At 65.8% G+C, this 56,364-nt stretch carries 52 protein-coding genes and 1 pseudogene (1 of these 53 only partly in view); 34 read left to right on the forward strand and 19 right to left on the reverse strand.

All coding sequences use genetic code 11. The features are described 5' to 3' along the window. The first annotated feature begins 232 nt into the window (after window positions 1-232). From QTH97_RS15315 to QTH97_RS15345, 7 genes are all read left to right on the forward strand, one after another. Complete coding sequence (locus tag QTH97_RS15315; protein WP_286569114.1) at window positions 233-4,531, forward strand: GAF domain-containing protein; 4,299 nt, start codon at window positions 233-235, stop codon at window positions 4,529-4,531. 210 nt (window positions 4,532-4,741) lie between these two features. Then, window positions 4,742-5,098 carry an STAS domain-containing protein gene (locus QTH97_RS15320; RefSeq protein ID WP_286569115.1) on the forward strand — a complete coding sequence of 119 codons (357 nt, stop codon included), beginning with the start codon at window positions 4,742-4,744 and terminating at the stop codon, window positions 5,096-5,098. Next, a complete protein-coding gene (locus QTH97_RS15325; protein ID WP_286569116.1) occupies window positions 5,098-5,535 on the forward strand; it encodes an ATP-binding protein in 438 nt (145 codons plus the stop codon). The genes QTH97_RS15320 and QTH97_RS15325 overlap by 1 nt, the downstream gene beginning before the upstream one ends. 44 nt (window positions 5,536-5,579) lie before the next feature. Then, window positions 5,580-6,206, forward strand: coding sequence for a hypothetical protein (locus QTH97_RS15330; protein WP_286569117.1), 627 nt, complete (start codon window positions 5,580-5,582; stop codon window positions 6,204-6,206). A gap of 58 nt (window positions 6,207-6,264) precedes the next feature. Further along, window positions 6,265-8,124: an OmpA family protein gene (locus QTH97_RS15335; RefSeq protein WP_286569118.1), complete on the forward strand. Its 1,860-nt coding sequence runs from the start codon at window positions 6,265-6,267 to the stop codon at window positions 8,122-8,124. Window positions 8,125-8,126: 2 nt separating this feature from the next. Next, window positions 8,127-8,621 (forward strand): Rab family GTPase, encoded by a 495-nt coding sequence (locus QTH97_RS15340; RefSeq protein ID WP_286569119.1) that lies wholly within the window; start codon window positions 8,127-8,129, stop codon window positions 8,619-8,621. A 31-nt stretch (window positions 8,622-8,652) separates the two neighbouring features. Continuing rightward, the gene (locus tag QTH97_RS15345; protein ID WP_286569120.1) at window positions 8,653-9,867 is read left to right on the forward strand and encodes a PP2C family protein-serine/threonine phosphatase; all 1,215 of its coding nucleotides are present in this window, start codon (window positions 8,653-8,655) and stop codon (window positions 9,865-9,867) included. Between the two features lie 28 nt (window positions 9,868-9,895). On the opposite strand, the gene QTH97_RS15350 is transcribed toward QTH97_RS15345, so the two are convergent. The 4 genes from QTH97_RS15350 to QTH97_RS15365 all read right to left on the reverse strand — a co-directional run bounded on the left by QTH97_RS15350 (window position 9,896) and on the right by QTH97_RS15365 (window position 14,916). Next, complete coding sequence (locus QTH97_RS15350) at window positions 9,896-11,623, reverse strand: esterase/lipase family protein (protein WP_286569121.1); 1,728 nt, start codon at window positions 11,621-11,623, stop codon at window positions 9,896-9,898. Between the two features lie 166 nt (window positions 11,624-11,789). Then, window positions 11,790-12,167: a DNA-binding transcriptional response regulator gene (locus QTH97_RS15355; RefSeq protein WP_286569122.1), complete on the reverse strand. Its 378-nt coding sequence runs from the start codon at window positions 12,165-12,167 to the stop codon at window positions 11,790-11,792. Window positions 12,168-12,287: 120 nt separating this feature from the next. Then, a complete protein-coding gene (locus tag QTH97_RS15360) occupies window positions 12,288-12,899 on the reverse strand; it encodes a response regulator transcription factor (protein WP_286569123.1) in 612 nt (203 codons plus the stop codon). A 196-nt stretch (window positions 12,900-13,095) separates the two neighbouring features. Further along, the gene (locus tag QTH97_RS15365; protein WP_286569124.1) at window positions 13,096-14,916 is read right to left on the reverse strand and encodes an ATP-binding protein; all 1,821 of its coding nucleotides are present in this window, start codon (window positions 14,914-14,916) and stop codon (window positions 13,096-13,098) included. A gap of 424 nt (window positions 14,917-15,340) precedes the next feature. On the opposite strand from QTH97_RS15365, the gene QTH97_RS15370 reads away from it, so the two are divergent. Continuing rightward, window positions 15,341-15,493 carry a hypothetical protein gene (locus tag QTH97_RS15370; RefSeq protein ID WP_286569125.1) on the forward strand — a complete coding sequence of 51 codons (153 nt, stop codon included), beginning with the start codon at window positions 15,341-15,343 and terminating at the stop codon, window positions 15,491-15,493. A gap of 20 nt (window positions 15,494-15,513) precedes the next feature. Next, window positions 15,514-16,071 (forward strand): septal ring lytic transglycosylase RlpA family protein, encoded by a 558-nt coding sequence (locus tag QTH97_RS15375; RefSeq protein ID WP_286569126.1) that lies wholly within the window; start codon window positions 15,514-15,516, stop codon window positions 16,069-16,071. Window positions 16,072-16,078: 7 nt separating this feature from the next. Here QTH97_RS15375 and QTH97_RS15380 read toward each other — a convergent pair whose 3' ends face one another. Further along, on the reverse strand, window positions 16,079-16,783 hold the full coding sequence (locus QTH97_RS15380; RefSeq protein ID WP_286569127.1) for a glutathione S-transferase family protein: 705 nt from the start codon (window positions 16,781-16,783) through the stop codon (window positions 16,079-16,081). A gap of 160 nt (window positions 16,784-16,943) precedes the next feature. Here QTH97_RS15380 and QTH97_RS15385 point away from each other — a divergent pair, with 160 nt between their 5' ends. Both QTH97_RS15385 and QTH97_RS15390 read left to right on the forward strand, forming a co-directional pair. Further along, the gene (locus QTH97_RS15385) at window positions 16,944-17,906 is read left to right on the forward strand and encodes a hypothetical protein (RefSeq protein ID WP_286569128.1); all 963 of its coding nucleotides are present in this window, start codon (window positions 16,944-16,946) and stop codon (window positions 17,904-17,906) included. Window positions 17,907-17,946: 40 nt separating this feature from the next. After that, window positions 17,947-18,363 (forward strand): MAPEG family protein, encoded by a 417-nt coding sequence (locus QTH97_RS15390; RefSeq protein WP_286569130.1) that lies wholly within the window; start codon window positions 17,947-17,949, stop codon window positions 18,361-18,363. A 40-nt stretch (window positions 18,364-18,403) separates the two neighbouring features. On the opposite strand, the pseudogene QTH97_RS15395 reads toward QTH97_RS15390, so the two are convergent. Together QTH97_RS15395 and QTH97_RS15400 are read right to left on the reverse strand one after the other, a co-directional pair. After that, window positions 18,404-19,333: pseudogene (locus tag QTH97_RS15395) on the reverse strand (AraC family transcriptional regulator); the annotation flags it as partial. A 26-nt stretch (window positions 19,334-19,359) separates the two neighbouring features. After that, a complete protein-coding gene (locus QTH97_RS15400) occupies window positions 19,360-19,851 on the reverse strand; it encodes an Lrp/AsnC family transcriptional regulator (protein WP_286569131.1) in 492 nt (163 codons plus the stop codon). 136 nt (window positions 19,852-19,987) lie between these two features. Between QTH97_RS15400 and QTH97_RS15405 the strand changes: the two genes are divergently transcribed. Continuing rightward, complete coding sequence (locus QTH97_RS15405; protein WP_286569132.1) at window positions 19,988-21,004, forward strand: 1-aminocyclopropane-1-carboxylate deaminase; 1,017 nt, start codon at window positions 19,988-19,990, stop codon at window positions 21,002-21,004. Between the two features lie 10 nt (window positions 21,005-21,014). Here the strand turns inward: QTH97_RS15405 and QTH97_RS15410 are convergent, their stop codons facing one another. Further along, window positions 21,015-21,776: an SDR family oxidoreductase gene (locus QTH97_RS15410; RefSeq protein ID WP_286569134.1), complete on the reverse strand. Its 762-nt coding sequence runs from the start codon at window positions 21,774-21,776 to the stop codon at window positions 21,015-21,017. Between the two features lie 194 nt (window positions 21,777-21,970). Between QTH97_RS15410 and QTH97_RS15415 the strand changes: the two genes are divergently transcribed. Further along, the gene (locus QTH97_RS15415) at window positions 21,971-25,339 is read left to right on the forward strand and encodes an AAA family ATPase (protein ID WP_286569136.1); all 3,369 of its coding nucleotides are present in this window, start codon (window positions 21,971-21,973) and stop codon (window positions 25,337-25,339) included. Window positions 25,340-25,348: 9 nt separating this feature from the next. On the opposite strand, the gene QTH97_RS15420 is transcribed toward QTH97_RS15415, so the two are convergent. From QTH97_RS15420 to QTH97_RS15430, 3 genes are all read right to left on the reverse strand, one after another. Further along, on the reverse strand, window positions 25,349-26,806 hold the full coding sequence (locus QTH97_RS15420; RefSeq protein ID WP_286569137.1) for a Dyp-type peroxidase: 1,458 nt from the start codon (window positions 26,804-26,806) through the stop codon (window positions 25,349-25,351). Then, on the reverse strand, window positions 26,806-27,315 hold the full coding sequence (locus QTH97_RS15425; protein WP_286569138.1) for a hypothetical protein: 510 nt from the start codon (window positions 27,313-27,315) through the stop codon (window positions 26,806-26,808). The genes QTH97_RS15420 and QTH97_RS15425 overlap by 1 nt, the downstream gene beginning before the upstream one ends. A 134-nt stretch (window positions 27,316-27,449) precedes the next feature. Beyond that, window positions 27,450-28,532, reverse strand: coding sequence for a catalase (locus QTH97_RS15430; RefSeq protein ID WP_286569139.1), 1,083 nt, complete (start codon window positions 28,530-28,532; stop codon window positions 27,450-27,452). 272 nt (window positions 28,533-28,804) lie between these two features. On the opposite strand from QTH97_RS15430, the gene QTH97_RS15435 reads away from it, so the two are divergent. The 3 genes from QTH97_RS15435 (at window position 28,805) to QTH97_RS15445 (ending at window position 32,039) form a co-directional block, all read left to right on the forward strand. Next, window positions 28,805-30,130 carry a C4-dicarboxylate transporter DctA gene (locus QTH97_RS15435; RefSeq protein ID WP_286569140.1) on the forward strand — a complete coding sequence of 442 codons (1,326 nt, stop codon included), beginning with the start codon at window positions 28,805-28,807 and terminating at the stop codon, window positions 30,128-30,130. Window positions 30,131-30,140: 10 nt separating this feature from the next. After that, complete coding sequence (locus QTH97_RS15440; protein ID WP_286569141.1) at window positions 30,141-30,839, forward strand: GntR family transcriptional regulator; 699 nt, start codon at window positions 30,141-30,143, stop codon at window positions 30,837-30,839. A 126-nt stretch (window positions 30,840-30,965) separates the two neighbouring features. Continuing rightward, a complete protein-coding gene (locus QTH97_RS15445) occupies window positions 30,966-32,039 on the forward strand; it encodes an AI-2E family transporter (RefSeq protein ID WP_286569142.1) in 1,074 nt (357 codons plus the stop codon). On the opposite strand, the gene QTH97_RS15450 is transcribed toward QTH97_RS15445, so the two are convergent. Then, window positions 32,031-32,942: a LysR family transcriptional regulator gene (locus QTH97_RS15450; RefSeq protein WP_286569143.1), complete on the reverse strand. Its 912-nt coding sequence runs from the start codon at window positions 32,940-32,942 to the stop codon at window positions 32,031-32,033. The two genes, QTH97_RS15445 and QTH97_RS15450, sit on opposite strands and share 9 nt — an antisense overlap. 110 nt (window positions 32,943-33,052) lie before the next feature. Between QTH97_RS15450 and gcl the strand changes: the two genes are divergently transcribed. Genes gcl through QTH97_RS15465 form a run of 3 tightly spaced genes read left to right on the forward strand, consistent with a single transcriptional unit; the run spans window position 33,053 to window position 36,579 of the window. After that, on the forward strand, window positions 33,053-34,846 hold the full coding sequence (gene gcl, locus QTH97_RS15455) for a glyoxylate carboligase (protein WP_286569144.1): 1,794 nt from the start codon (window positions 33,053-33,055) through the stop codon (window positions 34,844-34,846). Window positions 34,847-34,865: 19 nt separating this feature from the next. After that, window positions 34,866-35,645 carry a hydroxypyruvate isomerase gene (hyi, locus tag QTH97_RS15460; protein WP_286569145.1) on the forward strand — a complete coding sequence of 260 codons (780 nt, stop codon included), beginning with the start codon at window positions 34,866-34,868 and terminating at the stop codon, window positions 35,643-35,645. A gap of 31 nt (window positions 35,646-35,676) precedes the next feature. After that, window positions 35,677-36,579, forward strand: coding sequence for a 2-hydroxy-3-oxopropionate reductase (locus QTH97_RS15465; RefSeq protein WP_286569146.1), 903 nt, complete (start codon window positions 35,677-35,679; stop codon window positions 36,577-36,579). 20 nt (window positions 36,580-36,599) lie between these two features. Here the strand turns inward: QTH97_RS15465 and QTH97_RS15470 are convergent, their stop codons facing one another. Next, window positions 36,600-37,463, reverse strand: a complete 864-nt coding sequence (locus QTH97_RS15470) for a uracil-DNA glycosylase family protein (RefSeq protein ID WP_286569148.1) — start codon at window positions 37,461-37,463, stop codon at window positions 36,600-36,602. A 245-nt stretch (window positions 37,464-37,708) separates the two neighbouring features. On the opposite strand from QTH97_RS15470, the gene QTH97_RS15475 reads away from it, so the two are divergent. The 5 genes from QTH97_RS15475 to QTH97_RS15495 all read left to right on the forward strand — a co-directional run bounded on the left by QTH97_RS15475 (window position 37,709) and on the right by QTH97_RS15495 (window position 43,254). Further along, the gene (locus QTH97_RS15475) at window positions 37,709-40,009 is read left to right on the forward strand and encodes an NADP-dependent malic enzyme (protein WP_286569150.1); all 2,301 of its coding nucleotides are present in this window, start codon (window positions 37,709-37,711) and stop codon (window positions 40,007-40,009) included. A gap of 196 nt (window positions 40,010-40,205) precedes the next feature. Next, the gene (locus tag QTH97_RS15480; RefSeq protein WP_286569151.1) at window positions 40,206-41,234 is read left to right on the forward strand and encodes an ABC transporter substrate-binding protein; all 1,029 of its coding nucleotides are present in this window, start codon (window positions 40,206-40,208) and stop codon (window positions 41,232-41,234) included. Continuing rightward, on the forward strand, window positions 41,234-42,079 hold the full coding sequence (locus tag QTH97_RS15485) for an ABC transporter ATP-binding protein (protein WP_286569153.1): 846 nt from the start codon (window positions 41,234-41,236) through the stop codon (window positions 42,077-42,079). Before QTH97_RS15480 ends, QTH97_RS15485 begins: the two co-directional genes overlap by 1 nt. Window positions 42,080-42,086: 7 nt before the next feature. Next, on the forward strand, window positions 42,087-42,857 hold the full coding sequence (locus tag QTH97_RS15490) for an ABC transporter permease (RefSeq protein WP_286569154.1): 771 nt from the start codon (window positions 42,087-42,089) through the stop codon (window positions 42,855-42,857). An 82-nt stretch (window positions 42,858-42,939) separates the two neighbouring features. Next, the gene (locus QTH97_RS15495) at window positions 42,940-43,254 is read left to right on the forward strand and encodes an EthD family reductase (protein WP_286569156.1); all 315 of its coding nucleotides are present in this window, start codon (window positions 42,940-42,942) and stop codon (window positions 43,252-43,254) included. A 15-nt stretch (window positions 43,255-43,269) separates the two neighbouring features. Here QTH97_RS15495 and QTH97_RS15500 read toward each other — a convergent pair whose 3' ends face one another. The 4 genes from QTH97_RS15500 to QTH97_RS15515 form a co-directional block, all read right to left on the reverse strand. Then, window positions 43,270-43,668 carry an OsmC family protein gene (locus tag QTH97_RS15500; protein ID WP_286569157.1) on the reverse strand — a complete coding sequence of 133 codons (399 nt, stop codon included), beginning with the start codon at window positions 43,666-43,668 and terminating at the stop codon, window positions 43,270-43,272. A gap of 27 nt (window positions 43,669-43,695) precedes the next feature. Further along, on the reverse strand, window positions 43,696-44,442 hold the full coding sequence (locus tag QTH97_RS15505) for an FAD-binding oxidoreductase (protein WP_286569158.1): 747 nt from the start codon (window positions 44,440-44,442) through the stop codon (window positions 43,696-43,698). Beyond that, a complete protein-coding gene (locus tag QTH97_RS15510) occupies window positions 44,439-45,047 on the reverse strand; it encodes a sulfite oxidase-like oxidoreductase (protein ID WP_286569159.1) in 609 nt (202 codons plus the stop codon). Before QTH97_RS15510 ends, QTH97_RS15505 begins: the two co-directional genes overlap by 4 nt. An 84-nt stretch (window positions 45,048-45,131) precedes the next feature. Further along, a complete protein-coding gene (locus QTH97_RS15515) occupies window positions 45,132-46,208 on the reverse strand; it encodes an aromatic ring-hydroxylating dioxygenase subunit alpha (RefSeq protein ID WP_286569160.1) in 1,077 nt (358 codons plus the stop codon). 327 nt (window positions 46,209-46,535) lie between these two features. Here QTH97_RS15515 and QTH97_RS15520 point away from each other — a divergent pair, with 327 nt between their 5' ends. The 9 genes from QTH97_RS15520 to QTH97_RS15560 all read left to right on the forward strand — a co-directional run bounded on the left by QTH97_RS15520 (window position 46,536) and on the right by QTH97_RS15560 (window position 53,670). After that, on the forward strand, window positions 46,536-47,567 hold the full coding sequence (locus QTH97_RS15520; protein WP_286569161.1) for an ABC transporter substrate-binding protein: 1,032 nt from the start codon (window positions 46,536-46,538) through the stop codon (window positions 47,565-47,567). Beyond that, window positions 47,564-48,088, forward strand: a complete 525-nt coding sequence (locus QTH97_RS15525; RefSeq protein ID WP_286569163.1) for a nucleoside deaminase — start codon at window positions 47,564-47,566, stop codon at window positions 48,086-48,088. Before QTH97_RS15520 ends, QTH97_RS15525 begins: the two co-directional genes overlap by 4 nt. A 70-nt stretch (window positions 48,089-48,158) precedes the next feature. Beyond that, complete coding sequence (locus tag QTH97_RS15530) at window positions 48,159-48,506, forward strand: winged helix-turn-helix domain-containing protein (RefSeq protein WP_286569164.1); 348 nt, start codon at window positions 48,159-48,161, stop codon at window positions 48,504-48,506. Continuing rightward, entirely contained in the window at window positions 48,503-48,982 is a 480-nt protein-coding gene (gene tsaA / locus QTH97_RS15535) for a tRNA (N6-threonylcarbamoyladenosine(37)-N6)-methyltransferase TrmO (protein ID WP_286569165.1), read from the forward strand. The genes QTH97_RS15530 and tsaA overlap by 4 nt, the downstream gene beginning before the upstream one ends. Window positions 48,983-49,108: 126 nt before the next feature. Continuing rightward, the gene (gene modB / locus QTH97_RS15540; RefSeq protein ID WP_286569166.1) at window positions 49,109-49,792 is read left to right on the forward strand and encodes a molybdate ABC transporter permease subunit; all 684 of its coding nucleotides are present in this window, start codon (window positions 49,109-49,111) and stop codon (window positions 49,790-49,792) included. 25 nt (window positions 49,793-49,817) lie between these two features. Continuing rightward, the gene (gene modA, locus QTH97_RS15545) at window positions 49,818-50,567 is read left to right on the forward strand and encodes a molybdate ABC transporter substrate-binding protein (RefSeq protein ID WP_286569167.1); all 750 of its coding nucleotides are present in this window, start codon (window positions 49,818-49,820) and stop codon (window positions 50,565-50,567) included. Further along, a complete protein-coding gene (locus QTH97_RS15550; protein WP_286569168.1) occupies window positions 50,564-51,343 on the forward strand; it encodes an ABC transporter ATP-binding protein in 780 nt (259 codons plus the stop codon). Before modA ends, QTH97_RS15550 begins: the two co-directional genes overlap by 4 nt. Window positions 51,344-51,398: 55 nt before the next feature. Further along, complete coding sequence (locus tag QTH97_RS15555) at window positions 51,399-52,229, forward strand: urease accessory protein UreD (protein WP_286569170.1); 831 nt, start codon at window positions 51,399-51,401, stop codon at window positions 52,227-52,229. Window positions 52,230-52,248: 19 nt separating this feature from the next. Continuing rightward, a complete protein-coding gene (locus QTH97_RS15560; RefSeq protein ID WP_286569171.1) occupies window positions 52,249-53,670 on the forward strand; it encodes an MFS transporter in 1,422 nt (473 codons plus the stop codon). A 24-nt stretch (window positions 53,671-53,694) separates the two neighbouring features. Here the strand turns inward: QTH97_RS15560 and QTH97_RS15565 are convergent, their stop codons facing one another. Together QTH97_RS15565 and QTH97_RS15570 are read right to left on the reverse strand one after the other, a co-directional pair. Beyond that, entirely contained in the window at window positions 53,695-54,600 is a 906-nt protein-coding gene (locus QTH97_RS15565; protein WP_286569172.1) for a rhodanese-like domain-containing protein, read from the reverse strand. An 80-nt stretch (window positions 54,601-54,680) separates the two neighbouring features. Next, window positions 54,681-55,898 carry a YVTN family beta-propeller repeat protein gene (locus QTH97_RS15570; protein ID WP_286569173.1) on the reverse strand — a complete coding sequence of 406 codons (1,218 nt, stop codon included), beginning with the start codon at window positions 55,896-55,898 and terminating at the stop codon, window positions 54,681-54,683. A gap of 141 nt (window positions 55,899-56,039) precedes the next feature. On the opposite strand from QTH97_RS15570, the gene QTH97_RS15575 reads away from it, so the two are divergent. Then, a protein-coding gene (locus QTH97_RS15575; RefSeq protein WP_286569174.1) for a sigma-70 family RNA polymerase sigma factor crosses the window boundary here: on the forward strand, window positions 56,040-56,364 show its 5' portion. Its footprint extends 251 nt past the window's final position; only the first 325 of its 576 coding nucleotides appear in the window; its start codon is at window positions 56,040-56,042; its stop codon lies beyond the right edge, outside the window.

Here is a 56,364-nt window from a genome sequence, read left to right on the forward strand (position 1 = left end):
CGTCAAGCCGCTGATCTCGGCCACGCTGTCCTACCGCGATTCGGCGCGCGCCTTTGCGCTCGCAGCCGACCGGTCGCAGGCGATGAAGGTCCTCCTGAACTTCGATTGAGCGGGCGGATGCTTGCAAGGGGGCGAGCGCCCGCGTGCAGAGATTGCCCCTTCGCCGCTAGACTGCACGCCGTGGCGCGCGCCGATCGCGCATCAACCCGCTGATCGCTGAAGGCAAATGCCCATGGCTGAGTCCCGGTCTCGACCCCTGTCGAAGCACGCGCCGCGCGCGGGCAGCAAGCTGCGCGACCCGTTCGAGCGGCTGGCCGACGCCGGTGTGCGGCTGAATGAACTGCGCAGCACCGGCGAGGTGTGCGACCTGCTGGTCGACGAGGCGGCCCAGCTCATCGGCGCCCAGCGCGTGCTGCTGCTGCTTGATACGGAAACCGGCCTGCGCCACGCAGGCGCGGTGCTGCCGCCCGCCGAAGACGCTGCCGCCCTGCTCCGAGCCATCACGCCGTGGCTCGACGAAACCCGCCGCACCCGCACGCCGAGCCTGCGGCACGGGCCGGAGGGCGCCGATGCGGCCGACCAGCGCTCCTGCCTCATTGCGCCGCTGCTCGCCCAGGGCGGGCTGTTCGGCTACCTCTATGCCGACATCGAAGGCCGATTCGACCGCTTCGAGCAGGTGCACCGCGACCTGCTCGCCACGCTGGCGCGCCAGGGCGCCGGCGCGCTGGCCCACACCCGAGTCCGCGAGGGCCTCCAGCGCGAGCTGTCCGAGTGCAAGCGCGAACGCATGCAGCGCGCCGAAGAACTCACCCTCGTCAACGGCATCCAGCAGGGCATGGCCGCCAAGCTGGGCTTCCATGCGATCGTCGACCTCGTGGGCGACAAGCTGCGCGAACTCTTCGATTCCGGCGACCTGAACATCGTGTGGTGGGATGACAAGACCAACCTCGTGCAGGTGCTGTACCGCTACGAGCACAACCGGCCGCTGCCGCTGCCGCCGGCACGGCCGTTGAAACCGGACGAGCCCTTGGCCGTGATGCTGCTCGCGCGCAAGGTCGGCGTAGCCAACACGCGCGACCAGCAGACCCGGGTCGGCCTCCACCCCGCACCCGGAACCGACTGGGCCCATTCCATCGTCGCCGTGCCGATCATCGGCAGCGACCGCGCCCTCGGCGTCATCGCGCTGCAGAACCACGAACGCGAATACGCCTTCGGCGCGCACGAGATCGGGCTGCTCGAAACCGTGGCGGCCAGCATGGGCCTGGCGCTGGAGAACGCCCGCCTCTTCGACGAGACGCAGCGCCATGGGCACGAGATGCAGGAGGCGCTGGCACACCAGACGGCCGCGGCCGAAGTGCTCAAGGTCATCGGCAGTTCCGTCGCCGACCCCGGCCCGGTGTTCGACAAGATCATCGAGTGCTGCGAGCGGCTGTTCGATGTCAGCTCCTTCGCCCTGATGATGCTCGACGACCAGGGCCGGCTCACGCTCACGCGGTGGGTGATGACGGCCGCCGGCCGCGCCACGATCAGCGACGAACGGCTGGCCGAGATCAGCGCGTCGATGCAGGCGAACTACCCCATGCCGATCGCAGGCACATCCGCCGAGCTCTCGTTCCGGACGGGCGATCTGGTGGAGTTCGGCGACGTGCTCGACGATCCTGCGGCGCCGCTGGTGCTGCGCCGCAATGCCGAGCTGGCGGGAACCAGCTTCGCGAACCTGGCCGCGCCCCTGATCTGGGAAGGCCGCGGCATCGGCATCCTGAGCATGCAGCGCACCGAGGTCGGTCCGTTCCGGACCAGCGAGCGGTCGCTGCTCAAGACTTTTGCCGACCAGGCAGTCATCGCGATCCAGAACGCGCAGCTTTTCAACGAAACACAGGCGGCGCTGAAAAAGGTCGAAGTGCGCACCGCGGAGCTGACCGAGTCGCTCGAATACCAGACGGCTGTCAGCGACGTACTGCGCGTCATCAGCGAATCGCGCACCGACGTGACGCCAGTGTTCGAGGCCATCCTCGACTGCACCATGTGGTTGTTCGAGGGCCCGGCCTCCGCGATCTTCAGCTACGACGGCCGCATGGTCCACCTGGCCGCGACTCGCAACTGGTCCCCGGAGGCGCTGGAGGCGGCGCGAACCGTGTGGCCCGCACCGCCCGACCCGCGCCAGTTGAACGGCCGCGTCATCCTGGAGCGAAGGCCCCTGAGCATCGAGGACGCGTGGTCTGACCCTGACTATGACCGCCGGCTGGCGAACAGCGGCAACCGGCGCCGCATGATCTGCGCGCCCATGCTCAAGGACGGCGTGCCGATCGGCGCGATCACCACCGCCTGGCCGGCACCCGGCGAAACGCCGCGACGGCAGATCGACCTGCTCCAACTCTTTGCCGACCAGGCCGTGCTCGCGATCGAGAACGTGCGGCTGATCCATGAGACCCGCGAGGCGCTCGAACGACAGACCGCGACGGCGGACGTGCTCCAGGTCATCAGCGAATCGATGGAGAACGCGCAGCCCGTGTTCGACAAGATCCTGGAGAGCTGCCAGCGCCTGTTCTCCGGCACCCAGCTCGGCATTTCGCTGGTCGGCGACGACGGGATGATGCATCTCGGCGCGCATCGCGGCTCCGCCCGCGAAACGCTCGAGCGCTTCTATCCCCGGCCCATCGACCATTCGCCCTTCGGCGACGCAATGGCCGGCCCCGAGGTCGTCCATATTCCGGATGCGCTCGCCGAGCCACAGCTTCCGCTGTTCATGCGCGAGGTCGCCGAGCAGATCGGGGACTACGGCGTGCTGATCGCCCCCCTGACCTGGGAGGGCCGATACATCGGCTCGATCCACGTCGCGCGCCAGCCGCCGGGGCCCTTCGCCGACAAGGAAATCAGGCTCCTCGAAACCTTCGCCGACCAGGCCGTGATCGCCATCCAGAACGCGCGCCTGTTCAACGAGACCAAGGAAGCACGCGCTGCCGCCGAGGCCACGAACGAAGCCAAGAGCGCGTTCCTCGCGACGATGAGCCACGAGATCCGCACGCCGATGAATGCCGTCATCGGCATGAGCGGCTTGCTGCTCGACACGCCACTCGACACGGAGCAGCAGGATTACGTCTCGACCATCCGCGATTCCGGCGATGCGCTGCTGACGCTCATCAACGACATCCTCGACTATTCGAAGATCGAGGCCGGCCGCATGGACATCGAGCAGCATCCCTTCGACCTGCGCGAGTGCGTGGAGTCGGCCCTCGACCTGGTGAGCACGCGCGCGACCGAAAAGCACCTTGACATCGCCTATGTTTTCGAAGGCGAGGTGCCGGTGGGCGTCAACGGCGACCTGACACGGCTGCGGCAGATCCTCCTGAACCTTCTGAGCAACGCGGTGAAGTTCACCGAGGCCGGCGAGGTCGTGCTGACCGTGAGCGCGGAGCCCGTCTCCGCCGGCAAGGTCGCGCTGACCTTCGCCGTGCGCGACACCGGCATCGGCCTCTCGCCCCAGGGCATGAGCCGGCTGTTCCAGTCCTTCTCGCAGGCCGACTCCAGCACCACGCGCAAGTACGGAGGCACCGGCCTGGGCCTGGCCATCAGCAAGCGGCTGACCGAACTGATGGGCGGGAGCATGTGGGTCGAGAGCGACGGACCGGGCACCGGCTCGACCTTCTTCTTCAGCATCGACGCGCAGATCGCGGACACGCCGCCAAGCCGGCGCCCCGCCGTCACCGGCGTGCAAGTCGACCTGCAGGACAGGCGCCTGCTCGTTGTCGACGACAACGCCACCAACCGGCGCGTGCTCACGCTCCAGACCGGACGATGGGGCATGGCATCGCGCGACACCGAGTCGCCCGCCGAAGCCTTGCGCTGGCTCGCGCAGGGCGAGCGCTACGACATCGCCATCCTCGACATGCACATGCCCGAAATGGACGGCGTCGACCTGGCGCGGCGCATTCGCGCGAACCACAAGACGCTGCCGCTCGTGCTTTTCAGTTCACTGGGCCGGCGCGAGGCGGGCGATGCCGAGTCGCTGTTCAACGCCTATCTGTCGAAACCCATCCACCAGTCGCAACTGTTCGACACCCTGGTGAACCTGCTTGCGCACGAACCGGCCGCGCGGCCGGCACCCAGCGTTTCGGCCAAGCCGCAGATCGATCCCGCCATGGCCATGCACCATCCGCTGCGCATCCTGCTAGCCGAAGACAACGCGGTGAACCAGAAGCTCGCGATGCGACTGCTGCAGCAGATGGGCTATCGCGCCGACCTGGCTTCCAACGGCATAGAGGCCGTGGAGTCGGTCCAGCGCCAGACCTACGACGTGGTGCTGATGGACGTTCAGATGCCCGAACTCGACGGACTCGACGCCACGCGCCAGATCTGCACCCTGCTGCCGCCGACGCAGCGCCCCCGCATCGTCGCCATGACCGCCAACGCCATGCAGGGCGACCAGGAGATGTGCCTCGCCGCAGGCATGGACGACTACCTGACCAAGCCGATCCGCGTCGACCGGCTGGTCGAGGCCCTGCACAACGTGCCCGCGCGCAAGGACCGCTGATGCGCGATGCGGCTGTCGGCCGCATCCTCATTTCGTTGTAGGACGACTTGTCGACGTAACCGCGATTTGGGCGTAAGCTAGAAAAAGGTTCTATCTGTTGCTCGTAAGACGATCTTGTTTGGTTTTAGAAACAAGAACACCTCACAAACGAGACAGTTCTTGCGGCGAGAACCGGATCCGGACCCCATCGAAATCGATTGCGGAGAACGTATGGACCTGAGAAGCGAGCAACTGGCCGACGGCGTCGAGAAGATCAGTCTGGTCGGGCGCATGGACAGTATCGGCGGACATGACATCGACATGCGCTTCGCCGCACTCGTCGCCACCCGAAAGCTTCTCGCCGTGGTCGATATGTCCGAGGTGTCCTTCCTGGCGTCCATCGGCATCCGCACGCTCGTCATCAACGCGAGGGCCCAGTCCTCGCGCGGTGGCGTGATGGCGCTGGCCAATCCCCAGCCCCTGGTGGCCGAGGTACTCAAGATGGCGGGGATCGACACGATCATCCCCGTCTACCCCGATGTCGATACCGCCTGCAGCGCGCTGATGGCGGCAGCCGAAAGCCGCTGATGTCCCCCATCGACGGGGAGCCGCAGGCATCCCTGATCGTCGGCACCGAACTGCGCGAACTCCCGCGCGTCAGCGCCTGGGTGCACGATTGGGCGGAGCGTCAGCACCTTCCGGAGCGGGTCGCGCAGAACCTCGATCTCTGCTCCGTCGAGGTGCTCACGAACATCATGACCTACGCCTGCGGCGAAGGCGCGCAGCGCATCTTCTTGCACCTGGGCTGGCAAGGCGAGGACGTGGCCCTGGACGTCGAGGACGAGGGCGGCGAGTTCGACCCGAGGCAGGTTCCCGACCCGCCACGGGCCACCAGCGTGCACGATGCGCGCATCGGGGGCTGGGGCATCCCCATCGTTCGCCACTTCTCCGACGGCTTGCGCTACCGCCATGAAGACGGACGCAATTGCCTGACGCTCCTGTTCCGGGCGTCGCCGCCGCACTGATAGACCTTCACCAACCGTCAATCCACTACCGAGGAGACTTCTCAATGGGAACGGCAGCCAAAAACTCACCCAGCATCGATACGCAAAGCGCGTTGGCGGCGCAGGCGGCACTTGCCGCCGGCCAACCCAACGGCGCAGGCGAAAGCTCCGGCGTCGACAAGATGCGCGAATTGTTGTTCGGCAACCAGATGCAGGACTACGACAAGCGTTTTTCCATTCTCGAGGAGCGCTTCCAGCAAAGGCTGCGCGATCTCGAGGCGGAGTCGTCCCGCAGCCTGAGCAACCTCGAATCGACGATGAAGAAGCAGCTCGAATCGGTCGCCGGCCAGTTCCGCGAGGAAAAGGACCTGCGCTCCGATGCCGACAAGGAGCTGGAACGCAACCTGCGCGATCACACGCAGGCGCTGGAGAAGCGCCTCGCCCAGGTGTCGGACCAGCTCGCGCGGCACGAGCGCGAATTCACGGACCGGTTGAGCCACGAGGTCCAGGGCTTGCGCGAAGACATCCGGCGGCGCCAGGACGACAGCCGCGCCACCATCGAGCGCATGTTCGCCGAACTCAGCAACGTCAAGACCGATCGAAACCTGCTTGCGGGCCTGTTCGTCGAGATCGCCAAATGCCTGAACCAGGAAGTCACGCCCAAGGGCGGCAACGGCATCGAGCGCGGCTGAGTCGCGCTGCCGGCGCGCCAGCTCGGCTCGTGCGATCGCGCGCCGGAGCGGAGGCGCGGTGAACGCGCGCCTGTCGCTGACCGCGACGAGTGCGCCCGGCAGCGCTTCCGATGAAGACCCGAACCAACGGCTCGCCAGCTTGTTGCTGGAACTCGCGCGCTGCGTCGATCCGGACGTCGCCGCGAAGGTGCCGAGCCGCCTGCAGGAAGATCCGCGGCTGGAGGCGATGCGCGGCGTACTGCTCGAACGCGAGCAGGTGGCGCTGGCCAGACTGCAGCACAAGGTCGATGATCCACGCGAGTTCGCGGGCGCCGTGGGCGCAGTGCTGCCCGCCGCCTTTACGCTGGCCGCCCAGGACGCGCAGCTCGGCCAGGCGATCGCCCCCACCGTCGAGCGCGCGGCCCAGGCCTCGATCCAGAAGAACCCGGGCACCATGGTCGACATCCTTTACCCGGTCATGGGGCCGGCGATCCGCAAGGCGATCGCCGAGAGCCTCGAAGGCTCGCTTCAATCGGTCAACCAGGCGCTCAAGCACAGCCTCTCATGGCGCGGCCTCAAGTGGCGCATCGAAGCCTGGCGCAGCGGGAGCACTTTCGGTGAAGTGGTGCTCCAGCACACGGCCGTTTTCCGCGTCGAACATCTCTTCCTGATCCACCGCAAGACGGGTCTGCTGCTCACGCACGTCGCGCGCGACGATGCGACCACTCGCGACCCGCAACTGGTCTCGGCGATGCTCTCCGCCATCCAGGATTTCGTGCGCGATTCCTTCGACGAATCGGGCACCGGCGGCACCAGCGGCCGCAGCATCGACAGCCTGCGCCTCGGCGATCTGCTCCTGTGGTGCGAGGAAGGGCCACAGGCCTTTCTCGCCGCGGTGATCCACGGCAATCCCCCAGCGATGGTGCGCACCCGCCTGGGCGAGACGCTGGGCACCGTTCACGAGCAATGGCGCACGGCGCTCGAAGAGTTCAACGGCGACACCGCGCCCTTCGAGGAGACCGCGGAACGGCTGCGGCCCTGCCTGTTGTCGCAGGACGCCGAGTCGCGCAGGAAGGTGTCGCCTCTGCTCTGGGCCATCCCGCTGGCGCTGCTGGTGGCGTTGGGCTACTGGATCACGCAGCGGGTCATCGAGCGCCAGCGCGTCAACGCCTACATCGCGGCGCTGCAGGACCAGCCCGGCATTGTCGTGACGGGCTCGGAGCGCCGCGACGGGAAGTGGCTGGTGTCCGGACTGCGCGACCCGCTCGCCACGCCGCCGGAAACCTTGCTGGCGCAGACGCGCCTGGACCCGTCTCGCATCGCCGGCCGCTGGGAGCCCTACCAGGCGCTGCATCCGGCCATCATCCTGAAGCGGCTGCAGGCGACCCTCAATCCGCCGCCGACCGTCACCCTGACGCAGGAGGCGGGCGGCGTCCGCGCCACGGGCAGCGCCACCCCCTACTGGATGGACAAGGCGCGGGCCTTCCTGCTGACCTTGCCGGCCGGCGCGCCCAAGGTGGACCTGAGCGCGCTCCAGGACGTGCAGGACCCCGAATACGTCCGTCTGCATGACGCCATCCAGGCCCGCCTCATCCACTTCGAGAACAACGTCGCGCGGCCCGCGGCCAACCAGGAAGCCATGCTCGACGCCGTCGCGGCGGAAGTGCGGGAGCTGATCCAGGTGTCGCGCACCTTCGGCTTCCCGGTTAAGGTCACGATCGTCGGGCACGCCGACGCCACCGGCAAGGAAAACTCCAATCTCGCCCTCAGCCTGGGGCGCGCGGAAGTCGTGCGCTCCATGCTGCGCACGCGCGGTGTCGACCCGACCTTCCTCGCCGTCCGCGGCGCCGGTCCGCTGGAGCCGCTGAAGCCCGGCGCCAGCGAGGACGAGTTGCAGATGAACCGTCGCGTCTCCTTCGTCGTGAGCAGCGGCGAATAGCCATGATGCAAAAGAAGATCTGCCTGCTCGGCGCATTCGGCGTGGGAAAGACCAGCCTGGTACGCCGCTATGTCCACACCATCTTCTCGGACGCCTACCTGACGACGGTCGGGGTGAAGATCGACAAGAAGGTGCTGAACGTCGGCACCGAGGAAGTGGCGCTGATCCTCTGGGACATCGCCGGCGAGGACGAGGTCGCCGCCGTGCGCGTGAGCTACCTGCGCGGCGCGGCCGGCTATCTCCTCGTGGTCGATGGCACGCGGCCCGAGACGCTGGACACCGCGGCCTCGATCCAGTCGCGCGTCAACGCCGAGATCGGCGCCGTTCCCTTCTTCGTGCTGCTCAACAAGGCGGATCTGCAGGAAGACTGGGCGATCCCGTCCGAGCGCATCGCGGCGCTGGAGGCTTCGGGCTGGGTCTTTCGGCGCACCAGCGCCAAGACCGGCGATGGCGTCGAAGAGACCTTCGCGGAACTGGCGGCGCGCCTGGCGCACTAGTTTCACTGGTCAGCAACAGCCTGCCACCGTCATGCTCGACCTGCCGCCGCGGATTTCCGACTCGCTGCTGATGCTGCTCCACGCGCAGCGCGTTCTCGCACACCTGGTCATCGACCATGCGCAGAATCTGGTGCAGGCCGGCGGGCACCTCGAACACTACGGGCTGGACAGCCTGCAATCCGGCGGCCCCGCCAGCGACCAGATCCCCTTCCTGGAAGGCCTGTTGCCGCTGGTGGAAACGCCCTTTCTGATCCGTTCGATGGAGATGCCCAGCGGCCGGGTGGCCGACGTCCATTTCTTCGCGGACGACGGTACGGTCTGGGTGCTGCTGCTCGACGTGACGGCGGAATACGAAGAGGCCCGGCTGGTGCAGCAGAAGGCCTACGACATGACCTTGCTGAGCCAACGCGAGGCCCGGCTCATTGCGCAGCTCGAATCGGCCAACCAGGAACTGACGCGCGCCCATGGCGAACTCGCCGCGTCACGCGAGACCCTGCAACTCACGCACGACCGGCTGCAGCAGGAGCTGCGCGACGCCGAGCGCTACGTGCGCGCGATGCTGCCTGCGCCGGCGTCGGAGCCCTTGGCCGTGGACTGGCGCTTCGTTCCGTCCACCGAGCTGGGGGGGGATTCCTTCGGCTACCACTGGATCGACGACGAGCACTTCGCGCTCTACCTGATCGACGTCTGCGGCCATGGCGTGGGCTCCGCCCTGCTCTCGGTGGCGGTGGCCGACACGCTGCGCTCGGAGGCATTGGCGCGCACCGACTTCCGCAACCCCGCGGAGGTGCTCGCCGCGCTCAACCTGGCCTACCAGATGGAGCGCCATGGCGAGCTGTTCTGCACCGTCTGGTATGGCGTCTACCACCGCGCCAGCGGGCGACTGCGCTACGCCTCGGCCGGCCACCCGCCCGCCATCCTCGTGAGCGGCCCCTGCGATGCCGTCGGCGATGGCAAACCCCTGCCTGCATCGGGTCCTTGCGTCGGCATCTCGCCGGCCGCCCGATACCAGGACGAGCAGTGCATGCTCCCCTCGCCCGCGCGGCTCTTCGTCTTCAGCGATGGCGCCTACGAGATCACCCGGCCGGATGGCTCGATGCTCGACTACGCCGCCTTCACCGAGAGGCTCATGCAGCCGGTGCGAGAGGGGCAGTCCGAGCTGGACGGCCTGTTGGACTATGCGCGCGACATGCACGGCTCCGGCGCGCTGGAGGACGACTTCACCATCATCCGCATGGCGCTCTGAGCGATGCGATGCCGGGCGCCCCCGGCTCTCATTGCCAGGCGCGCGCCTCCATCCTCAGCGTGGCTTTGACCGCGCCGTTGCGTGCCACCACCGCGGGAATGGGCGCGGGCAATGGCACCTGCACGACGATGGGTTGCCGGATGTCGAGTGGCGTGAACCGTTTCTCCATGGCCTCGCCATGCTCCGCCCAGCTATAGCGCACCATCCAGTCCGCCGTGAGGGCCTTGTTCGGGTCCAGTTGTTGCACGTCGTACGGATCGAGCAGGGTCACGATGAGGGAATCGCGGAACAGCGAGACACCCTCGAAATGGCCATCGGGCCAGAACGCCTTGGCCACCTCGTAGTCCGGAGCGCGAATGCCGAGAGTGACGCTATAGGAGATGCCCGGCCTGTCCGCCTTCACCCTGGCCGCCTTCATCATGAAGACCGTCGACAGGTGGACCGGTTCGACGGCGGGTGCCTTGGCCTTCAGGCACTGATAGGTCCTGCACGCGGGCGAATCCTCCTCCGCCTTGCGCCTGCTCAGCGACCACGTCTTGCCGTGCGTCGCTACGACCAGTTCGATCTGGTAGACCGCATCGACCTTGCGGCCCTTCAGCTCCTCGGCCTGCACGCCATCGGGCAAGGTGACGCCCTCGATGTCCAGCCAGAGGTCCACCCTGAAGTTGCCGAACAGGAAACGGACAAGGTTCTGGTAGGCCTCTTCGCTGTTGACGATGCCGAAGTGGCCGGAGTGCGAGCGGTAGGCATACGCGCAGGCCACCGGCTCCTCCGTCTTCCGTCCGCCCTCTTCCTTCTGGTACCAGAGCGTCGCGTTGTCGATACGCACGAGCCCGTCGCTTCCCCGGCCCACGAAGGTGCGGGAGAGGCCCTTCGCCACTTCGTAGTCCATCCGGTTGGTCCCGATCATGGAGAACCAGTGCGATGGCGGCGGCATCACGTCGGCGGGGAGGTAGTTCACCTTGCCCCCGATGGGCACCTGGTCGAGATACGCCCTCATGGTGTCGCGGTTGAAGGTGCCGACGTCTTTCAGGAACCCGGGCAATTGCGGGACGTTGATGCCCGCGAAGTCGATGCCGTTGTGCGGTGTGCCGTAGGTGAAGACCTTGGCCACGCAGCCTCGGACCTTCGGATAGATCTTCCTGACCTCGTCGATCTCGAGCTCCGGGACGTCGTTCTCGTCGTTCTGCATGAGCGTTCGCACCACCAGCCCGCCCATGGAGTGCGCCACGAGATAACAGCGGAAGGCGGCGTCCAGTTCCTCGTCCGTCGGGTGCTCCCCTCTGGTCATCGCCGCGGCGCGCGCCGTGGGTCGCACGAGTTCCCGCACCATGGCGATCAGGCTCGCCAGTTCCTTCGCGTAGTCTTCGATCGAAGAAGTCTGCCCCGTTCCGCGCAGCTTCGAAGCAGCGTCGTAGAACCGATGGATGATGATCGACGCGATAGGAATTCCATCTTCCAGCCGCTTCTTTCCCGCTTCGCCGCTCGCGTAGGCCGGATCGACGATCTCCATGCCGTCCTTGTAGAGGACGTGGTAGCCGTATTCGGATGAGAGGCGCACCAGCGGAGACTCGAAGAAGTACGACTTCGGCTTTTCCTTGTCCGCGGTGGCACGGTACACGGTGGAGCCCACGTTGAATCCGCAGTAGGGATCAGCCGCCGTCTCGTCGCGCTCGTCCGAAGTGAACGCGAAACCCCTGACATAGATGACGGGGTACTTGAGGGGCTCGGGCACCGGCGACTTCGTTTCGGGCATGTTGATCTCCATCCACGCTTTCAGCCAAGGCTCCAAGGGTATACCTGGACAGGCAGCTGACGGCCGAATCCGGAGCGCCAGAATACCGCGCCTCGAGAGAACCGAGCGGACGGGATGGAGCGAACTCCGTCGATTCCGATGGCATCGTCCATCCCGGGCCTTCGGGTCACCCCGCTGCCTGGCACGCCCGCTGCAAGGCCGCACGGAGTTGTCTGGGACTGACTGGCCGGACGAGGAAGTCTGTGGCTTCCAGCCGTGCGATGTTCACCGCCGTGCGAAACGCCGTGTGCGGACCCAGCACGATCACCGGCACCGTGGCGCCGCCGGCCCGAAGTTCGCGTACCAGCCGCAGCGCCCTCGCCTCGTCCTCGCCCTCTTCGTCGGCGAAGGCCACCAGGCAATCGCCCTGGCTGTCCGCCATGGTGGCAAGAACGCCCGGACCGTCATCCAGGAACACCACCGCGTCCACCACATGCGCAAGCGCGGATTCGATCCATGCGCGATCGTCCGCGTCGGCGCTGACTACAAATACGGTCTTGGGCATGCGTACGGATGCGGCGGCACATCGGGATCGCCGCTTCCGGGCATCCATGGTGAAGAGGCGCAGCCGGCCAGTCCATCCCGGCGGCCACCCGGGATACGTACGTGGCCTCGGCTGCCGTCGCTAGTCGGGCGGGCGTTCGAGGTTGAGCCGCAGCAACTCGGTGATCGAGCCGACGTCGAGCTTCTCGAGCAGGCGACTGCGGTGCTGCTCCACCGTGCGATGGCTGATGGCCAGTTCCTTGGCGATGACCTTGCTCGGCAGCCCCTTGAGCGCAAGGTCCATGATTTCCCGTTCGCGCGGGCTCAGGGTGGCAACGCGTTTCGCGAGGGCTTGCTGCGCGTCGCTGCCGGGCGCGCGCCGCAGGGCAGCCCGGCGAAGCGCCTCGTCGATGGCGTCGAGCAGTTGCTGTTCGCGGTAGGGCTTCTGAACGAAATCGACCGCACCCTCCTTGACCGCCTTGACTGCCATGGCGATGTCGCCGTGGCCGCTGATGAAGACGATGGGGATCGTGGCGCCCATCTTGCTCAGGCGCTCCTGGAGCGCCAGTCCGCTCATTCGCGCCATCCGGACGTCCAGAACCAGGCAGCCGGGACGAGCGGGGTCGAAGGCATCGAGGAATTCGAGTGCCGAGCTGAATGTCTCGGCCGGAAGACCGACCGAGCTCACGAGTTCCTTCACTGAATCGCGATAGGCCTCGTCGTCGTCGACGATGAACACGGTGGGCTCTGCCATGTCTTCTCTCTAATCATCGGCTCGGAGCATGCGCTATAGCCAAAAGGCACGCGCGCCGGTGGCCGGATTGTGCCCGGGCACGCAGCATGCCGCCACGCCATTGGACGACGGCAATGATGAAAGCCCCGGGACCGCATGAGAATCCCGGCGGCTACGTAGTGAACACGTACGGGGCCCTCCAGCCGAGGCCGCCTCCTCACTCCATCTCCGCAACCGGAAGCGTGAAGCAGAATTGCGCCCCTTGGCGCGCGTGATGGGATGCCCAGAGAGTCCCGCCATACATCTCTATGAGCTTTCGGCTGATCGCCAGGCCGACGCCAAGACCATTCGCCTTGGTCGAATAGAAGGATTCGAAAATCCGCTCCAGGAATCCCTCGGGAATGCCCACGCCGGTGTCCGTGACCGCCACGGCGATCCCGTCGTCGTCGCTCCGCTTCACGCTTACCCGGATCTCGCGCACAGGTTCGCGCCGCTTCGCCATCTCGATGGCTTCGATGGCGTTCCGCAGCAGGCTGAGAATGACTTGCTGGACGTGAACTTCATCCGTCATGGCCAGCGGCAGACCGCTCTCGGACTCGACGATCACGTCGATGTTTCGCGCCTCGCAATCGAGCTTGATCATGCTCACGCACTGATCCACGGCTTGCGCCACGCTGATCGGCTTGATCTCGGGCTCATGACGCTGCGCCATGCTGCGCATGCGGGCGATCACGTCCCCCGCTCGCGTCGCCTGTCCGATCACCTTGTCGATCAGTTCGTGGATCCGATGAATATCGGGCGGGACTTTGGCGGAACGGTTTCGAACAGCCAACGCATAGTTCTCGATCGCGCCCAGGGGCTGCGTGATCTCATGGGCCAGCGCCACGGACATTTCCCCCGCCGTGTGCACTCGGACCAGGTGCGCCAGGCGTTCACGCCAGTGGGCGGCCTCGAGCTCGGCGGCCCATCGCCGGCGCTCGGCGAACAGCCGCGCGTCCACGGTCGCATAGACCTCCGCCAGCAGCCGGACGCCGGGTGTGAACGCATCGGGCCACTCGCGCGCTTCAGCGCTTGCCACACACAGTGCGCCGGGGACCTTGCCCGAGACGACGGACGGAACGACCAGAAGCGATCGAATGCCGAGTTCCTCCAGCGTCTCTCTGTCCGTTCCGGCCTCCACGGGAAGGTCCGCGATGCGAGCAAGCCGGACGATATCCCCGCCGGCAACGCGCGCGCTGGTCCACGGCAGCAAGCGATGGACCTCATCGTTCGGCAATCCGGCAAAGTGATCGCCCTGCCAGCGCTGTGTCACCGCGAACGCGGAAGCACCCTGAAGCATTTGCCACAACGTCACCTGGTCGGCACCGACGAACTCCCCGAGTTGGCTCAGGCCCACTGCAACGGTAGCGCCTTCGGCACCCGGCGCGGCAAGCAGGAACGACGCCAGTGCCGAGGTAGCCAGCCGCTCCAGGCCCGTGGCGAGTGCCAGGTCCTCCTGCGCAAACTTGCGCGCCAGGGCGTTGCCAAAGACTTCCGCCAATACCCGCATGCGGCCGAGCAACGGATCCGACCATGAGCGTTCCGTGTGGACGGAATCGAAGCTCAGTCCGCCGTAGAGCTTGTCGGCAATGACGATCGGCATCGTGACGCTGGATCGGAGCCCCGCCAGGCGATAGGCCTCCCTGGCCTCGGACGCCTGTGGCGGCAGGTCGTCCAGCCGCTCGAAGACGATGGGCCTCGACGCGGCGAGCATGTCGAGCGCCCACGGCGTCAGTGGTTGCGCCGAGGACCAGCCCGGCGTTCCGCTGTCTCCAGTCGCGTACGAATGCGTCACCTCCGCGTGGGTCCGATGTGGCATCACCCGGACGAGCGCGGAGCGGTCGATGCCGAGCGCGAGCACGATGCGCTCGAGTTCGTTCTCGATGGCGAGGTCGACGTTCTCCGGCGGCAGGTTGATGAAGCTCGCCGCCAGGTCCGACAGCAAGCGTTCAAACCTGAGCAGGTCGTAGATCGACGCCTGCGAGCCGAGGTCTTGCATCTCTTGCACCCTCCAGGCGACAACCGCATGAAAGTTTCACGTACTCTGGCCCGAAGGCCAGGGCGGTAACGATTTTCAGATCGGCGTTGCATCGAGTAAATCGATGCGCCTACGGATGCCACGTACGTACCGCAACAGTCCGTCGACCAACGATGCACGGGTCCGAAGAAGGCCGCGACCGCCATTGCGCGCGGCCAATAGGGTAAACCCCGGCCACCTGGGATGCCGTCAAATAACCGTATCAATCGACATGGTGGGAAACGGACCGTAGCGCTCGATCACGGCGAATCAATCCGATTCCGGGCATGGGTACCGCCCTGCACGCCTGCCCGACAGAATCCGCCAGGCAAATCGGCGGCGTCCGACACATGGCGTGCGCCGGTCAGGACAACCTGAACCCATCACCAATCGCAGGGAAGCCGCCATGATCAGAAAGCTGGCATCGGGCCAATACCGCCTCTATTCGCGCAAGGTCGATCCGAAAACCGGCCGAAGACGCAACCTCGGTACCTTCGACACCCGTGGGCAGGCCGAACAGCACGAGCGCGAGGTGCAGTTCTTCAAGCAGCGTGGGTGATCGCGGCGACGCGTGCTGTCATGTCTACGCTGCCCTTCTTCCCGAGCCTCGCGGCGCTCACGGTTGTCGCTTGCGTGCTTTCCGGCTGTGCGGCCTTTTCCACGCCGCGGGACCGGCCTGCACAGGTCGTCGCGCCGGATGCAAGTTCGTCGCGCGAGGGATCACCTGGCGCGCCGCCGCCGAACGTGTCGACCTCGAAAACTTCTTCGCCAGCGAAACCCGGCCTCGACCGCAGCGGCAACAAACAGGTTGGAAAGGCGTCCTTCTACGCCGACAAGTTCACGGGCCGGAAAATGGCAGACGGCACGCGCATGGACCCGCGCGACGACAACGCCGCCAGCAAGACGCTGCCACTCGGAACGACCGCCAAGGTCACCAACCTCGAGACGGGGCGCAGCGCGGTGGTCACCATCCAGGACAGAGGTCCGTACGTGAAGGGCCGGATCGTCGACCTTTCGCCCGCCACAGCGCGCGAGATCGGAATTTCGCGAGAAGACGGCCTGGCGCAGGTGGAAGTCGTCCCCTTGTCCATCCCGCAGCCCGATGCGGCGAAGCCCGGCGGGCCAGCGACTCGATGAGGGAAGTTCAGCCCTCCTTGCTTATCGGATCGTCCGGGTCGAAAAATCGTCGGGACAGGCCGCCACGCCCAGGATAGAACTTGAAGTACGGCCGAGCCTGGTCAATGGTGCGCGCCACCGATGGATGGCCCATCAAGCGCTCGAAGAAGGCCGCCAGGTGCACCTGCTGCGGCAGAAAGGGAACGTAGGTGACCGCGTAGAACAAGGCCGGCGCTGCCGCGCACTCGGCCATGCTGAATGCATCGCCGGCCATCCAGGTCCGCCCTTCGAGATGGCGGTCCATGAATGCATAGGCAGACGACAGGCCCTCCCGCGCCCGGGCCACGCCGAGTGAGTCTCGATCCCCCTCCGGACGCAGGAGGTCGGCGGTGAGCGCCTGCATCGGCGTCATTACGTACACGTCGAAGAGGCGATCCCACAGTCGCACGTCCAGCGCGGCGTCCGGGTCTTGCGGGATGAGGGTTCGGCCGGGGCGTGCATGGTGACGCTGCAAGTGCTCGATGATGATGCTGCTCTCCGGGACGGGGCGGCCCTGGTCGACCAGCAGCGGCATCTTCCCCGTCGGAACCAACGCCAGGTATGCGGCCCGCTCCTCGGGGTCGGACAGGTTGAGCAACCTCTTGTCGACCTCGATGCCCAGCATGTCGACTGCGATCAGGACCTTTTGGCAATAGGAAGAGAGCGGGTGGTAGTGCAGCGTGAGCGAGGTCATGCGCTTTCGAATGGTTCGTGCGAGGGAAACCATAGGGGCGGCGACCTACCGAGTCAAGGACTCGGATCACCGGGCAAGATTTGCGGACGGATGGCGTGACCCGATTCACGTCGCGCTTCGATCATGGCCACACCTTCAACGCACATTGAAAGAGGCCATCATGCAAAGCACTCCCTCCGCGAACCCGTACTCGAAGGTCATCGCGAACTCCAAGCGCGTCCGCTGGGACATCGACAACGACGTCATCCGTCACCGGCGATTCGATCTCGGCAGGATGTTCCTTCCGGGCGGCCTGTCGCTGGTGAACGAACTGGATTTCCTGACCGCGGATGACCGGCGCCTGTTGAGTCAGGTGCAGGGTCGAAGCTACGCCTACATCTTCGGCCTGGTGGAGCGATTCATCGGCGCCAAGGTGCTCGAGATCAGCCGGCAGCACGCACTCGGCGACCAGATGGCCCTGGAGGCACTGGTCCGCATGGCCGACGAGGAACTGAAGCACCAGGAGCTGTTCCGGCGCATGGAAGCCATGATGGCCGCCGACATGCCGGCGGGATACATGGCAACGGCCGAACCGAACGCCGTCGCGACCGCCGTGCTGAGCAAGAGCAACTGGTCGGTCCTTGCGCTGACGCTGGACATCGAGCTCTTCACGCTGGCTCACTATCGCGCCAGCATCGAGCCGCGGGACGACCTCTGCGAACTTTGGAAAGACGTCTTCCGGGCGCACTGGAAAGAGGAGTCGCAGCACGCCGTGCTGGACGAGATCGAGTTCCTTCGCGAGGACGCGCGCCTGAACGCCGACGAACGCGATGCGGCCGTCGGTGACCTGATCGACCTCGTCGTAGCGGTCGACGGCATCCTCCAGGCGCAGGCGCGCGCCGATGCGGCCTACTTCGAGTCGATCGCGAGCCATCGCTACGCCGATGCGCAACGCAGCGCCATCGCCTCCGGGATCCTGAAGGCGTACCGCTGGCAGTACATCGTGTCGGGCGTGATGGAGCCGCGATTCCAGAAGATTCTCTTCGGCGTTCTCGATGACAGGCAGGCTGCCCGGGTAACGGATGCGCTCCAGCCGCTGCTCTATGCGGTGCCCACACCATCGCCCATGGCATCCCTCCAGTAGCGCACCACGTGCCCACCGGCGTCCACGACAGGAGACCGAGATGCTGCCCGAGTTGATGCTGATGGGCTTCGCCGCCTGGACCTTGGTTCTCCTGCTCGCCACCGTGGGCGCCTACCGGCTGAGCCGGGTGTTCAGTGGCCGAGCGGGAATGAGCGAATTCCGCGCCGATCACGTCGAGGGCAAGGACTGGTACCAGCGCGCGATGCGCGCGCACGCGAACTGCCTCGAGAACCTGCCGGTGTTCGCCGTACTGGTCTACGTGCTGCGCGCCTGCAACGTCATCGATGTCGCGGTGGATCCGCTCTGCGTCGTCATCCTCGCGGCGCGGATCCCCCAGTCGCTGGTCCACGTCTGCTTCGCCCAGACGGATCGCGTCGTGTCGGTGCGCTTCGCGCTCTTCCTCGCTCAGTTCCTGAGCTTCTGTGCGCTGATCGCATTGATCGCTTTCCGTCGTTGAGCTCGGTCGGGTCCTGAAGACTGCGCTCGCGACGCCAGGATGCCGGGGGCACGCCGAACTCGCGCTTGAAGGCGCGGCTGAAGGCGGTGTCGGTTTCATAGCCGACTTCCAGCGCGATGTGGATCATGCTCAGGGCGCTGCGCCGCAGCAGATTGGATGCGAGCGCCATGCGCCACTTGCCGAGATACTGGATCGGAGGCTGCCCAACGTAGTGGGTGAACTTCTCGGCGAGGACCGAGCGCGATGTCCCGACCTCCCGCGCAAGGCTTTCGAGCGTCCATGGATGCGCCGGGTCCTCGTGCATGAGGGCGAGGCACTTGCCGACGACACGGTCGCGCAAGCCCGCGAGCCAACCTGTCTGGCCCTCGGACATCTGGGAGATGTACCGGCGCAGGGTCTCGACCACCAGCACCTCGGACAACTTCGCCAGCACGCCTTCACCGCCGGGTTGCGTTGATGCGGCCTCCGCCACCGCGTAGACGAAGGAACGCTCCACCCAGTCGGTCTTCTCGTCCCTCCTGAGGCTGACCGTCAGCACCCTGGGCAGGGTCGCCAGGACCGGCCGGCACAGGATGGGGTCGCATGACAGGTAGCCGCAGATGAAGCGGGTCGGCTCGCCGCCACCGCCCAGTTGCAGTTCGTCGGGCCGCTTGCGCAAGAGCGACCGCACATCGAGCAGCGGCCCGGGTCCGTCGATTCCGGACGAGGCCATCGTGTGGGCATCGCCATGCGGAAACAGGATGATGTCGCCCGCCTGAAGCCGGAGGGGCGGCATGCCGTCGAGCTTCACGGTGCACGAGCCGTCCACGAAGAAGTGATAGAAGAGCAGGCGCTCGGACCCGGCGTTGACCTGCCGGGCGACTGCATCCGCTTCCGGGGAAGCGAAGCACCATGGCGCGGTGAACCTGGCGTTGAAGAAGATCGCGCTGTTGAACTGCAGGACCTTCAAGACCTCGGACAAGGCATCCATATCGACCTCTCCTGCGCAGCGCGGGTTCAAGCCTGCAACGGCAACTGCGTGGTCGACATCACCTGCTTGAGCACCATGAAGGTCCGTATCTGCCGCACGCCCGGCAGGTACAGCAGTTGCTCTGCGTGCAGACGGTTGAAGCTGTCGTTGTCGCGCGTGCGCACCAGCATGAAGTAGTCGAACTCGCCAGTGACCACGTGACACTCCAGACAACCCGACACCTTTTGCACGGCCTTCTCGAAACTGGCGAACGACTCGGGCGTTGAACGGTCAAGGACCACGCCGATCATGACCAGCGTGCCGAAGTCCAGCGCCACCGGGTCGAGCAGCGCCACCACCTTCCTGATCAGCCCCATCGACTTGAGTCGCTCGACCCGCCTCAGGCAGGCCGGAGCGCTCAGGTTGACCTTGGCAGCGAGTGCCACGTTCGACACCGAGGCATCGCGTTGCAGCGCACGAAGGATGGCGCGATCCGTTCGATCCAGTCCATCCTTGGACGGCAATTTTGTTGCGCTCATGGTTTCATCGACAAAATAAATCTCGACTTTGTGTTCAATGCACAAATCACAGTGTCGCGATTCGCCCCGAATTTGCAACCATCAAACAGGCGATTCTTCCTACGATTCCTTCACCTCTTGAACAAGGAATCGCCCCATGAACCTTCAGAAATTCCCCCGCTACCCACTCACCTTCGGACCTACCCCGATCCAGCCATTGAGAAGGCTCAGCGCACACCTGGGCGGCAAGGTGGACCTCTATGCCAAGCGCGAGGACTGCAACAGCGGCCTCGCCTTCGGCGGCAACAAGACTCGCAAGCTCGAATACCTGATGCCTGAAGCCATCGAAGGCGGCTACGACACGCTGGTGTCGATCGGCGGCATCCAGTCGAACCAGACGCGACAGGTCGCCGCGGTGGCTGCGCACCTCGGCATGAAGTGCGTCCTGGTGCAGGAAAACTGGGTCAACTATTCCGACGCGGTGTACGACCGCGTGGGCAACATCGAGATGTCGCGCATCATGGGCGCGGACGTGCGACTCGATGCCGCCGGCTTCGACATCGGCATCCGCAAGAGTTGGGAGGACGCGATGGACAGCGTGCGCCAGGCCGGCGGCAAGCCTTTCCCGATTCCCGCAGGCTGCTCCGAGCATCCGAAGGGAGCGCTCGGCTTCGTGGGCTTCGCGGAAGAAGTGCGTCAGCAGGAAGCCCAACTCGGCTTCAAGTTCGACTACATCGTCACCTGCTCGGTCACCGGCAGCACGCAGGCCGGTATGGTGGTGGGCTTCGCGGCCGATGGACGTGCCGACCGCGTGATCGGCGTCGACGCGTCGGCCAAGCCCCGGCAGACCTTCGATCAGATTCTGCGCATCTCGAGGCATACGGCCGAGCTGGTCGAACTCGGCCGCGATATCACGGACAAGGACGTGGTGCTCGACACTCGCTTCGGCGGGCCGGAGTACGGGCTTCCGAATGACGGAACGCTCGAAGCGATCCGCCTGAGCGCCCGCATGGAGGCCATGCTGACCGACCCGGTGTATGAGGGCAAATCAATGCACGGGATGATCGAGAAGGTGAGGCTCGGTGAATTTCCCGCGGGCTCGAAGGTGCTGTATGTGCACCTTGGCGGCGTGCCTGCCCTCAACGCCTATAGCTTCCTCTTTCGCAACGGCTGAAGCGAGCCTTCTAGATAGCAGTGAAGCCTCCGTCGACTGCATGCGCATGGCCCGTCACGAACGATGCGTGATCGGAACACAGCCACATCACGACTGCGGCCACTTCGTCCGGCTCGCCGATGCGACCGATCGGGTGTAGCGCCGCCATGCGTGCCGGCATGTCCGGGTCGGTCTGGGCCCGTCGCTCAGACATGGCAGAACGAATGACGCCCGGGCACACGACATTGATGCGGATGTTCTTCCTGGCGAATTCTGCTGCCGTGGATCTGGTGAGTCCCACGACCGCGTGTTTGGAACCGGCATAGGTCGCGAGCCTCGGAGCGCCTGTGAGGCCGGCTACGGACGCGGTATTCACGATCGCGCCGCCCCCCTGCGTCGCCATCTGCCTCAGTTCATGTTTCAGGCACAGCCAAACACCCTTGACGTTCACCGCCAGGATTCGATCGAACACCGATTCGTCGCATTCAGTGATGGGTGCGCTTTCTATTTCGATGCCCGCGTTGTTGAAGGCACAGTCCAGTCGACCGTAAGCCTTGACGGTCGCAGCGACCAAGGCAGCCACTTCGCCCTCGCGCGTGACATCGACCTTCAGGAAGATCGCCTCGCCGCGCTGCGAGCGAATCAACGAAGCGGTTTCCTCGCCTGCAACAACATCGATGTCGGCCAACATCAGGCGAGCCCCGGCCTTCGCGAAGGAAAGCGCAGTGGCGCGGCCGATGCCACCGCCAGCGCCAGTGACGAGAACGGCCTTGCCCGTGAAATCGTGTGTCATCGACGTCTTTCGCCTCCGCAATGAAGGGTGCCTTATTCATTGTCCGCCAATCAGCGCTGCGAAGTGCACCCACATGTGGCGTTCGCCGTGGGGCATGCGGTTTGGAGACTCTCTTGCGGCGGGCAGCCGGAGGGGCAAGGCTTACACTGGAACTCCGGCGATCTCGAGGTCGCAGTTGTCCGATAGAGGAGCGCATGAACAAGGTTCAGGACTGGCTCGAGAAGCATCGGCTGACCCAACTCGCTGAGATCCTGGAGCGTGAGCAGATCGATTGGGACGCGCTGCTGGTCCTTTCCGCGGAAGATCTGAAGGATCTCGGATTACCGATCGGACTGCGCGCCAAATTCTCCGCTGCCTTGCAATCCCTTCGGGAGGGGGCTTCCATCTCGAACCCACTGGCGGATACCAGGCCGGAAGCCGCAGGTGAGGTCGCGGGAGCGCGCGACGAGGGCGAGCGCCGCCAATTGACGGCGCTGTTCTGCGACATGGTGGGCTTCACCGAACTGGCCAATCGCCTGGATCCGGAGGTACTGCAGCGCATCGTCCGCCGCTACGAGCAAGTCTGCTCCGTGTGCATTGCGCGATATGAGGGCTACGTCTTCCAACTCCTGGGCGACGGTATCGTGGCTTTCTTCGGCTACCCGCTTGCGCACGAGGGCGAGGCTGAGCGCGCCATTCGTGCGGGACTCGAGATCATCGACTCGCTGTCCAAGCTGGACATCCCCGATGTCGGACGCCTCGCGGTTCGAATCGGGATTGCAACCGGTGTGGTCGTGGTGTCTTCGGCAGGAAAGGTCGCGGTCGGGGAGGCCATGAATCTCGCCGCCCGACTGCAAGGCTTGGCCGAGCCAGGCCGTGTTCTGGTGAGCGATCGGGTGCATCGGCTGGCCCGAGGCAGCTTCGACTACGAGGCTCTGGGCGAGCAGATGCTCAAGGGCATCGCGAAGCCTCAACATGTCTATTGCGTCCTGGGTGTGAGCGAAGTGGTGAGCCGCTTCGACGCCGCGACTCAAGAGGGCTTGACGCCGCTGATTGGCCGTGAGCAGGAAATCGGTCTGCTTCTGGAGCGGTGGTCGCTCGCGCAGGAAAGCGAGGGCCAAGTGGTCGTGTTGTCAGGCGAACCTGGCATCGGCAAGAGCCGAATCCTGAATGCTTTTCAGGAGCGGGTCGAAAGCCGAGGCGCAAATGCCTTGCGCTTTCATTGCTCGCCGTACTATGTCAATAGCGCCTTCTGGCCCACCACGACCAACTTCGAAAGGGCGTTGAAGTTCAATCGCGACGAGCCCCCCGCGGTCAAGCTCGAAAAGCTCGAGGACCTGATCGTCAACGTCTACGGGCGGCCTTTGGCCGACGTCGGGTACATCGCATCCATGATGTCCATCCCGTGCGACGATCGCTACGGCACGAGTGCCGTGACATCGCAAAAGCGCAAGCAGGAGATACTGCGCACGCTGGTCGACCTGACTGAAGCTACCGCGCGCCGGCATCCCAGCGTCATGCTGTTCGAGGACGTGCATTGGGCCGACCCCACGTCCCTGGAAGTGCTCGACCTGTTGATCGATCGCGTTCGCACCATCCCGTTGCTCATCGTCCTTACGCACCGACCGGAATTTCAGTCGCGCTGGTCCGAGCAGGGCCACGTCAGCGCCCTGAATCTCTCCAAGCTGTCGCGCGCCCAGGGAGCCGCCCTGGTATCCAGGCTGGCGGGCGGCAAGGCGCTGCCGGAGGCGCTGCTCGAGGAGATTCTCGCGAGGACAGACGGCGTGCCCTTGTTCCTCGAAGAACTGACCAAGGCCATTTTCGAGTCGGGCGAACTCACGGAAAAAGTGGATCACTATGCGTTCCGTGGCGCTGCAAGCGGCATCACCATTCCTGCCACGCTCCGGGATTCGCTGATGGCGCGCCTGGACCGCTTCAATCCCGTGAAGGACATCGCGCAGATTGGCGCGGCGATCGGGCGCGCGTTCAGCTACGAGTTGATCGCGGCGATTGCGCCGATGACACAGGAACAACTCGACGATTCGCTCGCGCAGCTGACTGACTCGGGGCTGGCGTCTCGCCGAGGCATACCGCCCGAGGCGACCTACACCTTCAAGCACGCGCTGGTCCAGGACGTGGCTTATGACTCGCTGCTGAAGAGTCGCCGGCAGGAACTGCACGCCAAGATCGCCCGCGCGATCGAAGAGCGCTTCGCGGACATGAAGGCCACGCAGCCTGAAGTACTGGCCCACCACCTCACTGCGGCCGGCCTCGCGGCGGCCGCCATTCCGCAGTGGCAAAGCGCGGGCGAGCTGGCATTGAAGCGCATGGCCTTGATCGAGGCCATCTCGCATCTGAATCAAGGACTGAAACTGGTCCCCACGCTGCCGGGCTCCGTCGAGATCGAGAGGCGCGAACTCGCACTCCGGCGCGCCCTCGGCGTTTGCTGGATGGCCTCCAAGGGCTGGCCCGCACCTGAAGCTCGCGATAGCCTCCTGCCCGCACTGAGATTGGTGCGCTCCGCCGCATCGGGGCGGGACGTCGTGCCGGTCTACTGGGGCCTCTTCTCCAACACCTTGAGCCAGGGTCGGGTCGCCGAATCCGTCGAGTGGGCCGAGCAGTTGCTCGCGATGGGCCAGCAAAAAGATGACTCCGACATCCTGGTCACGGCGCACCTGATGATGAGCGTCTCGACGTTCTGGCTTGGCAAACTGCTGACCAGTCGCGCGCATGCGGAAGCGCTGGCGAGCATCTACGATCCAGCGAAGCACCGCCATATCGCCGATGCGATCAACCACGATCCACTGACCGGCGCTGGCGTCTACCTGGCGCAAGTGAGCTGGATGCTCGGATTCCCCGACCGCGCCGTCGCGGAGTGCAACGCAAAGGACGAGCACGCGCGCGCCCGTGGCCACGTATTCGATCTGGGATTTGCGCTGTGTGCCGGCGCTGACGTCTTCGAGTACCGGTGCGAACCCGAGGCACAACGCGCGCGCGTTCAGGAATCCGAACGGCTGGGCCGCGAGAACGGCCTGACCGTGCTCTGGCAGGTGATGGCGCCGCTGCGCTACGGAACCTCATCGATTCGCGCCGGGAAAGTGGCCGAAGGCGTGGGCCTCTTGCAGGCGGGCCTCGCCATGCGTGAATCCGGTGGCGGATATGGCGGAAGCAACCCGTACCTCAAGGCACTGCTCGCCGAAGGAATGGCCCTGGGAGGTGACATTCCGGGAGCTCTGCGGATCATCGAGATGCAGATCGAACAGGTCGAACGGCCGGGCTGGGGTGAACGCAGCCACTACGCCGAGATCCGGCGCCTGGAGGGATGGCTCCACGAGCTTCGTGGCGACGCAGAGGCTGCGGAAGCGAGCTACCGGATCTCGCTCGACTGGGCCCGTTCGCAACAGGCCCGCTCCTGGGAGCTGCGCACCGCCACCAGCCTGGCGCAAATGCTGCAGAAGCAGCAGAGGTCCGCCGAAGGACATGCATTGCTGGCCCCCGTCTACGATTGGTTCACCGAGGGATTCGAGACGCGGGACTTGCTGCGTGCGCGCGAGGTCATCGAGGCGCTTCGGCGAGAGGCGTGAAGCGCATGCCTATTGCCCTCCAAGGCGTCCGATCCACCGTAGCGCGCTGATGCTCGGCAAGAAGGTGTAGGCACCGCCGCGAGTGCGGATGAAGCGCGGCAGCCCACGCAACCGGATGGTGCCCTTGCTGGTTGCGACATCGAACCAGCTGGCATCCTGTTCGTTCGCACCCATCAGCGGGTCGTTGGAGCCCGTGATGCGCGGGTCCTGCAGTCCGAGATTGATCCAGTCGTACTGCACGGCCTCGAACTGAGCCGACAGATCGGCGCAAATGAAGTTGCCCAGGAGGCCCCGCTCGACGCCGGCGTCGCTCAGGGGAGCGGTCGGGTCGAATCGCGGGCCATAGGGCATGCCCCGGCGCACCAGCCGGCGTGTGTGATTGGCCATGCGTTGCACGATCCTGGCGCCTCGCGGGTTCACGCGTCGCGTGTGCGCGCCGAGCGGACATTTCAATCCCCCGGCATCGTCGACAAAGTCGTAGTTGGTATCGGAAACGGTCTCGCCAGGCAGGGGGTCGCGTGGCGATAGCGCCAGTGGCGTCCCGGTCCTCCACCGTCCCACGAGCTTGGCCGCGACGACTTCGCGCATGGCGGCCAGTCGTTGCGGCCGGGAAGCACGGTCTTGCTCGCTTCCGACCGGCAGCAGTTCGTCAGCCAGATGGCTGTCAAGCAAGCGTTCAGCGGCACGACTCAGAAATTCCTCGAACGCGGCCACGTTCTGCTCGAGGACACGAAAGGCATTGAATGCGCCGTTGAAGCCCAGCACAGTTGGCTCCGGCAGGCTCCACGTCAACTGCTCCAGCGCCGTGGGATAGCCCAGCAGCACAGTGCCCAGGGGCGCGCTCGGTTGATGGTCCACCTTCCCGGGCGGGCTGATACCTGCGAATCTCGGCTGCGATATGTTGTCTCGGTATCCAAAGTGCACCTCATCGCCGTTGAACTTGGCGCCCTCGTTGCGGCCACGGATGCTGAGCGACTTTCCTGCCATGCCCGACATCAAGGCCTGCTCGTGCCGGTCGAGCAGCGATGCGGTGTTCGCATGCAACGTCAGGACGAGATGAACCGCATCGCCGTCTTGAAACCACGGCTTCCAATGCGCGGGTGCGGAGTCCCCCCAGTCGCCGATCTTCGACGCGCGCGCGGCCATGCCTTCACGGAATGCCTCGGGAAACGAACGCGTGGCGGAGTCCGGAAGCCCCAGCGCTTGCAGTCCCGCGAAAGTGAGCCCGACGTTGAAGCACACGTCTGGCGGGTTCTCTCCCCAGTGCGCCGCGTCCGTGATCGCAGGGGCAAGCGAGCGATCCGGCCCTGCAGTCGCCCCGATCCACGCTCTTGCAGCGGACGCATCGGTCACCTGGGCGATGAGATGTCGCACCATCGACTTCGTGTAGCCGCGCAAGATGTTGCCCTGGACATCTGCCAGGTCGATGGGAGGCACTGCCGCCGCCGAAAGGTCCGGTTCGGCCATCACCACCCCATCCCGAGTTTTTGCCGAACTTGCGCGGCCGAATAGCCCGGGTATGCGCGATAGGCTCCGAGTTGAACATTCGGGTTCTTGTCCAACTGAAGCACCAGGTAGCGCGAAAGATCCTGCAGGTTGTCAAGACCCGGTGCGACAACCTCGATCAGCCTCGTCGGGTCATCGGGTAGCTGGAACGCGTCGCGCCGATGAACCCACTCGATGAACGCATCCACGTTCTGCCAACACGGCAAGGGCGGCGGGTCTTCAATCAAGCCTACGACGCCGTCGAAGGCGTTCCCCAGCGTCATGATGAAGTCGCGTATGTATGCGTGGAAATCGCCATCGTAGAAAGAAAACATGAGCAGGTTGTTGTCGACGATCGCGAACCGGGCGACATGCACCGTGCCTACGTTGTCCAGCGCGCTGTAGATTTCGTCGAGAGCCGACCCGACGACCATTGCGGCCTGGGCGCGGCCGATGGCCGTCTTGTTCTTCAATGGCATCACGAGGTTCATCGTCCGCATGATGTTGTCGCTCGGCTGCGGGCTGTCCCGGGGGCCACCGGGTGCGACCGGAGTCTTCTGGAGCCACGACCAGATGCGAATCAGGATTCGCTCGAGCAACTGCTTTGCCCAATCGATGATTCCGCTCATCGGGCGCTCCCCTGTCCCGAGTGCAATGGACACCCGATCGCACCACGTTCCTCGCTCCCGAGCACATAGATTTCGCCCCGCGCGCGGAGAATCTCGTCGCCAGACGGCTCGATTCCCGGTGGCAGGCGCATGGGATTGAAGCTCAACCTCTCCACGTCCACCAACTGCTCCTGGGCGACCTCATCGATGAAGAGCGTTCCCATGTTGACTGTCCGGCGAGTCACGGGCCAGGAAGTGGAAGGATCGTCCACCTCGTCGCCCGGGTCGCCGATCATCATCTTGAGCGTGAACTGGGTGGCGGACTGCGCCAGGCGGGCGCGCATCTCCTCGGTGAGGAAATCGGTGGCCTTGGCGGCCAGTTGTTCAGGGGGAACCGGAAAGACGCCGTCGACCGGCTGCCACGTGAAGCGCACAGGTCGGCGCTCGCCGTCGGGGCCGACGGCCACGAAGGTATGCACCGCATGGTAGGCAGTGCGCGCCCAACTCACCGGCACTTGGGAAAGTCCGGCTTCGATGGTGAAGGCTCGGACAAACGCGTGTGAACCGGCGTACTGCGCCAGCCCTGGTCCGCCGCTGACCGTCACGCCTGCCGGCAAAGTCGGCAGAGGGCTGCGCAGCATCAACGGATCGAGGATGTGCCGGCGAAACCAGGACTCCGGCTGCACGGGTTTTGGAACGAAGGCATTGGCAACGCCGAGAAAATCTTCCCTTGTCCTCGCGCCGAAAACATTCAGCGTCATAGACAGCAGGTCGTGGGCCGTGCTGTCGGCGTAGTGGAACTTGACCGCAAGCCCCCGGGTATCGGGCCTTTCGTCGTGTCGAACGAAATCGGAGGATCCGTTCGAAAAGCGGGCGGTGACGGGTACGGAGTGTCCTTGGAAGTGTTCCGCAATGCAGAAGGTCCTGGCCACTTCGGACGCCACGAAATGGCCTGTGACACCCAGACCATGGGTGTGTGCCCAGCGACTGTCGGCAGCATGTTCGCCAGGGGCATCCTTCTTGAACGCATCGAACATCTGCGCCGCCGAAACCTCCTGATGCATGGACAGCCCCTCAACGAAAGAGTCACGAGCGATCAAGCGAAACTCATGTTGTGCGAGCCCGTCGCTCGGAGGGCAAGGTCACCGCCCTGCCCGATCACGCGCAGCATGAACTTTTTGATTGTGGAGCGACGGGCGCATTTCGCGACCCCTGGACACGCTCAAGCCGAACGACGTCAGGATCCGACTGCGCATCCGCGTGCCGCGGCCCCTCGGGAATACCCGCACAGAAAATTGCCAAATCTTGCCTACATTGCTTGTATGCAAGAAAGCGAAAGACTTGCATGCAACCTTCCTCACGGAGATCCCCCATGCCTCGTTTCGCCAAATCGCTCTTCGGTCAGGTGGTCATCGCGCTGGTTCTCGGCGTGGTGGCGGGCCTGTTCTTTCCTGATTTCGCAGTCAAGCTCAAGCCGTTGGGAGATGGCTTCATCAAGCTGATCAAGATGATCATCCCGGTGCTGGTGTTCTGCGTGGTGGTGCACGGCATCGCCGGCGCGGGGGACCTGAAGCGCGTCGGGCGCGTCGGCGTCAAGGCGCTGATCTACTTCGAGGTGCTGACAACCATCGCCCTGGCGCTCGGGCTCGTGCTGGCCTTCGTGTTCAAGCCCGGCGTGGGCATGAACGTCGACCCCACGAAGCTCGACCCCGCAGCCATGAGCGCCTACGCATCGAATGCCGACAAGCTCACCAGCGGCGGCACGGTCGAGTTCCTCATGAAACTGATTCCGACCACGGTGGTCAACGCCTTCGCCACGGGCGACGTGCTGCAGGTGCTGCTCTTCGCGGTGCTGTTCGGCTGCGCACTCGCCCTGCTCGGCGATCGCGGGCGCCCGGTGGGGCTCGTCGTCGACGCGCTCTCGCTGGTGCTGTTCAAGATCATGGGGATCATCATCAAGCTGGCCCCGCTGGGTGTGCTCGGCGCCATCGCCTTCACGGTGGGGCAGTACGGCGTCGGCTCGCTGAAGCAACTCGGCATGCTGGTGGCGCTGTTCTATGCATCGGTGCTGCTCTTCGTCTTCGTGATCCTCGGCCTGGTGATGCGGCTCTCGGGCTTCAGCCTCGTCAAGCTGCTGCGCTACCTGCGCGAAGAGCTCACCATCGTCTTCGCCACCACGTCGTCGGACAGCGTGCTGCCGCAGATCATGGCCAAGCTGCGCTACATGGGCATCCGCGACTCGACCGTGGGCCTCGTGATCCCGACGGGCTACTCGTTCAACCTGGACGCCTTCTCGATCTACATCACGCTCGCCGCGGTCTTCATCGCCCAGGCGACCAACACGCCGATCTCGATGGCCGACCTGCTGACCATCCTGGCGATCGCCCTGGTCACGTCGAAGGGGGCGCACGGCGTGCCGGGCTCGGCGATCGTGGTGCTCGCAGCGACCTTGCACGCCATCCCCGCCATCCCGGCGATCGGTCTCGTGCTGGTGCTGTCGGTCGACTGGTTCATGGGGATCGCCCGCGCATTGGGCAACCTCATCGGCAACTGCGTCGCCACCGTCGCGATCGCCGCCTGGGAAGGCGACATCGACCGCGAGCGCGCCCATGCCGTGCTGAACGGCACGCACTCACCGGAAGACGAGCCGCTGGCCGAAGCGGAGCCGAGCCCCGTCGCCATCCAGCCTGCACATTGAGGTTCCCCGAATGACCGAAGTCTCTCCCACCACCATCGCCGAGCGCGTGGTCGAAGCCATCCTGGCGCAGAAGCTCGCGCCCGGCGAGCGCCTCGGCGAGCAGGCGCTGGCGGAGAACTTCGGCGTCAGCCGAACCATGGTGCGCGAGGCGCTGATGCAGTTGCAGGCACGCGGCTTCGTGGAGGTGCAGTCGCGCCGGGGTTGGTACGTGGTCGAGCCCTCGGCCGAAGAGGCGCGCGATGCTTTCGCGGCGCGCCGCATCGTCGAGTCCGGCATCCTGGCCGAAGCCGGCCGGCCGCTGTCCAAGGTGATCCGCAAGCTGCGCGAGCACATCGCGGACGAGAAACGCGCCATCGCCGGCGCCGATGCCGCCACCCGCGCTTTCCTGCTCGCGGATTTCCACGTCTGCCTCGCCGACCAGATGGGCCACCGGCTGCTGTGCGACGTGCTGCGCGACCTCACCGCGCGCACGACACTGGCGGCCACCCTCTTCCAGTCCAAGCACGAAGCCTCGCAATCCTGCGCCGAGCACACCGCCATCGTCGCGGCCCTCGAAGCGGGCGACACCGCGCGCGCCCGGCAACTCATGCTCGACCACATCGGCAATGTCGAACAAGCACTTCAGGTCGACGCCACCGCCGACCCCACGGCCGACGAACGGCTGCGCACGACCCTCGCCCCAGTAGCCCTGCCCCGCGCCGCGCGCTGAGCGGCCGTCGCGCATCGATCCCGGGAAAACCGCGGAACCGGCTTCGCCGGGCGGCTGGTGTTGCGACGGCCCGGGGTGGGCGGACTACACGAAGTGAGGCAGCCTGGGGGCGAGTTAGGATGGCTCATGAACTCACCGGCCCTACAGCGCGGCACCTTCATCTTCCTGCTGGCCGTCGTCACGATCGCGTTCGGCTGGATCCTGCTTCCGTTCTTCGGCGCGGTCATGTGGAGCGTGGCCCTCGCGATCCTCTTCACACCGGTCTATCGGCGGCTCGTCAAGAAAATGAGCGGGCGGCGCAACCTCGCCGCCTTCACGACGCTGATGCTGGCGACGATCATCGTGGTCATCCCCCTGGTGGTCATCACCGTGTCCGTGGTCGACGAGGTGTCGGTGGTCCAGCAGATGATCCGCTCCGGCAAGATCAGCTTCACCAGTTACTTCCAGCAAATCGTGAGCGCCCTTCCCCATTGGGCGCTCGACCTGCTCAACCGCTTCGGGCTCGGAAACGTCGAGGGCTTCATCGGCCGCGTGTCGGAATCCGCGCTGAAGAGCAGCCAGCTCATCGCGACGCACGCGGTGTCCATCGGGCAGAACACCTTCGAGTTCCTGGTCAGTTTCGGCATCATGCTGTACCTGCTGTTCTTCCTGCTGCGCGACGGCGGCGACCTGTCGAAGACCATCCGCAACTCGCTCCCCCTCGCGAAGCCGCACACCCACTACCTGCTCAACAAGTTCACGACCGTCATTCGCGCCACCATCAAGGGCAACGTCGCGGTCGCGGCGGCGCAGGGCATCATCGGCGGCATCGCCTTCTCCTTCCTCGGCGTGCAGGGCGCGCTGCTGTGGGGGGTGCTGATGGGCTTCCTGTCGCTGCTGCCCGCCGTCGGCGCGGCGCTGATCTGGGCGCCGGTGGCGATCTACTTCCTGGCCGTCGGCGAGATCGGCAAGGCGCTGACGCTGATCTTCATCGGCGTGTTCGTGATCGGGCTGGTCGACAACATCCTGCGGCCGCTGCTGGTGGGCAAGGACACGCAGATGCCGGACTACGTCGTGCTGATGTCCACCATCGGCGGCATCGCGCTCTTCGGCATCAATGGCTTCGTGATCGGGCCGGTGATCGCCGCGCTCTTCATGGCGGCGTGGGACCTGTTCGCCTCGTCGGGCGAAGGCGAGCGCGACGTGCCGCCGCTACCCTGAGCGGCTGCTCCACCAGTTGTCCCCGAAGCGCCCCTGCAGGAAGGCGACAAAGCTCGACACCTTGCCCGGCACCAGCTTCGGCGACGGGAACACGGCATGGATTTCCTGCGCGGCGAGCGCATGGTCGGCCAGCACCTCGACCACCTGCCCGGAGGCCAGCGAGTCGCTCGCCACGTAGCGCGGCATGAGTGCGATGCCCAGGCCCGCCCGCGCGGCGGCCAGCACGGCCGACACGTTGTTCGACCGCAGCCGGCCCGACACCGGCACGGTAATGGCCTCACCCTTGGGCGTCTGCAGTTGCCAGACGTCATCGCCGACCACGCTGCTGTAGATCAGCGCCACGTGCGCGCTCAGGTCCTGCGCCTTCTTCGGCGTGCCGTGTTTCTTGAGATAGGACGGCGCAGCCACCATCATCCAAGGGTTCATCCCGAGGAAGCGCGCCCCCAGCGACGAGTCGGCGAGCTTGCCCATGCGGATCGCGACGTCGATGCCCTGGGCCACGAGATCGACGTAGCGGTCCTCGAAGCTCAGGTCGACCTGCACCTGCGGATTCCGCGCCATGAATTCGAGCGCCAGCGGCACCACGACGCGGCGGCCAAACGCCGTCGAGGTGCCGATGCGCAACAGCCCCTGCGCCTGCGACTGCCGCAGCTTCACGATGCTCTCGGCCTCCTCCGCATCGCGGACGATCGCCTTGCACTTCTCATAGTAGAGCGCGCCCGATTCGGTCAGGCTCACGCCGCGCGTGTTGCGGTTGAGCAGCCGCACCTTCAGGCGCGCCTCGGTCGCCGCGACCTGCTTGGTCACGGTGGGCTGGGTGGTGTTGAACTCGCGCGCCGCCTTGGAAAAGCTGCCGGTCTCCACCACGCGCACGAACATCTCCATCGCTTGCAGTCGGTCCATGGCCTCATCCTAGCCACTTATTCCTCCATGGAATAGGCTTTATGGCACTGCGCCATCTTCTGCCGGATGCCTCGAATTCCTACAGTCGAGCCATCCCAAGGAGAATCAACATGGCAAAGATGACCGCGGCCCAGGCCGCCGTGCTCGTGATGGAAAAAGAAGGCGTGACACAAGCCTTCGGCGTACCCGGCGCCGCCATCAACCCGCTCTATTCCGCGCTGCGCAAGCAAGGCAGCATCGCGCACATCCTCGCGCGCCACGTCGAGGGCGCCTCGCACATGGCCGAGGGCTACACGCGCGCTGTCGCCGGCAACATCGGCGTGTGCATCGGCACCTCCGGCCCCGCAGGCACGGACATGATCACCGGGCTCTACTCGGCCTCGGCCGATTCGATCCCGATCCTCTGCATCACCGGCCAGGCACCGCGTGCGCGGCTCTACAAGGAAGACTTCCAGGCGGTGGACATCGAGTCGATCTCCAAGCCGGTCACCAAGTGGTCCGTCACCGTGCGAGAGCCGGGCCAGGTGCCGCAAGTGTTCCAGCAGGCCTTCCACCTGATGCGCTCGGGCCGGCCGGGCCCGGTGCTCATCGACCTGCCTTTCGACGTGCAGATGGCGCAGATCGAGTTCGACATCGACACCTACACCCCGCTCACGCCCTATCGGCCGGCCGCCACCCGCGCGCAGATCGAGAAGGCCATCGCCATGCTCAACGCTGCCGAGCGCCCGCTGATCGTGGCCGGCGGCGGCATCATCAATGCCGACGCCAGCGACCTGCTGGTGCGCTTCGCGGAGACCACGGGCGTTCCGGTGATTCCCACGCTCATGGCCTGGGGCGTCATCCCGGACAACCATCCGCTGATGGCCGGCATGTGCGGCCTGCAGACCAGCCACCGCTATGGCAACGCGACGATGCTCGCCAGCGACTTCGTGCTCGGAATCGGCAACCGATGGGCCAACCGCCACACGGGCTCGGTCGACGTCTACACGAAGGGCCGCACCTTCGTGCACGTGGACATCGAGCCGACACAGATCGGCCGTGTCTTCACGCCGGACCTGGGCATCGTGTCCGACGCCAAGGCCGCGCTCGAACTCTTCGTGCAGGTGGCCGAGGAAATGAAGGCCGAGGGCCGTCTGCCCAACCGTCGCACATGGGCCGGCGAATGCCTCGAGCGCAAGAAGACCATGCTGCGCAAGACCAACTTCAACGACGTGCCGATGAAGCCGCAGCGCGTGTACCAGTGCATGAACAACAACTTCAGCAACGACACCTGCTACGTGAGCACCATCGGGCTCTCGCAGATCGCGGCGGCGCAGTTCCTGCACGTCTACAACCCCCGCCACTGGATCAACTGCGGGCAGGCCGGTCCGCTGGGCTGGACCATCCCCGCGGCCCTGGGCGTGCGCGCGGCCGACCCGACGCGCAAGATCGTCGCGCTCTCGGGCGACTACGACTTCCAGTTCATGATCGAGGAACTGGCCGTCGGTGCGCAGTTCAAGCTGCCCTACATCCACATCGTGGTCAACAACTCCTACCTCGGCCTCATCCGCCAGGCGCAGCGCGGCTTCGAGATGGACTATTGCGTGCAGCTCGGCTTCGACAACATCAACGCCACGGAAGACAGCGGCGTCGAGCGCAGCTATGGCGTCGATCACATCAAGGTGGTCGAGGGCCTGGGCTGCAAGGCGATCCGCGTCTACGAGCAGGAAGAGATCAAGCCGGCGATCCAGCGCGCCGAAGCGCTCATGGCCGAGTTCAGCGTGCCGGTGGTGATCGAGGTGATGCTCGAAAGAGTGACCAACATCTCGATGGGCACCGAGATCGATGCCATCAATGAATTCGAACCGCTCGCAGAGCGGCCCGAAGACGCACCCACGGCCATTGCCGCCGCGATGCTGGACTGAACCCGAGGAGACAAGACACATGCCCAAGTTCGCAGCCAATCTCACGATGCTGTTCAACGAGCTGCCGTTCATGCAGCGATTCGAGGCCGCCGCCAAGGCAGGCTTCAAGGCTGTCGAGTACCTGTTCCCCTACGCGTACGACAAGAAGGAACTGGCCGCCGCGTTGCGCGCCAACGGCCTGGAGCAGGTCCTGCACAACCTGCCTGCGGGCAACTGGGACGCCGGCGAGCGTGGCATCGCCTGCCACCCGGACCGCGTGGGTGAGTTCCGCGAAGGCGTGGCCCGCGCGATCGACTACGCGACCGCGCTCGGCTGTCCCCAGGTCAACTGCCTGCTCGGCAAGCTGCCGGAAGGACTGACGAACGGCGATGCGCGCAAGGTGGTCGTCGACAACCTGCGCTTCGCGGCGAACGAACTTCAGGGTGCGGGCATCCGCTTGTTGATCGAGCCGATCAACAGTTTCGACATCCCTGGCTTCTATCTCACGCGCACCGACCAGGCGCTGTCGCTGATCGACGAAGTCGGCTCGCCCAACCTGCTGCTGCAGTACGACATTTACCACGCGCAGCGCATGGAAGGCGAACTCGGCGCGACGCTGACGAAGAACATCACGCGCATCGGCCACATCCAGCTCGCGGACAACCCCGGCCGTGGTGAGCCGGGTACGGGCGAGATCAACTATCCGTGGATCTTCCGGCACATCGACTCGCTGGGCTATGCCGGCTGGATCGGCTGCGAGTACAAGCCACGCGGCAGCACCCTCGACGGCCTGCAATGGCGCATCACCCTCACCCAATAAGAGAACGCTCAAGCAAGGAACGCAAAGCGACATGTCATCCAACGCACAAAAGATCGGTTTCATCGGCCTCGGCATCATGGGTGCCCCGATGGCGGGCCACCTGCTCGAAGCGGGCCACCAGCTGTTCGTCAACACGCACGGCAATGCGCCCGAGCCGTTTGCGTCGAGGGCAATGGTCTGCGCCTCCGCCACCGAGGTCGCACGCCAGGCCGACATCGTCTTCATCATGGTGCCGGACACGCCGGACGTGGAGAAAGTGTTGTTCGGCGAAGGCGGCGTCGCCGCCGGCCTGACGAAGGGCAAGACCGTGGTCGACTGCAGTTCGATCGATCCGATCGCGACCAAGGCGTTCGCCAAGAAGATCACCGACCTTGGCTGCGGCTACGTCGACGCGCCGGTCTCGGGCGGCGAGGTGGGCGCCAAGGCGGCAAGCCTCACGATCATGTGCGGCGGCGATGAAGGCACCTTCGGCCGCGTGAGGCCCCTGCTCGAGAAGATGGGCAAGAACATCACGCTGGTCGGCGGCGCGGGCGACGGCCAGGTCTGCAAGGTCGCCAACCAGATCATCGTGGCGCTCAACATCGCGGCGGTCGGCGAGGCGCTGGTGTTTGCATCGAAAGCCGGCGCCGATCCCGCCAAGGTGCGGCAGGCGCTCATGGGCGGTTTCGCGTCGTCTCGCATTCTCGAAGTGCATGGCGAGCGGATGATCAAGCGCACCTTCGCGCCGGGCTTCCGCATCTCACTGCACCAGAAGGATCTCAACCTTGCGCTGCAGGGTGCGCGAGCGCTCGGCGTGGCGCTGCCGCAGACCGCGAGCGCGGCGCAGCTCATGAATGCATGCGCGGCGCTGGGGCATGGGCAGCAGGATCACTCGGCGCTCGTTCGCGCGCTGGAGGCGATGGCGCAGCACCCCGTGGCGCCCGACGCTGCCTGAACCTTCGTGTGGCTGAGGGCCTACCAGGCGATCGGCGGAGCTCCGAAGGCCACAAGCTTCGCGTTGACCGCCTCGAACGGATTGGGCCCCTTCATGAAGCCCGGGGCCACCGGGTGCGGCAGCGCGACCTCGCCGGCGCGCGTGTCCCAGGTGCCCGCCTGGGTAGCTGCCAGCTTCACGCTTTCGCTCGCGAGCAGCTTTTGCGCCAGCGCGCCAAGACTGAGGAAAACCACCTGTCCGCTCTGGCGGGTCGCGATGGATCGCAGCACTTGGCCGACCACCGGCCGCCAGAAGGGGATGTGGCCGCGCGTCTGCTCCGGCGCGCCGCCCGACTTGTAGCGCGTGATCGTGAGCCCGGCATTGAGGAAGAGCACGCCCTGCGTCTGTTGCAGCCTGTCGAAGAGCGCGCGCGGCGATTCGAGCGCAACGGCAGGTGTGGCGATGTGGCGAACAAAGACGGTCCAGCTCATCTTCAGCACGGCCGGGTCATGGGTGCGCGCCGCGACCATCATGCGCAGCAGCACGCGCAGGCTGTTCGCGACAGATGCTGCCGGCAGACCCCAGGCGCCGATGTCACCCTGCTCGAAGGAACGGCCGGTCGCGCGGCCCAGCAGCGGGTAGGGGTCCTGCCCGATCAGCACGCAGCGCACATCTTCGGGGGCGATGCCGTCGAAGGCCCGGAACACGTGGGCATCGGTCGGCGCACCGGGCAGAGGCCTGTCCCGCCGCGACGGGTAGATCGGCTGCAGGTCGTCGCAGGTGAGCGTGCTGCCGACGGCGGTCGGATTGGGGCTGGCGCCAGCGAGCGCGGTGCGCCAGGCCGGCGTCAGGTCGTTCCGCCAGTTGACGGTGAAGTCGTTCAATGCGTCGCGCAGCAAAGCCATGGTGATGCGGCGTTCGCGACCGGGAATCGCAGCCGATCTGGATCGTGACGTGCCGCGGCCGGTCCCGCATCAGACAAAGGTGCTATGCCCGAAGCCAGGTCGCTCGGCGCGGCCGGCGCCATGGCCCCGCGTTCCACGTATGAAAAATCCAATTGAAAAAGCAGGCCAACTACGGGCCGCTCCCCCCCTGCATCGTCAAACTTTGGGGTAGCCTCTCTCCTGAGCCAAGAAGCAAGGAGACACTGATGGCAAACACACTATCCCCCGCCGAACAGGCACTGCGCGACGCGGCGCGTGAATACCACCGCTCGCCTGTCAAGGGCAAGATCTCGATCTCGCCCACCAAGCCTCTCCTCAATCAGCGCGACCTCTCCCTGGCCTATTCGCCGGGCGTCGCCTACCCCTGTCTCGACATCGAGGCCGACCCCTCGCTGGCGGCGGAATACACCTCGCGCGGCAACCTCGTCGGCGTGGTCACCAACGGCACCGCTGTGCTCGGCCTGGGCAACATCGGCCCGTTGGCGAGCAAGCCCGTGATGGAAGGAAAGGGCTGCCTGTTCAAGAAGTTCGCCGGCATCGACGTGTTCGACATCGAGCTCGCCGAGACCGACCCCGACAAGCTCGTCGACATCATCGCGGCGCTCGAACCCACGCTGGGCGGGATCAACCTCGAGGACATCAAGGCGCCCGAGTGCTTCTACATCGAGAAGAAGCTGCGCGAACGCATGAACATCCCCGTCTTTCACGACGACCAGCACGGCACCGCCATCATCTCGGCCGCCGCGCTGATCAACGGACTCGAACTCGTGGGCAAGAAGATCGAGGACGTGAAGATCGCCGTCTCCGGCGCGGGCGCCGCCGCCATTGCCTGCCTCGACGTGATGGTCGGCCTGGGCGCCAAGCACTCGAACATCTACGCGGTCGACTCCAAGGGCCTGATCTACATCGGCCGCGTAGGCGGCTTCGACGACTCGAAGACGCGCTACGCCCAGAAGGACACCGGCGCCCGCACGCTGGCGGACGTCATGAAGGACGCCGACGTGTTCCTCGGCTGTTCGGCACCCGGCGTGGTCACGCAGGACATGGTCAAGAGCATGGGGAGCCAGCCGATCATCCTGGCGCTCGCCAACCCCGAACCCGAGATCCGCCCCGAGCTCGCCAAGGCGGTGCGGCCCGACTGCATCATCGCGACCGGCCGCTCGGACTACCCGAACCAGGTCAACAACGTGCTGTGCTTCCCGTACATCTTCCGCGGCGCGCTCGACTGCGGCGCAAGCAAGATCACGGAAGAAATGAAGCTCGCCTGCGTGCGAGAGATCGCAGACCTCACCAAGGCCGACATCAGCGAGGAAGTCGCCACCGCCTACGCCGGGCAGGAGTTGTCCTTCGGGCCCGACTACATCATCCCCAAGCCCTTCGATTCGCGGCTGATCCTGCGCATCGCGCCTGCCGTGGCCAAGGCCGCGCAGGCTTCGGGCGTGGCGACGCGGCCCATCGACGACCTGGAAACCTACCGACAGCACCTGACGCGCTTCGTCTACCAGACCGGCATGTTCATGCGCCCGGTGTTCACCGCCGCCAAGCTCGCGACCGCCAAGCGCGTGGCCTACGCCGAAGGCGAGGACGATCGCGTGCTGCGTGCCGCCCAACTGGCCGTCGACGAAGGCCTTGCCAAGCCGATCCTCGTGGGCCGTCCGGCCGTGATTGAAGCGCGCATCAAGAAGGCCGGGTTGCACATCCGCGTGGGCACCGATGTCGAGTGCGTCGACCCTGAAGACGATCCGCGCTTCCGGACCTACTGGGAGACGTACCACAAGCTCATGGGCCGCCGGGGCATCACGCCTGAAGCTTCCAAGGCCATGGTTCGCCGCTCGAACACGACCATTGCCTCGCTGATGGTTCACCTGGGCGATGCCGACGCGATGCTGTGCGGCCTGGTCGGTCGCTTCGACAGCCACCTCAAGATCCTGGACAACGTGCTGGGCCTCAAGCCCGGCGCGCCCGGCTTCGCGACGCTCAATGCGCTCACGCTCGAGAAGTACACGCTCTTCATCGCCGACACCAACGTGCACGAGGACCCGAACGCCGAGACGCTCGCGAACATCGCGATGATGGCTGCGGAAGAAGTGCGCCGCTTCGGCCTGCCGCCCAAGGTCGCCTTCCTGTCGCATTCCAACTTCGGCTCGTCGGACCGCGCCTCGGCACGCAAGATGCGGCTCGCGCGCGAACTGTTCGCCAAGATGGCACCCGACATCGAATGCGACGGCGAGATGCACGGCGATGCCGCGCTGTCCGAGGAAGTGCGGGGCAAGGCCCTGCCTGAAAGCAGGCTCACGGGCGAGGCCAACCTGCTGATCTGCCCGAACCTCGATGCGGCCAACATCCTCTTCAACGTGCTGAAGATGACCGGCGGCAACGGCGTGACGGTCGGACCGATCCTCATGGGCGCGCAAGGCTCGGCCCACATCCTGACAGCGTCGGCCACCGTTCGACGCGTCGTCAACATGACGGCGCTGGCCGTCGCCAACGCCAGCAGCCACCGCTAGGTCGCGCACCAAAAGTGACGCCCCGCCGCGGTGCACGCGACGGGGCGTCTTGACGTCCGGCTGTCGCCTGCGCGGACTCGCAAAGGCCCTCCCGGCCATGCACCCCATTGGCCCATCGGAAGGGTTCGCACCAATCGCGTGCCGGCACCGTTTTTGCTTGAATCCCGTGCATTCACCTTCCACGGAATCCTCCTGCATGAACAAGCGCCAACTGATCCAGACTTTCCTCGCCGTATCGGCTCTGAGCTTCGGCCTGGGCACCGCCCACGCCCAGACGACGCCGATCAAGTTCCAGCTCGACTGGCGCTTCGAGGGGCCCGGCGCTTTCTTCACGCACCCTGCCGCCAAGGGCTACTTCAAGGCCAGCGGCCTCGACGTCACGGTCGATGCGGGCAACGGCTCCGGCGGCGCGGTCACGCGCGTGGCGTCGGGCGCCTACGACATGGGCTTCGCCGACCTCGCGGCGCTGATGGAGTTCCATGCCAACAACCCCGACAGCCCGAACAAGCCGGTCGCGGTCATGATGGTCTACAACAACACGCCGGCATCGGTCATGGCGCTCAAGAAGAGCGGCATCACCAAGCCCGCCGACCTCACGGGCAAGAAGCTCGGCGCGCCGGTGTTCGATGCGGGCCGCCGCTCGTTCCCGATCTTCGCCAAGGCCAACAACGTCGGCGCGGTGAACTGGACCGCGATGGACCCGACCCTGCGCGAAACCATGTTGATGCGCGGCGACATCGACGCCATCACCGGCTTCACCTTCACCTCGCTGCTGAACCTCGAAGCACGCGGCGCCAAGACGGCCGACGTGGTCATCCTCCCCTACCCCGACTTCGGCGTGAAGCTCTACGGCAACGCAATCATCGCCTCGCCCAAGCTCATCAAGGAGAACCCGGCTGCCGTGAAAGCCTTCCTGCTGGCATTCACCAAGGGCGCCAAGGAAGTGATCGCCAGCCCCGCGGTCGCCATCGAATCCATCAAGGCGCGCGACGGCATCGTCAACAGCGAACTGGAAACGCGCCGCCTCAAGCTCGCGATCGACACCGTGGTCAACACAGCCGATGCGCGCGCCGAAGGCTTCGGCCAGGTCAACGCCGGCCGCCTGTCGCTGATGGCGTCGCAAGTGTCGGATGCGTTCGCGACCAAGACCCGCGTCAATCCCGAGGCGGTATGGAACGGCGCCATGCTGCCCACCAGCGCCGAACTGAACATCCTTCGCAAGTGATGGGGGAAACGCAGAGCCCCCCCTTCGTCGACTTCCAGGACGTCTGGCTCGCCTACAACGAGGAATTGCTTCGCGCCAACCACTTCGCGGTCGAGGCCATCGACCTGCAGGTGAAGCGCGGGGAATTCATTGCCATCGTCGGCCCTTCGGGCTGCGGCAAGTCGACCTTCATGAAGCTCACGACGGGGCTCAAGATGCCGTCGATGGGCAAGATCAGGATCGACGGCGAACCCGTCACCGGGCCGCTGAAGATCTCGGGCATGGCCTTCCAGGCGCCGTCGCTGCTGCCCTGGAGAACGACGGTCGACAACGTGTTGCTGCCGCTGGAGATCGTCGAGCCCTACCGCTCGACCTTCAAGGCCAAGCGCAAGGAATACGTCGAGCGCGCCCGCCGGCTGTTGCAGAAGGTCGGCCTCGGCGGCTACGAGGACAAGTTCCCGTGGCAGCTGTCCGGCGGCATGCAGCAGCGCGCGAGCATTTGCCGGGCGCTCATCCATGAGCCCAAGATGCTGCTGCTCGACGAGCCTTTCGGCGCACTCGACGCGTTCACGCGCGAGGAGTTGTGGTGCATCCTGCGCGACCTCTGGACCGAGCAGCAGTTCAACGTGATCCTGGTCACGCACGACCTGCGCGAATCGGTGTTCCTCGCCGACACGGTCTATGTGATGAGCAAAAGCCCCGGCCGCTTCGTCGTGAAGCGCGAGATCGAGCTGCCGCGCCCGCGCGAGCTGGAACTGACCTACACCAAGGAGTTCACCGACATCGTGCTCGAGCTGCGCAGCCACATCGGCGCCATCCGCAGCAATGCGCCTACCGCATCGGCGCCTGCCGTGATCCCGCAATAAGCATTTCATGAAGAACAACAAGCAAATCGAACGCTGGTCTCCGTGGCTCCTGCTGGTGGCGGTCCTCGTTCTGTGGCAAGTCATCTGCTCGGGCTTCGGCGTGTCGGAGTTCATCTTTCCGAGCCCGTGGCGCATCTGGACGCAGTTCTGGGAATTCAAGGAAATCATCGCCGGCCACGCGTGGCGCACCTTCTGGGTCACGATGGCGGGCTTCGGCATCGCGATCGTGGTGGGCGTGCTGCTGGGCTTCGTGATCGGTAGCTCGCGCCTCGCCTATGCGGCGGTATACCCGCTGATGACGGCTTTCAACGCACTGCCCAAGGCGGCCTTCGTGCCCATCCTGGTGGTGTGGTTCGGCATCGGCGTCGGCCCGGCGATCCTCACGGCCTTTCTCATCAGCTTCTTCCCGATCATGGTCAACATCGCGACCGGCCTCGCGACGCTGGAACCCGAGCTCGAAGATGTGCTGCGCGTGCTCGGCGCCAAGCGCTGGGACGTGCTGATGAAGATTGGCCTGCCGCGTTCGATGCCCTACTTCTACGGCTCGCTCAAGGTGGCGATCACGCTGGCCTTCGTCGGCACCACGGTGTCGGAGATGACGGCTGCCAACGAGGGCATCGGCTACCTGCTGATCTCCGCCGGCTCGGCGATGCAGATGGGCCTGGCCTTCGCGGGCCTGATGGTGGTGGGTGCGATGGCGATGCTGATGTACGAGTTGTTCAGCGCCATCGAAAAGCACACGACTGCCTGGGCGCACCGCGGCTCGCAGAACGAGTGACGCGCGGCAGGGGCGCTGGAAGGAGCCCTTGTTTCCAGCGTCGGCTTCTCCTATGCTCGCGAACCCGACAAGGAGACAAGCCATGATCAAGGTCAGTGTGATGTACCCCAACACCCCCGGCGCGCGCTTCGATCACGAGTACTACCGCGACAAGCACATGCCGCTGCTCAAGGCCCGGATGGGCGATGCCTGCAAGTCTTACACGATCGACAAGGGCATCGCCGGCGGCGCACCGGGCCAGCCGGCGACCTATATCGGCATGTGCCACGTCTTCTGCGACTCCGTGGAGTCCTTTCAGTCCGCCTTCGGGCCGCATGCGAAGGAGATCCTGGGAGATATCGCGAACTACACCGACCTCCAGCCGGTGATGCAGATCAGCGAAGTGGTGGTGGGCTGAGCCTGCCGCCAGGGCTCACACGAGCACCGTCTCGATCTCCGTCTTGACCTCGGTCATCAGGCGGTGCAGCGGACACTTGCCCGCGACGCGCAGCAGTTCGGCACGCTGCTCGTCGCTCAGGTTGCCCGTCACGCGCAGAGAGGTCTTGAGCCGATAGGTTCCCTTGCGCTCCTCGCTGTCATCGCGATCCACCACGACTTCGATGTCCTCGACCGGGATGCCCTTGCGCTGTGCATAGACCAGCACCGTCAGCGCCTTGCAGGCTCCCAGCGATGAATCGTAAAGATCGTGCGGCGATGGCCCCGCATCCTTGCCGCCGGCCTCCGGCGACGTATCGACCGCGATCTCGTGCGTGCGGACCTTCACGGTGTGACGGGTGGCGGTGATGCTGTCGCGTCGGACGGTGATGCTCATGGAAGTCTCCTTTGAAATAGGTTGGGGTCAGGCAACGCCGCCGTAGCGCTCGGTGCGGATGATGCCCGCGGGCAATGATGCAGCGAGCAGCCCCGTGCTCACCGCCTCCACGAAGCGGTTGGCGCCACAGACAAACACGTGCCGCGGCGTCTGTCGCCAGCCGGCGAGGATCTCGCGGATGGATGCGGCGTCCAGCCTTCGATGCAAGTCGCCCACGCGGCGCTCCGGGCCGCGCGTGGTCGTGGCAATGAAGCGGAAGTCCGCGTGGCGTGCTTCGAGATCGATCAGCTCGTCGCGAAACGCCAGTTCTTCCCAGGTGCGCGCCGAATAGACCAGAAGCAGCGGCACCTTGGTCCGCTCGCGCACCCCGTCGCGCACGATCGCCATCAGCGGAGCGATGCCGGAGCCGCCGGCCATCAGCAACACAGGTCCGCCGTCCATCGCGCGCCAGATGAAATGCCCGCCGAGCGGTCCTCGGACGTCGATGGTGTCGCCAGCGCGCGCCACTTCGTGGAAATAGGGCGAGACCTCGCCATCGTCGAGCTTCTCGATGAGGAGTTCGATGCTCGCCTCGCCCGGCGCCGACGCGATGGAATAGCTGCGCTGTGCCTCGTAGCCATCGGGCGCGGTCAGCCGGACGTCGAGATGCTGGCCCGCGACATGCCGCGCGACCGGCGCTTTCAGGAAGACGCTGACGGTGCGCGGCGTTGCGCGCACCACCCTCTCGATCTCTGCCTCATGCCAGCGAGATGGCATGGCTTCGCCGACGGTCATGGGTCGTCCGAATAGCGCTGCTGCCGCCAGGGGTCGCCACGCATGTGATAGCCGCGCAGTTCCCAGAAGCCCGCCTCGTCCCGCTGTGTGAAACGCAGGCCCTTGATCCACTTGGCGCTCTTCCAGAAGTAGAGGTGCGGCACCAGCAGTCGCGCCGGACCGCCATGCTCCGCGTCCAGCGGCTGGCCGTCGAAGTGGGTCGCGACCATCGCGCGGCCGTCCAGGAGATCGGCCGCCGGCACATTGGTGTCGTAGTCGTCGTGCGAGAGCGCCAGCAGGTAGGCCGTCGGCGGCGCGACGCCCGCTGCGGCGAGCAGGTCGTCGATGCTCACGCCTTCCCACGTGGTGTCGAACCTGGACCACTTGGTGACGCAATGAATGTCGCCCTGCCAGACGGTGCGAGGCAGCGCCGAGAACTCCGCCCAGTTCCAAGTCGCCAGGGGGCGCGGCCCATCGCTCAAGGTGAAGCGCCAGGACGAGAGACCGACTCGCGGGGTCGGGCCCTTGGCCAGCACCGGAAAGTCGTCGGTCTCGAACTGGCCGGGCGGCAGGCGGCGCGCAAAGGCTGCCGTCGGTCGACGTCCTGTGAATCCACGCGTTGCCATCGGGCACTCCTGATGATTGCGCTCGATGGTAGCGCCGGCCGCCCAAGCCCGGCAGCGTCGGGGGGCCGGACTCCCGCTACCTCTTCAGGCTGCCTGCGCCAGCGGCACGACGCGCATGCCACGGTGCACCTCGGCCTCGCCGTGCTTCGCCAGCAGCTGCATCAGGTGCTTGCGGATCAGCATGCCGGGCCGGTCGGATTCCATCGAATACTCGACGCCTCGCCGACGCGTGTCGACCAGCGCATCAGGGTCGGTCGATTCGAGGATGTCCTTGTCCTCGCGGGTGATCTCCTCGTCGAAGTCGATCAGCATCTGCGCCGCGCAGTCGGTCTCGGTGTCGTTGCGGAACAGCCATTGGCAAAGCTGCATGCGACCGTCGTCGATGGGCGTGAAGCAGTTGATGATGATGTGGCGGATGCCCGAGGGGTATTCGATGTCGAGCCGGCGCGAGAAAGGCAGGAAGTAGGCGTTGCGCATGTGGCGCGTGGTGATCGGATCGGTCACGCCGCTGATCGCATGGAACTTGGCCGGGTTGACCGCTTCGATCACCGTCTCGGCATGGAAGCCGCTCTCGTTTTCCACCAGTTCGTACTTGCTCGGCTTGGGGCTCGCCGCCACGCCGAAGGTCGCGCGGTGCACGAAGCTGAAGTGCGAGTTGTCGAAGGAATTCTCCAGCGCGCGCATCGGGCTGGTCTGCCATTCTTCGTAGAACTGGTGGATGGTGCGGTAGGCCGGATCGGCGAACTCGGGAATCTCGGGGATCTCGGCGACGGGCTCCTCCAACGCTACCCATGCATAGCCGTAGCGCGCGGTGCAGTGGTAGGCCGTGGTCTTGTAGTCGGGCGAGATCTTGCGATCGGGCTCGTACTGAGGAATGCGGATCACCTGCCCGCTGCGATCGTAGGTCCAGCCGTGATAGCCGCACTGGATCGCGCCTTGCCCGCAGGTCTTTCCCTCCCCATCGACGCACCAGCCCTTCGAGAGCCGGGCGGTGCGGTGGCAGCAGCGGTCTCGCAGCGCGGCGGGCTGGCCTTCGGCATCCAGGAAGAGAACGATGTTCTCGCCGAGCAGCGTGAATGGCTTGGGGCCCTGCTGCAGATCGGCAAGAGGCATGACGGCATGCCAGAACTTGCGGAAGACGGGTTGTTGCGTGACGAGCATGAAAAAGACTCCTTCGGGTGTGCGTGGGGACGACCATGAAAGAGCAATTTCCCGCCGGTGGTGTGTCCGGCTGAACGCTTCTACTCTGCGCCAGCGTTGATGCAAGTTGCGCGCCTGGATTGTCCCGCGATGCCGGTGCGCAAGGCAAGAAGCGCGGCCACATCCCGAGCAATTCACCTTGGCATGCGTCGTGCATGAAGGAGCCCAAGAGTAGAAGCGTTCAGCAGCGCACGCACCGCATGAGTGCGCCGCCCGGAAATTGCTCTTGAAGTGCCCGCCGAAGCGGCGGGGCGTTCAAGTTCCACGATTTTCCGGAGATGACTTCCCATGCAACGCCGTACCTTCCTCGCCTCCGGCGCAGCCAGCGCCGCCGCCCTTGCCGCTCCCAGCGTCTTCGCACAGGGCGCAGCCAAGCTGACGCCCATCAAATTCACGCTCGACTTCCGCATCAACGGACAGACAGCGCCCTTCTTCCTCGCGGAGAGCAAGGGCTATTACAAGGACGAGGGTCTGGAAGTCACGATCGACACAGGGGCGGGTTCGGTCGCCTCGATCACGCGCATTGCGAGCGGCGTGTACCAACTGGGCCTGGGCGACATCAGCTCGCTCATCGAGTTCAACGCCCAGAATCCGGGCACGCCGGTGGTGCAGGCGGTCTACCAGTACTACAACCGCGCACCGTTCGTGATCATCGGCCGCAAGGACCGCGGCGTCACCGGTGAATTCAAGAGCCTGCAGGGCAAGAAGGTCGCCGCCGCAGCGGTGGAGTCGACGCGGCGCGCCTGGCCCATGGTGGCGCGCAAGCAAGGCATGAAGCCCGACGCATTCCAGTGGCAGACCACCGATTTCAGCGCTCGCGACAACGTGATGGTGCGCGGCGACGTCGATGCCGCCACCTACTTCCACGACTCGGCCGTGTCGCTCTTCGCGCGCATGAAGAGCGACGAGCTTGCGGTGCTCAAGTATTCGGATGCCGGCGTGAATCTGTATGGCAACGCGATCCTTGCGAGCAGCAACCTGATCGCACAGAACCCGAAGGCGGTGGCCGCCTTCCTGCGCGCGACCAACCGAGCCATCGTCGAGACCTTTGCGAACCCTGCACCCAGCATCGCCGCAATGCGTCAACGCGAACCCATCCTGGACCCCAAGGTGGAGTTGGACCGCTGGAACATCACCGCGCAGTACGTCGGCGCCGCCGACACGCGCGCGCACGGCCTGGGCGACATCAGGAAGCTCACGCTGGAGCAACAGGTCGACGAGGTGGCCGAGGTCTTCAGCCTCAAGACCAAGCCCTCTGCAGACGCGATATTCAACAGCTCGATGCTGCCCGCGCGCAGTGAACGTAGCATCAAGGCATGAGCTCCAATCCTCCTGCAGACGCCTTTCCCCCGGAAACCCAGCTCGACGAACGCGACGGCCGTTATCTCCGCAAGGCGATCGTTTGGTCGCACGCGGGGCGCCGGCGCGGCAACCGCCCTTTCGGCGCGGTGGTGGTGTCGGCCGTCGGCGAAGTGCTGGCGGAGGCCTACTGCAACACGGCGGAGACGGGCGACGTCACAGGCCATGCCGAGACCAATGCGGTGCGCATGCTGGCCGATCGCAAGCTGTCCCGCGACGAACTGGCCAGCGCGACGATCTATTCGTCGGGCGAGCCCTGCGTGATGTGCGCGGGCGCGATCTTCTGGTCGGGCATCGGCCGCGTGGTGTTCGGCATCGACGCCGAGCGGCTGCGCCTGTTTCGGGGCGAGCGCGGCGACCAACGCGACGCCGAGCTGTCGTGCCGCGACGTGTTCCGCTCGTCCCCGCATCCGATCGAATGCATCGGGCCAGCGCTGATCGACGAGGCCAGTGCGGCGCATGTGGGGGCGTGGAAGACCTGAGGCCGCTGCACGGCGACTCCCGAACGGGATCGTTTAACCTGCTGCGTTGAACATCTGATACCCGCTCGGCATGAAATCCAAAGTGCAATTCCGCCTGCGCATCTACCGGGACGACAGCATCGCCATCGGCCCCGGGAAGATCGCGCTGCTCGAGGCCATCGCCGAGACCGGCTCGATCTCGGCCGCCGGCCGCCAGCTCGGCATGTCGTACCGGCGCGCCTGGATGCTGATCGACGAGATGAACAAGGCGCTCAGCTCGCCTGCCGTGAGCACGGCCGCCGGCGGCTCGCATGGCGGGGGCACCGCGCTGACGGCCGTCGGCGAGCAGATCGTCAAGCACTACCGTGCGATCGAGAGCACCGCGAGAGTCGCCACGGCGGCGGACATCACGGCATTGACCCGGCTCCTGGCGCAATGACCATCCACTGCAGTCCCATCGGCGTCGTCCATAGCCGATTCACCGAATCCACCGGGATGCCGATCCAGACGGCCGGTGCCCCCGACGAGCCCGGCAGGGTCGAGGTCTTTCCGGAATTCGCGGCCGGGCTCCGGGACATCGAAGGCTTCGAGTACCTCATCCTGCTGACCCACATGCACCGTTGCACGAACGAACTGCTGGAGGTCGTGCCCTTCCTCGACACCGAATCCCATGGCGTCTTCGCCACGCGCGCGCCGGCGCGACCCAACCGGATCGGAATGTCGATCGTTCGGCTGCAATCCGTCGACGGTCTCATGCTGCATTTCACCGGCAACGACATGCTCGACCAGACGCCGATCCTGGACATCAAGCCCTACTTGCCGCGGTTCGACGTGCGCAGCACCGGGCGCGTCGGCTGGTTCGCATCCCGGCTCGATCAATTGCCCCAGGTTCGGTCGGACGATCGGATGGAGTGATGGCGCCCGCCCAGGCGGCGCACGCTGGTTGACGCTGTATCCGCAAGGATATGGAGAGGTCCAGGCTTTCAGGCTGATCCTGCCAAGCCAAATCGCGGCCATGTGTAACAATGGCGTCATTCCCCCATGAACACAACGACGTCACTCCTCGCCTCGATGGACTGGTCACCCCTGTTCCTGTCGATCAAGGTCGCCGCCTTCGCCACCGTGCTGGCGCTGGTGGCCGGCGTGGCGCTGGGCTGGTTGTTCGCCCGCAAGCAGTTTCCCGGTTCGGGGGTTCTCGAATCGCTGTTCATGCTGCCGCTGGTGCTGCCGCCGACAGTCATCGGCTACGCGATCCTCGTGGCCGCGGGCCGGCGCAGCCCGCTGGGCGGCTGGCTGCGCGAACACTTCGACTACACCATCATCTTCAGCTGGCACGGCGCGGTGGTGGCCTCGGCCGTGGTGGCGCTGCCGCTGGTGCTGAAGTCCGCGAGTGCCGCCTTCGAAGGGGTCGACCGATCGCTCGAAGCAGCGGCCAGCACCTTGCGCCAGTCGCCCTTCTCCATCTTCCTGCGCGTGACCCTGCCGCTGGCCTGGCCGGGCATCCTGGCCGGCACGCTGCTCGCCTTCGCGCGCGCCATGGGGGAGTTCGGCGCTTCGCTCATGGTGGCGGGCTCGATCCCGAAGCAGACCCAGACGCTGTCGATGGCGATCTACGACGCCGCGCAGGCCGGCAACGACGACCTGGCGCTGGTGCTGGTGATCGTGACCTCCCTGCTGTCCATCACCGTGCTGGTTCTGTCGAACCGGTTCTTCTCCCTTCGCTGATTCACTGATTTCAAGGAGACACAGCATGCGCATGTCCCGTCTTGCCTCCATCGTCCTCGCCCTGGCCATGCCCTTGAGTGCTGCCGCGCAGCAGATCACCATCTCGGCCGCTGCGAGCCTGACGGATGCGTTCAAGGAACTCGGCGCGAAGTTCGAGGCAGGCAAGCCCGGCGCGACGGTGCGGTTCAACTTCGCCGCCTCGGGTGTGCTGCTCCAGCAGATCAGCCAGGGTGCGCCAGTGGATGTCTTCGCCAGCGCCGACCAGGAAACCATGAACCGCGCCGCCGAACAGAAGCTGATCGACCCCGCCACGCGCAAGGACTTCGTGACCAACAGCCTCGTGCTGATCGAGCCCGCCAAGGATGGCCCCGGCCTGAAGGCGCTGCAGGACCTGACAGGCCCTTCCGTCAAGAAGATCGCGATCGGCAAGACCGCCACGGTGCCGGTGGGCCGCTACACCAAGGAAGTGCTGGACGGCGCCAATCTCTGGACCGCGCTTGAGCCCAAGTTCGTCCAGGCCGACAGCGTGCGCCAGGTGCTCGACTACGTCGGCCGCGGCGAGGCCGAGGCCGGATTCGTGTACCGTACGGACGCAGCCATCATGGGAGACAAGGTGAAAGTCGTGCTCACGCCGTCGGGCCACACGCCCGTGACTTATCCGATCGCGGTCGTCGCCGACAGCAAGGAAAAGGCGCTGGCCCGTGACTTCGTCGCTTTCCTGTCGACCGATGCGGCGCAGCAGACCTTGGCGCGTTTCGGCTTCGGCAAACCGTGATCGATGTCGACCTTCAACTGACGGTCACCGACGGCGCACGGCGCTTCGACCTCGCGGCGCAATTCGCGACCGATGTTCCCTTTGCGGCACTCTACGGCCCCTCCGGTGCCGGCAAATCGCTGACTTTCCAGGCCATCGCCGGCCTCCTCCATCCCTCGCGAGGGCATGTGCGGCTCGACGGACGCACGTTGTTCGACTCCGCCCGGCGCATCGACGTGCCGGCGCCCGAGCGCCGGATCGGCTACCTGTTCCAGAACTACGCGCTGTTTCCGCATCTTTCGGTGCGCGACAACGTCGCATTCGGGCTGACCTCGTGGCGCCATCGGCACCTGTCCAGGGAGGACAGCGATCGGGTCGATGCATTGCTCCATGGCTTCGACCTCACTGCCATGGCCCAAAGCCGGCCACGAACTCTCTCCGGCGGCCAGCAGCAGCGCGTCGCGCTGGCTCGTGCGCTCGCCTGCCGCCCGCAGGTGCTGCTGCTGGACGAGCCCTTCGCTGCGCTCAATCCGATGCTGCGGAGCGCCGTTCGCGAGGATCTGGCGAAGATGCGCCGCGAGTGGGGTATTCCCGTGCTGATGATCACGCACGACATCGACGACGTGCTCGAACTGGCCGACGTCGCGTTCGTCTACCAGGCCGGCCAGGTCGTGCGTGAAGTCAACCTGCGCGATGGCATCAGTCGTGACCTCGCGGCGCAAAGGCTGGGGGTCTCCTCCCTCCGGGAAGAGACGCCGCTGCGAGGAAAGCTGCGTCGCCTCCTGAAGGGCGAATGAGGATGCGCCGGGGCGCCTGGTCTGTGTATGCAGTCCGAGTGCCTACACTTCAGCCATGCCATGGCACGCGCAACTCGACCTCGACTACCAACTGGAACAACAACGCAGCGTTGCACGCTTTCGCCACGACGGCCCGCTGCGCATCCTGCAAAGCCTCTACCCTGAAGGCGACGCGGTGTGCCACAACGTGCTGGTGCATCCACCGGGCGGCCTGGTCGGCGGCGACACGCTGGACATCCGCGTGCACGCGAAGGCCGGCAGCCACGGCCTGATCACCACGCCGGGTGCCAGCCGCTTCTATCGCTCCGACGGCGAGCTGGCGCTGCAACGCACCGAACTGACCGTCGACACCGGCGCACGTCTCGAATGGCTGCCGCTCGAGGCAATCTGCTACAGCGGCTGCCGCGCTGAAAACCGGCTGACCCTGCGCGTCGCCGAAGGCGCGGAGCTGATCGCCTGGGACGTGACCGCCCTCGGCCTGCCCCATGCCGGCAAGCCCTTCGAGCTCGGCACCCTGCAGCAGCACATCGAGGTACCGGGCGTGTGGCTGGAGCGCGGGCGCATCGATGCCGCCGATCACCGGCTGCTGCAGAGCCCGGTCGGTTTCGCAGGCCACCGCTGCATCGCGTCGATCTTCCTCGTGGCCGGCTCGCCGCTCGACCGGGCACGTCGCGATGCCGCACTCGACATGGCGCGTTCGCTGATCGACGCCCATGCGCTGCACGAGAGCGCTGGCGCGACCAGCCCGCACGCGGAAATCATCGTGGTGCGCGCGCTGGCGCCCGTGGTCGAGCCCGCCATGCACCTGCTGCGCCAGGTGTGGATGGCGTGGCGCTCCGAACTGTGGAAGCTGCCCGCCCAGGCGCCGCGGATCTGGTCGATGTAGCTATCGGGACGACCAAGCCATGAGCCCCGCGCGCAGCGACATCCCGGCCCGCCTGGACCGCCTGCCGTGGTCGCGCTGGCACTGGCGCGTGGTGATCGCACTCGGCGTGGCCTGGGTGCTCGACGGCCTGGAGGTGACGCTGGTCGGATCGATCGGCGGCGTGCTGGAGCGGCCGGACACGCTGGGCCTGAATGCCGCGCAGATCGGCTGGTCGGGCTCGCTCTACATCGGCGGGGCGGTGATCGGCGCACTGGTGTTCGGCCGGCTTGCCGACCGGCTGGGCCGCAAGAAGCTCTTTCTCATCACGCTGGCGGTCTATGCGCTGGCGACACTGGCCACGGCCTTCTCGCCCAACTTCGCCTTCTTTGCGCTGTGCCGCTTCGCGACCGGGCTGGGCATCGGCGGTGAATACGCCGCCATCAACTCGGCCATTGACGAGTTGATTCCGGCACGGGTGCGCGGGCGCGTGAACCTCGCCATCAACGGCAGCTTCTGGATCGGCGCCGCACTGGGTGCCGGGCTGAGTCTCTGGCTGCTGGACCCGCGCGTGCTGGGGCCCGTCCTGGGTTGGCGCGTGGGATTCGCGCTCGGCGCGATGCTGGCGGTGGCGATCCTGCTCGTGCGGCGCGATGTGCCCGAAAGCCCGCGCTGGCTGATCGCGCATGGCCGGGCCGACGAAGCCGAGCGCATCGTGCAGCGCATCGAAGCGGAAGTGGTTGCGCAGCACGGCGCACTGCCCAACGCCATCGGTCATGTGACATTCGGCAGTCGCGCCAGCCCCGGCTGGCGCGAAGTGGCGCAGGTCCTCTTGCGGCGCTACCCGCAGCGCAGCATGGTCGCGCTGGCGTTGATGATCTCGCAGGCCTTCTTCTACAACGCAATCTTCTTCACCTATGCGTTGGTGCTGACACGTTTCCACGGCGTGCCCGAGGGCAAGGTAGCTCTCTACATCTTTCCGTTCGCTCTCGGCAATGTGCTGGGCCCATTGCTGCTGGGTCCCTTGTTCGACCGGGTGGGCCGGCGCCGGATGATCGCGCTGACCTACGTGCTGTCGGGCGTTGGCCTTGCATTGACCGGATGGGCCTTCATGCAGGGTTGGCTCGATGCGCGCAGCCAGGCATTGTGCTGGTCGGCGGTGTTCTTCCTTGCATCGGCGGCGGCGAGCTCGGCCTATCTCACGGTGAGCGAAGTGTTCCCGCTCGAGATGCGCGCCATTGCGATTTCGATCTTCTATGCGGTAGGCACGGGCGCCGGCGGCTTCGTGGCACCGGTGCTGTTCGGCGCGCTGATCGAGACTGGCAGCCGCGGCGCGGTGGCCGTGGGCTACGCGATCGGCGCGGCGCTGGTCATCGTCGCGGGCTTGCTCGCGCTGCGCTATGCAGTGAACGCCGAGCGCAAGCCGCTGGAGGAAGTGGCGCCGCCGCTCGGATCGGATACCTGAAAGCGCACCGCCCGCCGAACGCAGTCAATGCTCCGTGGTCGGGTGCCCCGCAGCGACCCATGCCTCGAGCCCGCCCAACAGCGGACGCGCGCGCTTCATCCCCCGCGCCGCGAGCGCCTGCGCAGCCAGCGCGGCCGATACTTCGTTGGGGCAACTGCAGTACAGGATGATTTCGCGATCCTCGCCGTCGAAGGGCAACAGGGACCGCCGCTGCTGGATATCCTTGAGCGACACCGGCAATGCGCCCGGGATGCGCCGCGGATCAACCTGCACGCCCGCATCACCCCGCACGTCGATGACGATGGGCGGGGCTTCGCCGGTCATCAAGGTCTGGAGTTCACCGACCGTGACGCGGGGCATGCCGGTCAGCCGCAGGAAGGCCCGCCGCCGCCGGTAGCGCACGATCAGCATCGCAGCCAGCACCACCACCAGCGCGACGGTCGCCACACTGCCTGCGTCCGCCAGCACATCCAGCACGGCCTGGATCTCATCGCGGAACAGCCAGCCCAGCCCCAGGAACACCGCAACCCACAACAACGCGCCCGCCACCTCGAAAACCAGGAAGCGCAACGACGACATGCCGAGCGCGCCGGCCATCGGCGGCGCCACCACCGACACGCCCGGCACGAACTTGGCTGCCACGAGCGACATGCCGCCCCAGCGGCCGATCAGCGTCTCGCTGCGGCGCACACACGAATCCGGAGAGATCGAGATCCTGCACAGCAGCCTCATGAAACGGTAGCCATGGGCGCGCCCGGCGTAGAACCAGATGCCGTCGCCCAGCACGTTCGCAAGCACTGCGGACGCCGGCACAGGCAGCCCGACGCGCGCCGCGAACGTGGCCAGGAAAACCACCGGAATGGCGTGGACGACCACGAGAGCCATCAGCTCTTGCACGCGATGCTCCCGGTCGGCAATGGACGGCGACATGTCGAGAGCGGGCGCATGGGATCCCTCGGGCGGTGAAAACCCCGAGCGTAGCGCCAGCCACACGGCAGTGCAGCCCAACCTCAGTGTGCGTCGACCGCCACCCGCGCCGTCATGTACGGATGCACCGAGCAGACGTACTCGTACACGCCAGGCTTCGCGAAAGTGCGGCTGAAGCCCTGGCCCGGCAGCATCAGGTCCATGCCACGAGCGCCATCCGCAAAGGCAATGCCGTGCGGCGCGCCGTCGTTGTTGGTCCACGTCACGCTCTGCCCTGCGGCGATGGCGAGTTGCTCCGGGGCGAAAGCGAAGTTGTCGATGGAAACCTTCGCCGTGGCCCCCGTCCCTGCGCGGTGCTGGGCCGCCACCTTGCGCGGCGCATTGCCGACGGGAATGGTGCTGACCGTGGCACCCGCGAGGTCGACCACGCTGACGTCATTCGATCCCTCGTTGGTCACCAGCACTTTCTTGTGGTCAGGCAGGACATCGACCCAATGCGGCTGCTTGCCCACCGCGATACGGCCGGACGCAACGCGCGTCGCCGGATCGAAGAGCATGAGTTCGCCGGGCCCCTGCACCACGACCACGCCCGCCGTCGTGCCGGCGAAGTGGTGGGCGACATGCGGAGAAACGCCGGTGGGAATCTGCGCGACCATGCGATTCGTGGCGGGGTCGAACACCTGCACCGCGCTCACGCCGGCCAGGGTCACGTAGAGCACCTTGCCGTCAGGGCCGAACTCGAGGTCGCGCGGCGTCTTCTCGACCGGCACGCTGGCCGTAACCGCCCGCGTCGGGAGGTCGATCACCACCAGCGCGAAATTCCCCGGCGCCTGCGAGGAGACGTAGGCCTGCTTGCCGTCGGGCCGGATCGCGATGGTGTGCGGCTTGGGGACCGGCACCGTTGCACTCACCGCACGGGTGGCCGTGTCGACGAAGGCCACGCGGTCATCCCCGTTGACGGCCACCAGCAGCCAGCGGCCGTCGGGCGTGGTCGCAAGGCCCTGTGGCCCCCTGCCGACCTCGACCGTGGAGGACACCTGATCGCTGGCCGTGTCGATGACGCTGAGGCTCGATGCGCTCGACCCGCTCACGAAGACCTGGGTGTCGTCACGCGCGACGGCGATGCCGTCGGGCCCCGCGGCCACGGGCACCGTGGCGATCACGCGCGAGGCGGCGGTGTCGATCACGCTGACCGTGTTGTCCTTGAAGTTCCCGACGTAGGCCTTCGGCCCCGCGGCCCAGGCCGGCGTGGCGAGAAACAGCGCCGCGATCGCAGGCGCAAGAATCGAATGAAGCTTCATGAGCGCACTCCCGAGTGGGTGGAGAAGGAACAGAATCGCCATGACGCATGACGGACCGGGCCTGCCGGCTATTCCCGATCGAGCGAAGCGAATGGCGGAATAAAGCGCGTCGCCCGCCCGTCATGCAGGGGAAGGAATCCGTTGAACGACCGCACCCGTCGATTCGAGGCTGCCGCCTTGCCGCACCTGCCCGCCGCGTACAACCTCGCGCGCTGGCTGCTGCGCGACGACCGGCAGGCCGAGGACGCGGTGCAGGAGGCCTGTCTGCGCGCCTTTCGCTTCTTTGACGACCTGCGCGGCGAGGACGCGAGGCCCTGGCTGCTGGGCATCGTGCGCAACGCCTGCTACGACTGGATGCGCCAGCATCGCCATCTGGCGGACCAGGTGGAATTCGACGAGCTGCGCGACAGCGGGATCGACGAGCCCGGCATCGGATCGAACCCGCCAGGCGGCGGCGACCCGGCCG

Origin of the sequence: Variovorax gracilis, from assembly GCF_030317115.1 — a bacterium.
GTDB lineage: Bacteria > Pseudomonadota > Gammaproteobacteria > Burkholderiales > Burkholderiaceae_C > Variovorax > Variovorax gracilis.

Coding starts and splice junctions, on each gene's coding strand:
- QTH97_RS15315 (WP_286569114.1), top strand. CDS start 233: ATGGCTGAGTCCCGGTCTCGACCCCTGTCGAAGCACGCGCCGCGCGCG.
- QTH97_RS15320 (WP_286569115.1), top strand. CDS start 4,742: ATGGACCTGAGAAGCGAGCAACTGGCCGACGGCGTCGAGAAGATCAGT.
- QTH97_RS15325 (WP_286569116.1), top strand. CDS start 5,098: ATGTCCCCCATCGACGGGGAGCCGCAGGCATCCCTGATCGTCGGCACC.
- QTH97_RS15330 (WP_286569117.1), top strand. CDS start 5,580: ATGGGAACGGCAGCCAAAAACTCACCCAGCATCGATACGCAAAGCGCG.
- QTH97_RS15340 (WP_286569119.1), top strand. CDS start 8,127: ATGATGCAAAAGAAGATCTGCCTGCTCGGCGCATTCGGCGTGGGAAAG.
- QTH97_RS15345 (WP_286569120.1), top strand. CDS start 8,653: ATGCTCGACCTGCCGCCGCGGATTTCCGACTCGCTGCTGATGCTGCTC.
- QTH97_RS15350 (WP_286569121.1), bottom strand. CDS start 11,623: ATGCCCGAAACGAAGTCGCCGGTGCCCGAGCCCCTCAAGTACCCCGTC.
- QTH97_RS15355 (WP_286569122.1), bottom strand. CDS start 12,167: ATGCCCAAGACCGTATTTGTAGTCAGCGCCGACGCGGACGATCGCGCA.
- QTH97_RS15360 (WP_286569123.1), bottom strand. CDS start 12,899: ATGGCAGAGCCCACCGTGTTCATCGTCGACGACGACGAGGCCTATCGC.
- QTH97_RS15365 (WP_286569124.1), bottom strand. CDS start 14,916: ATGCAAGACCTCGGCTCGCAGGCGTCGATCTACGACCTGCTCAGGTTT.
- QTH97_RS15370 (WP_286569125.1), top strand. CDS start 15,341: ATGATCAGAAAGCTGGCATCGGGCCAATACCGCCTCTATTCGCGCAAG.
- QTH97_RS15375 (WP_286569126.1), top strand. CDS start 15,514: ATGTCTACGCTGCCCTTCTTCCCGAGCCTCGCGGCGCTCACGGTTGTC.
- QTH97_RS15380 (WP_286569127.1), bottom strand. CDS start 16,783: ATGACCTCGCTCACGCTGCACTACCACCCGCTCTCTTCCTATTGCCAA.
- QTH97_RS15385 (WP_286569128.1), top strand. CDS start 16,944: ATGCAAAGCACTCCCTCCGCGAACCCGTACTCGAAGGTCATCGCGAAC.
- QTH97_RS15390 (WP_286569130.1), top strand. CDS start 17,947: ATGCTGCCCGAGTTGATGCTGATGGGCTTCGCCGCCTGGACCTTGGTT.
- QTH97_RS15400 (WP_286569131.1), bottom strand. CDS start 19,851: ATGAGCGCAACAAAATTGCCGTCCAAGGATGGACTGGATCGAACGGAT.
- QTH97_RS15405 (WP_286569132.1), top strand. CDS start 19,988: ATGAACCTTCAGAAATTCCCCCGCTACCCACTCACCTTCGGACCTACC.
- QTH97_RS15410 (WP_286569134.1), bottom strand. CDS start 21,776: ATGACACACGATTTCACGGGCAAGGCCGTTCTCGTCACTGGCGCTGGC.
- QTH97_RS15415 (WP_286569136.1), top strand. CDS start 21,971: ATGAACAAGGTTCAGGACTGGCTCGAGAAGCATCGGCTGACCCAACTC.
- QTH97_RS15420 (WP_286569137.1), bottom strand. CDS start 26,806: ATGGCCGAACCGGACCTTTCGGCGGCGGCAGTGCCTCCCATCGACCTG.
- QTH97_RS15425 (WP_286569138.1), bottom strand. CDS start 27,315: ATGAACCTCGTGATGCCATTGAAGAACAAGACGGCCATCGGCCGCGCC.
- QTH97_RS15435 (WP_286569140.1), top strand. CDS start 28,805: ATGCCTCGTTTCGCCAAATCGCTCTTCGGTCAGGTGGTCATCGCGCTG.
- QTH97_RS15440 (WP_286569141.1), top strand. CDS start 30,141: ATGACCGAAGTCTCTCCCACCACCATCGCCGAGCGCGTGGTCGAAGCC.
- QTH97_RS15445 (WP_286569142.1), top strand. CDS start 30,966: ATGAACTCACCGGCCCTACAGCGCGGCACCTTCATCTTCCTGCTGGCC.
- QTH97_RS15450 (WP_286569143.1), bottom strand. CDS start 32,942: ATGGACCGACTGCAAGCGATGGAGATGTTCGTGCGCGTGGTGGAGACC.
- gcl (WP_286569144.1), top strand. CDS start 33,053: ATGGCAAAGATGACCGCGGCCCAGGCCGCCGTGCTCGTGATGGAAAAA.
- hyi (WP_286569145.1), top strand. CDS start 34,866: ATGCCCAAGTTCGCAGCCAATCTCACGATGCTGTTCAACGAGCTGCCG.
- QTH97_RS15465 (WP_286569146.1), top strand. CDS start 35,677: ATGTCATCCAACGCACAAAAGATCGGTTTCATCGGCCTCGGCATCATG.
- QTH97_RS15470 (WP_286569148.1), bottom strand. CDS start 37,463: ATGGCTTTGCTGCGCGACGCATTGAACGACTTCACCGTCAACTGGCGG.
- QTH97_RS15475 (WP_286569150.1), top strand. CDS start 37,709: ATGGCAAACACACTATCCCCCGCCGAACAGGCACTGCGCGACGCGGCG.
- QTH97_RS15480 (WP_286569151.1), top strand. CDS start 40,206: ATGAACAAGCGCCAACTGATCCAGACTTTCCTCGCCGTATCGGCTCTG.
- QTH97_RS15485 (WP_286569153.1), top strand. CDS start 41,234: ATGGGGGAAACGCAGAGCCCCCCCTTCGTCGACTTCCAGGACGTCTGG.
- QTH97_RS15490 (WP_286569154.1), top strand. CDS start 42,087: ATGAAGAACAACAAGCAAATCGAACGCTGGTCTCCGTGGCTCCTGCTG.
- QTH97_RS15495 (WP_286569156.1), top strand. CDS start 42,940: ATGATCAAGGTCAGTGTGATGTACCCCAACACCCCCGGCGCGCGCTTC.
- QTH97_RS15500 (WP_286569157.1), bottom strand. CDS start 43,668: ATGAGCATCACCGTCCGACGCGACAGCATCACCGCCACCCGTCACACC.
- QTH97_RS15505 (WP_286569158.1), bottom strand. CDS start 44,442: ATGACCGTCGGCGAAGCCATGCCATCTCGCTGGCATGAGGCAGAGATC.
- QTH97_RS15510 (WP_286569159.1), bottom strand. CDS start 45,047: ATGGCAACGCGTGGATTCACAGGACGTCGACCGACGGCAGCCTTTGCG.
- QTH97_RS15515 (WP_286569160.1), bottom strand. CDS start 46,208: ATGCTCGTCACGCAACAACCCGTCTTCCGCAAGTTCTGGCATGCCGTC.
- QTH97_RS15520 (WP_286569161.1), top strand. CDS start 46,536: ATGCAACGCCGTACCTTCCTCGCCTCCGGCGCAGCCAGCGCCGCCGCC.
- QTH97_RS15525 (WP_286569163.1), top strand. CDS start 47,564: ATGAGCTCCAATCCTCCTGCAGACGCCTTTCCCCCGGAAACCCAGCTC.
- QTH97_RS15530 (WP_286569164.1), top strand. CDS start 48,159: ATGAAATCCAAAGTGCAATTCCGCCTGCGCATCTACCGGGACGACAGC.
- tsaA (WP_286569165.1), top strand. CDS start 48,503: ATGACCATCCACTGCAGTCCCATCGGCGTCGTCCATAGCCGATTCACC.
- modB (WP_286569166.1), top strand. CDS start 49,109: ATGAACACAACGACGTCACTCCTCGCCTCGATGGACTGGTCACCCCTG.
- modA (WP_286569167.1), top strand. CDS start 49,818: ATGCGCATGTCCCGTCTTGCCTCCATCGTCCTCGCCCTGGCCATGCCC.
- QTH97_RS15555 (WP_286569170.1), top strand. CDS start 51,399: ATGCCATGGCACGCGCAACTCGACCTCGACTACCAACTGGAACAACAA.
- QTH97_RS15560 (WP_286569171.1), top strand. CDS start 52,249: ATGAGCCCCGCGCGCAGCGACATCCCGGCCCGCCTGGACCGCCTGCCG.
- QTH97_RS15565 (WP_286569172.1), bottom strand. CDS start 54,600: ATGTCGCCGTCCATTGCCGACCGGGAGCATCGCGTGCAAGAGCTGATG.
- QTH97_RS15570 (WP_286569173.1), bottom strand. CDS start 55,898: ATGAAGCTTCATTCGATTCTTGCGCCTGCGATCGCGGCGCTGTTTCTC.